Origin of the sequence: Schaalia sp. lx-100 (assembly GCF_021083625.1) — a bacterium.
Classification (GTDB): domain Bacteria; phylum Actinomycetota; class Actinomycetes; order Actinomycetales; family Actinomycetaceae; genus Pauljensenia.
The window spans coordinates 173,015-227,574 of the sequence record NZ_JAJNRP010000004.1; the positions used below are offsets into that span (position 1 = coordinate 173,015).

The window sequence follows — 54,560 nt, forward strand, 5'->3', positions numbered from 1 at the left end:
ATTGGCGCATCGTGCGGTGGTATGGCAAATTCCGTAAGAACCTCATGAGGATCCGCATGATGATGTAGCCAAAGAAAAAGCCAATACACGGTGAGGTGAACATGGGGATGATGACATGAGCGGTGATGCCGCCCCACTGAACCGTTGTCATTGACACTAAGCCCGCACCGACAAGTCCCCCAATTAACGCGTGTGAGGACGAGGAAGGAAGGCCAAACCACCATGTGATGAGATTCCACGCCACCGCACCCAGAAGGGCAGCGAGGACAATGACAAGGCCTTCACGTTGCATACCCACATCTGCTGAAGAAGTGTAATGCGAAATATCAATAATGCCTTGCCCGATGGTTTTGGCTACTTCTGTTCCAAGCAAAGCGCCAATCACATTCATTACTGCAGCCATAATGAGTGCGGCACGTGGTGTGAGTGCGCGGGTTGAAACTGAAGTAGCAATAGCATTTGCTGCGTCGTGGAATCCGTTGGTGTAGTCAAAAGCTAAGGCAATGACAATCACCATGACCACGAGGACGAGGTTAATGTCCACGAGGTCAGGACTCCTTTACCGCGATGGTTTCAATGGTGTTAGCGAGGTCCTCAAATGCGTCGCAACATTTTTCGAGGACTTCGATGATGTCTTTGAGTTTAATGATCGTGACGGGATCAAGACCAGAATCAAAGAGTGCAGTCAAAGTGTGACGGTAAGCCCGGTCACCATCGTTTTCTAGGCGGTTGATTTCCACCCAGTAGTCGCGTAGCGATAGTGGATTTTTCAGGTCAGGAATCGCTTGGGCTGTCTGTTCAGCGCAACGAGCCAAGACGCTGACTTGTTCGGTCAGGAGTGTCATGATCTGTTCAGGAATGTCATGGATTCCATACAGGACGAATAAATCCCCTGATTCGTCCATGAGGTCCATGCAGTCATCCAAACATGAGGCGAGCTCTTGCAGGTCTTCGCGGTCAAATGGAGTGATAAATGATTGGTTGAGGCGCTGGATAATATCGTGATTAATCTCATCAGCGGCATGTTCGACTTCGTGAAGCCTGTCGCGGATTGCGACCTGCTCTTGAAGTGAAGATCCAAGGATGGATGAAAGTAAGCCAACGCCAGTGACAAGGTGCTCAGCCTGACTGGTGAGCATGTCGAAGAACGTGGGTCCTTCGGGCTTTCGGATACCCATGAGTGTCCTCCAAGTGAGAAGTGAACAGATACATCGGGCATATACAGGTTAGGGCACTTGGGGCGTATTGGGCACTTTTTATCTGTCGATGAGAGGGAAAAGTGTGGATAAAAGTGAGCAAATAGGGTGAGTTGTGTGATCTGACACATTTTTTGTCGGGACCAACTGCCCGCGCATTTTGCGTCAGAATCAGTCAATATTGACATGTAGACGATGGACACTTTCGCGTGCCCAAAAAATACCGAGTGCCTCAGGAGGCAATATGTCCGTGACTGAACAGGATGTGCGCGCAGCCGCTCCGGCAAACGCTCCCGAAGATGTTCTTAACTGGGTTGCTGAAATTGCTGCCCTTACTACACCGGACGCCATCGAATTCGCCGACGGCTCCCAAGAAGAATGGGATCGTTTAACATCCCTCATGGTTGAATCAGGTGTTTTCACACGCCTGAATGAGGAAAAGCGCCCCAACTGCTTCCTCGCTCGCTCACTTCCTTCAGACGTGGCCCGTGTTGAATCTCGTACCTTCATCTGCTCTGAAAAAGAAGAAGATGCTGGTCCGACGAACCACTGGGCAGATCCCGTGGAAATGAAAGCAACCCTGAAAGAGAAATTCACAGGTGCAATGAAGGGCCGCACCATGTACGTGGTTCCTTTCTCCATGGGTCCATTGGGTGGCCCTATTTCTCAGCTGGGTATCGAAATCTCTGACTCTCCTTACGTGGTCTGCAACATGCGCATCATGACTCGTATGGGTCAAGCTGCAATGGATTTGATCGCTGAAGGTAAGCCATGGGTTCCTGCAGTTCACTCTGTAGGTGTGCCTTTGGAAGAAGGCCAGGAAGATACCGCATGGCCTTGCAACGAAGAAAAGTACATCACTCACTTCCCTGAAACCAACGAAATTTGGTCTTTCGGTTCCGGTTACGGCGGTAACGCTCTGCTCGGTAAGAAGTGCTTCGCTCTGCGTATCGCTTCCACAATGGCTCGTCGTGATGGCTGGATGGCTGAACACATGCTCATCCTGCGCCTGACCCGTGAAACCACTGGCCAGCAGTTCCACGTCACCGCAGCCTTCCCCTCAGCTTGCGGTAAGACCAACCTCGCTATGCTTCAACCCACCATTCCTGGTTACACAGTTGAAACAGTGGGCGACGATATTGCATGGATGCGTCCAGGACCAGATGGCCGTCTCTACGCGATCAACCCTGAAGCAGGCTTCTTCGGTGTGGCTCCGGGTACTTCTTACGACACAAACCCGATGGCTATGGAAACCATGAAAGCCAACTCCATCTTCACAAACGTTGCTTTGACTGATGACGGCGACGTGTGGTGGGAAGGCATTGACGGTGACGTTCCGGCTCACCTCATTGACTGGCACGGTAACGACTGGACTCCTGAGTCAGGCGAAAAGGCTGCACATCCAAACAGCCGCTTCACGGTACCTGCCGCACAGTGCCCGATTATCTGCTCCGACTGGGAAGCTCCTCAGGGTGTAGCAGTTGACGCGATCTTGTTCGGTGGCCGTCGCGCGACCAACGTTCCGCTTGTTGCTGAACAGTACGAGCCAGCTCACGGCGTGTTCATCGGTGCTTCTGTGGCTTCCGAAGTGACAGCTGCTGCAACAGACGTTAAAGCAGGTTCGCTGCGTCATGACCCATTCGCAATGCTGCCTTTCTGTGGCTACAACATGGCTGACTACTGGGGACATTGGCTGGAAATGCAAGACAAGTTGGGCGAAAACTTCCCGAAGGTTTACCAGGTGAACTGGTTCCGTAAGGATGAAGACGGCAACTGGTTGTGGCCAGGCTATGGCGAAAACTCCCGTGTTCTGGACTGGATCGTTCGCCGCGCCACCGGTGAAGTTGAAGCAATTGACGGTGTGACTGGTCGTTACCCGAAGTTTGAAGACTTCAACCTTGACGGACTGGACATTGATGAGGCTCACTGGGCGAAGCTCTTTGCCATTGATCCTGATGCATGGTCAGCAGAAATGGATGATACTGAGGAATACTTCGCACAGTTTGGTGACAAGGTTCCTGCAGCTATCCGCGAACAGCTGGCGAAGTTCCGCGAGCGTATCGCTGCCGCAAAGGCCTGAGTTTTCAATGTGGCCTAGTTACAGTCGCTGTTGAAAGGCAGTGACTAGGCCACTGCGAAGAAAACTGCATATAGTGTGTTGCCCCGATCATGTGAGTGATCGGGGCAACACGCATATGCTCTGCTTTACCCTAAATAATGCGTTAGCGCATGAGGGGGGAGCGGTTAGGGGTAGCGAGCAAAAGGCTGGCGTATAGCCCAAAAGGTAGAGTCACTTGAGACGGCAAAATATTGTGTGCTTATGCCTTCATATAGAAGAAAAGAGCGGGAAAACTACAAGCCGGCAACAGAGTCTAAACGTCCAGAATCATGTGTACGCCACGAAGCAATAGCATGACGTGAAGGCGCGTCCATACTGATACAACCGCATGATTGGCCGGTAACTATATCGAAATCAAAAACATGTGCCTGTGTGTCGTGAGCAAGGTCAGGGTCATGTAAAAGTGCAAATGCCTGATTCGCCATTGCATCCAGCGGCTGACGGATTGAGGTTAAAGACGGAACAGTAAAACCTGAATGTGAAGAACCGTTAACTGCAACAATCGCCATATCTTCAGGGACTCGCATACCTAAATCTGCGCACGCAGCGAGGACACCCACTGCTTGACGCTCATTCCCTGTAATAAGTGCGGTGGGAAGGGCTCCACGTTCATGGGCATCCATGAGCCACTGATACCCGGCAAAACGCGAATAAGCCTGCCACGTGACTAACGCAGAATCAGCGTCATAACCGGTTGCCTGACACCAGCCACGTAAACGCAGATGTGAATTCCATATGCCGTCTGGCCCTGTCATCATTGCAATATGCTCATGGCCGTGTTCTTGTAAATGCTCGGTAAGCTGTTGGACGGCAAGTGCCTCATCAATTTGAACGGAAGGAAATCTACCGTCAAGACGTGAATCTTCAAAGACAACCACGCGAACAGGAGAATGACTCAGAAGGTCAAAAGCGAGTTTTTCGGTGGTCCCCATGTAAAAAATACCATCGACCTGGTGTGCGAAAAACTGTTCAAGAAAGCGGCGTTCACGTGCAGGGTCGTCAGCAGAGTCTCCAAGCAACAGGGTGTAGCCCTCGTGGTGTACGCGCGCTTGGACTGCGTGAGCAATTTCTGAAATAAAAGGGTTTGTAATATTGGGTAATATCAGGCCGTAGGTTCCGGTTTTCCCCATCGCAAGGGCGCGTGCTGCTCGGTTAGGTTGATACCCCAGTTTCTTAATTGCGGCGAGAACTCGTGCTCGTGTGTGAGGTGCGACAGGCCGTGGCCCGTTATTCACGGTGTAAGTGACAACAGCTACAGATGTTCCGGCTTCGCGTGCAACATCTTCGCGGGTAGGGCGTTTATTGGGCATTCGTACTCCACAAACTCTTAGGCGCCGATTCTTATTATGACCTATTGAGTGTGGTCAGATGCGAGTGGGAGATCAGTCATCATCTGTTTCAGCAAGACTGACTGCATGTATTCCTTCAATATCGGCAACAGCGGCGATGAGAGTGGAAATATTGAGGCCGCGGTCAGAACGAACTGTCAGGCGAGCAGTGACATCATTTTCCTGACGGTCACGTGTAGAAGAAGCGGTGACAATTGACCAGCCAAGTAGAGTGATATGACTGATGGTGTTGCCGAGAACTCCGTGTCCTTGCGTGTATTCGACGAGGAGAGTGTGGGTGTCAGGCATTATCCGTGCGGTCAGGTAGATCAGTCCTGGTGCTATGGCGAAGACAACGAGGAAATGCAGGGCTGTGCCAGCTAGTGCGAGCCACCACAGCCCTGCTCCGCAGGCCATTCCAATAGCGGCGGTTTCCCAGATAGTTGCAGCAGTTGTTAAACCTTTGATGGTGCCGTGGCGCGTCAGGATGATACCTGCGCCAAGGAAACCGATACCGGAGACGATTTGTGCGGCTACACGCGAAGGATCAAGTTTTGTGATCCCATCGCCAACAACGTCAAGGAAACCGTATTTGGAAATGAGCATCATGATTGCCGCCGTGAAGCCAACGATTGCTTGGGTTCGGATTCCTGCGGATTTCCCGTGTTGTTGGCGTTCCAAACCGATGCAAGCGGAAAGGACCAGTGCCAGCAGGACGAGTCCCAGCTGCACGGCGTAGATCATGATTTCTCCTGTCTTTTATGTGAGGGCTACTCGATTCAACGTGTCGAATAGGTAAGTGCCTTCGCTGATTTTTTGGTGAACTGTGACAATATCAAGATGATCGAGGGGTTGGCTATAGAAAGTATTCTGTGTGCTAAGTCCCTCGTGTGCAGTGATATTGCGGAGTGTTTTTTCCAGTTCTGTTGAATCACCACTACCAATACCGTAGGCCAATGTGATGTGAGGTCGAGGAACGGGACCAAAATGTGTGCCCTCGGGTCCGAAAACCTCTGTTAAACATTGACGTATCCGACTGGTATAGCGCCCCCATATGTCTAGGTTGTCTGAGGGGCAAAGCACCGAGTCCTCGGTGACAATGGGCGCTGTGAACGTGATTGCGGGTGCGTCCCATTCACAGAAGGCAGCGTGGAGCGCAGCAATATATTCATCAATCCGCTCGGCTTGAGGTGAATCTGCGAAAAACGGAAGGCGTTGAGCAGTGGCGTGGAGTGCTTGCGAAGGTTGCAATGCGACAAGCTCACTGGCTTCAAGGGCTTCCTCGTAGGGATGCACCAGGGCAGCAAAATCCTCGCGCGGTGTGAGGTAGAAGTGGAGCTGCCCTGCGGGGTGTGTCCAGTCTTCTTCGGTTGTTTCAAAAAAACTACGCATGCGTGGGTACTTCTTTCCACCCATTATTTGCGAGTTCTTCGAGTTCTTCCAGTGATTTACCTTGAGTTTCTGGGGCCATGAAGAAGGAAATGATAAGGCCGAATATGGCGACTCCAGCAAAAAGCCACGTTGAATTCGCCATACCCCACTTTGAAACCATGATGGGGAATACGGTGACTCCGAGGATCGCTCCGATTCGGCTGATTGAGCCGGCAAATCCTACGCCGGAAGCGCGTAAACGTGTGGGGAATAGTTCGTTGGGGTAGACCATGTTGAGAACGCCTGGGCCAAGGTTTGCTAAGAGGATAGCGCTCGACAGCAGCACAATAAGTACGATCATTGAAGGGTTTTGGATGAGTGCGAGTGTTGCGAGCACGATGACCATACCGACGAAGCACCAGAGGATTTGTTTGCGTCGACCGATTTTTTCAACGGTTACCATGCCGATAGCTGCGCCGAGGACACCGAGCAGGGCAATGACTGAGGAACCTACGTAGGCGAGGACAGGGTTGCCGCCGGTGAATGGTTTGAGTATGGAGGGCGTGTACATCTGGATACCGTAGAACGAAACTGCGAAAGCGAACCAGAATGTGCAGCAAAAGATTGTTGAACGAATCATGTGAGGCGAGAACAGTTCCCACCAAGTGCCGTGTAGGGCGGATGTGCCTTTATGAGCGCGAGCGGCTTTTTCACTGCTGTTATCAAAGTAGTTGCCTTGGAGGTGCTCAATATTAGCCATGATTGCGTTAGCTTCTTCGATACGTCCGTGTTGGCGTAGCCAGCGGGGAGATTCTGGAACATCGTGCCGTAAGACGAGGACGATGGCGGCAAGGAGTGCGCCTAGCCCGAGCATCCAACGCCATGCGGAAGCGCCGATGGGGAACATTGCGATACCTGTGAGGTAAGCGAAGAATGCGCCTGCTTGCCATAGGAGTGACATGAAGATGATGAAACGGCCACGGCGTTCAGGGGCGGTGAATTCGGCGGTAATGGATGAGGAAATGGGGTAGTCGGCTCCGATGAAAAGTCCAAGGAGGAAGCGTGTCGCAATGAGTTGCCATACGTTTTGTGTGAAAGCGGCAAGGAGGGCAAAAATGATGAAACCTGAAAGGTCAATCATGTACATTTTGCGTCGGCCGAATGTGTCGGTGAGTTTGCCGCCGAAAAGCATGCCGAGGAACATGCCGATAATGGCTGAACCTGCGACTATGCCTTCCATAGTGCCTGTGATTTCCCACTGTGCTTTCAGTCCGGGTAGGGCTACGGCGATAACGGATACGTCAAAGCCGTCAAGGAACATTCCTGCGCCAGAAAGAACGGCCACACGATTTTGGAACCGTGAGCCGGTGGATTTTGTGCGATATGTGCTCATGGGTTGATCTCCTCGTCGAGTATCTGTATTCATTGTTGGATGAATACATGGATTCTACGCGTGTAGTCTACGCGCGTCAACCCTTTATATTCTGCGAAAAATCATTCTTTCTTTCGGAAATAAAAGAACTGTGCCACGCCCTCAAAAATATCGAAAAAGCTTGGGGATACTTTCACGACATAAATCCGGAAACACCTAAGCTGATGCTGCTAAACACAGTGCGCATGAGACAAGAATGCCCACGTGATGAATAAGAACCTTCTCACATGCTCACACAAGCTACTCTGGTGGCGTGAAGGTCCTTCTCGTAGGAAATGGTGGGCGCGAACATGCGCTAGCCCGAGCAATGGTTCGTACCTCCCGTAACCTTGACTTGTATGTGCAAGCAGGAAACCCGGGCATAGATGCCCTGGGGCAACCCATAACATTCGACCCATGCGACCCGAAACACGTAAGTGCTCTGGCTCAAGAACATTCCATTGACCTTGTTGTTGTCGGCCCAGAAGCTCCCCTAGTTGCCGGAGTCGCTGACGCTGTACGAGCAGCAGGAATTGCCTGTTTTGGCCCCAGCAAAGCAGCCGCCGCACTTGAAGCCTCAAAATCATTCGCTAAAACAGTAATGAATGAAGCAGCAGTTGCCACCGCCCGCGCATACACATGCGTAAGCGAAACAGAAGTGGAAGCTGCTCTTGATGACTTTGGCGCCCCCTACGTGGTCAAAGATGACGCCTTAGCAGCAGGCAAAGGCGTTGTCGTAACCGATGACCGACACACCGCTTACGCACACGCATCCTCATGCCTAGCCCGCCCAGATGGGCGAGTAGTCATCGAGGAATACCTAGACGGCCCAGAAGTTTCACTCTTTTGTCTCAGCGACGGCACAACCGTTGTGCCACTGGTGCCTGCGCAAGACTACAAACGTTTACTTGATGGGGGACAAGGCCCAAATACAGGCGGTATGGGCGCCTACAGTCCATTACCGTGGCTGCCAAGCGGACTCGTTGACGAAGTGGTACGCGAAGTAGCCCTCCCAACCATCACACGTATGGCCGAACGCGGAACACCTTTTATCGGCCTACTGTACTGTGGCCTCGCCCTGACGAGCGCAGGAACACGTGTCGTTGAATTTAACGTGCGTTTTGGTGACCCAGAAACCCAAGTAGTCCTCGAAAGACTTGAATCCCCTCTGGCTCCACTTCTTTACGCGGCAGCAACAGGAACACTCATTGACCATCCGAAACCCGAATGGTCAAAAGAAGCCGCAGTGACCGTTGTCATGGCTTCTGCAGGATATCCTGGGACGCTTCGCACAGGAGAAACCATCACAGGAATCGAAACAGCTGAAACAATTGACGGTGTTCACGTCATTCACGCTGGAACACGTTTGCGTACCGATGAGCCAGATCCACAAGGTTCAGGGAACTGTTGCGGCACAGAAAGCGAAACAGTCCTCGTAAATACAGGCGGTCGAGTACTTGACGTGACCGCGCGCGCCACAACTGTAGAAGAAGCCAGAAAACGCGCCTATCGTGCTGTCAATGCCATACGCTTTGACGGCACACACTACCGCACCGACATCGGCACATGGCCAGACAGCTTGAATAGCTGAAGCTCTGACACTACCGGAGGATACGCATATGAGCACACACCCACTCACCATCACCGGATGGGAACATGTATCCTCCGGAAAAATACGAGACATCTACGCGCCTGCAGGAACACTAAGCTCAGGAAAAACACCTGATCGCTACCTCATGGTTACCTCTGACCGCATTAGCGCCTACGACTACATCATGCCCAGCCTCATACCAGATAAAGGTAAAATACTGAACCAATTAGCTATCTGGTGGATGGAACAGCTCAGCGACATCATCGACACTCACCTGCTACGCGATCAAGATGGCAAACTGTTACCCGTGCCCGAAAATGTGCGAGGACGAGCAGTGATCTGCCGCGCGCTCAACATGATCCCTGTCGAATGTGTTGTTCGAGGCTACCTGACAGGCTCAGGCCTTGCAGAGTATGAGGCCACAGGTTCAGTCTGCGGTATTCCCCTTCCAGAAGGCCTCAGTGAAGCAAGCGCCCTCACACCCCCGATTTTTACCCCTGCAGTCAAAGCAGATATCGGTGAACACGATGAAAACGTGTCATTTCAACACGTAGCCGACATGATCGGAAACGAACTCGCAGAAAAACTCCGCGACACCTCACTGGCCCTATACGCGAGAGCACGGACACTCGCTGCTGAACGCGGCATCATCCTAGCTGACACCAAATACGAATTCGGATGCGACCCACAGACAGGTACCCTAGTCCTCGCTGACGAAATACTCACCCCAGACTCGTCACGTTTTTGGCCTGCCGACCAATGGCACCCAGGGCGTAAAACCCCAAGTTTTGACAAACAATACCTACGCGATTGGCTCACTTCACCGCAATCCCACTGGGACAAAAACACAGGAGAAAAACCACCGCACCTACCAGAACACATCATTACTGCCACACAAGAACGCTACTGTGAAGCATTCCGTAAAATAACAGGAAAAGAACCACAGCTCTCATAAGTGAAATACCACCGCATAAGCGCATATCTGACCCAGCATATCCAACACACTACAGGAGGACCCCGTGGGGCGAATCATCGTTGAAGTCATGCCGAAACCTGAAATCTTAGACCCCCAAGGAAAAGCCGTCGGCTCAGCCCTACCCAGGCTCGGAATCACCACATTCACCTCCATCCGACAAGGAAAATGCTTCCACCTGACATGTGAAGGACCCGTCACACAAGAAGCGTTGGAACAGGCACGCCGCGCCGCAGAAAATGTCCTATCCAACCCGATTATTGAAGATGTTGTACGCGTTGAAGCCCTCCCTGAAACAGAATGTGGCACCGCATGCGGATGCGGAGGTGCCCAGTGACCCGTATCGGAGTTGTCACATTCCCCGGCACACTAGATGACCGTGACGCAGCGCGCGCCGTGCGCCTCGCAGGAGCCGAAGCAGTTAGCCTCTGGCATAAAGACACGGACCTGCGTTCAGTAGATGCGGTAGTGCTTCCCGGCGGTTTTTCCTACGGCGACTACCTGCGCTGTGGGGCAATCGCCGCTGTCGCACCTGTGATGACTGAGGTAGTGCGTGCAGCACACGCTGGAATGCCGCTCCTTGGTATTTGTAACGGTTTCCAAGTACTCTGCGAAGCACACCTGCTCCCGGGGGCACTCATCCGTAACGACCATCAAAAATTCCTTTGCCGCGACCAGATCCTGCGCGTTGAAAATACGAGCACTGCATGGAGTAACGCTTTCACGCAGGACGCTCAGATCACAGTCCCACTGAAAAATGGGGAAGGAAATTTCCAAGCGGACCCTGAAACCTTAAAAGAACTCGAAGGCGAAGGACGAGTCGTTTTCCGCTACGTGGATTTTAACCCTAACGGATCTGCCCATGACATCGCCGGTATCACAAATGAGCGCGGAAACGTCGTTGGCCTCATGCCACACCCCGAACACGCAGTCGAAAAAGGTTTCGGCCCTGCCCACACCTACCCAGATGGCAGTTTAGCCGGACACGACGGAACAGACGGGCTGACTATTTTCACCTCTGTCCTCAACGCGCTCGCGGGATAAAGCACCGTCAAAAAGCGGATACGTTCTTCTTCTGACGGCGAAGCGCAACCCTGCGAAACCGCATATTCTCGCGCTACACAGACCACAACTGTATGAGCACCCCGATAAACCCACCATTCCTTTCACCGATGGAAAAACACATGAGCACCACAGCCACTGTTCCACATGAAATCCCCGATACCGTCGCAGACGCTACCGCCACACCCACCAAAGAAATGCCGTGGGCTGAACTTGGCCTCAAAGCTGATGAATACCAGAAAATATGCGACATCCTTGGGCGCAGACCAACAAATGCAGAACTCGCCATGTACTCCGTTATGTGGTCTGAACACTGCTCGTACAAGTCCTCCAAAAAGCACTTGGCCGAACAATTCGGTGCACGTACCACTGACGATATGCGCCGCCACCTACTGGTCGGCATGGGACAAAACGCTGGTGTTGTGGACATCGGTCAAGGATGGGCGGTCACTTTCAAAGTTGAATCCCACAATCACCCCTCATTCGTTGAACCCTACCAGGGCGCAGCAACAGGTGTCGGCGGCATTGTGCGTGACATTATCTCTATGGGCGCACGCCCTGTTGCCGTCATGGACCAACTGCGTTTTGGAGCCCCGCAGCACCCAGACACTGCGCGTGTCGTCCACGGAGTCGTCAGCGGGGTTGGAGGATACGGGAATTGCTTAGGCCTGCCCAATATTGGAGGGGAAACAGAATTTGATCCGTCCTATCAAGGAAATCCACTGGTAAATGCCCTATGCGTTGGGGTTTTACGTCACGAGGACATTCACCTTGCGAATGCTACCGGTGAAGGAAACCTTGTGGTTCTTTTTGGTGCGCGCACCGGTGGGGACGGTATCGGAGGAGCCTCGATTTTAGCTTCGGAAACCTTTGAAGACGGTATGCCAACAAAACGCCCCTCCGTGCAAGTCGGTGACCCTTTCATGGAGAAAGTCCTCATCGAATGTTGTCTTGAACTTTTCCAAGCAGGGGTCGTCCAAGGCATTCAAGACCTTGGTGCTGCCGGTATTTCCTGCGCAACCTCAGAACTGGCCTCGAATGGGTCATCAGGTATGCACGTTGATTTAGAAAAAGTACTTCTGCGTGACCCTACCCTGACAGCAGGCGAAATCCTCATGTCAGAATCACAAGAACGCATGATGGCAATTGTGACCCCTGAAGATGAAGAACGATTCTTTGACATCATCAACAAATGGGATGTCGAAGCCTCCGTTATCGGTGTTCTCACAGGGGACGGGAAACTCACAATCGACCATTACGGCCACCGTATCGTAGAGGTAGATCCAAAGACTGTAGCTCATGACGGCCCTGTGTATGACCGTCCCTACGCGCGTCCGCAGTGGCAAGACGCTCTTGTTGCCGATACGACATGGGGGTTAGCGCGTCCAAGTGACGCGGCACAGCTGATTGATGCCATTAACCGTGTGATTTCGGACGTGAATCAGGCATCGAAATCATGGATTACCGACCAGTACGACCGTTACGTTCAAGGTAATACGGCTTTAGCTCAACCTGATGATGCGGGTGTTATCCGCGTAGATGAGGAAAGCCATCTGGGAGTTGCCTTATCGACAGATGCGAATGGGTGGTACACCAAACTTGACCCCTATCAGGGGGCGCAGCAGGCGCTCGCAGAATCCTATCGGAATGTTGCAATTGTGGGGGCGCAGCCTTTAGCGATCACTGACTGTCTGAACTTTGGTAATCCGGAGGATACTGACGCGATGTGGCAGTTAGTGACAGCAATGACAGGGCTAGCTGATGGGTGTATTGAGCTGGGAGTGCCGGTGACCGGCGGTAATGTGTCCCTGTATAACTCCTCTGGCACAGTGAAAGGTCAGCCGAATTCTTCTATTAATCCGACACCTGTGGTGGGTATGTTAGGTGTGCTCCCTGATGTGCGTCGTGCGAATCCGTCTGGTTTTACCGAAGATGGTTTAGCAGTCGTTTTGCTGGGTGAGACTCGTGAGGAACTGGATGGTTCCGCTTGGGCGCGTATTTGTCACAATCATTTAGGAGGCGTCCCGCCGCGCGTTGACTTGGGTGCTGAAGTGGCGCTGGGCAATGTGGTGCAGGCGCTTTCGGCCGCTGATGGTCCTGATGGCGCTCCGCTTGTTCGTGCTGCTCATGATGTATCCACTGGTGGTGTGGCGCAAGCGTTGGTGGATATGGTTGTGCGCTTCGGTGTGGGTGGGTCTTTTGACGTGTCGGCTGTGGTGGGGCGCGATCAGATCGATGATTTCACGCTGTTGTTTTCTGAATCTCAGGCGCGAGCCATTATTGCTGTGCCCGAAGGGGCGATACCTGCGGTCTTTGCTGCTGCTGAGGCTGAGGGTGTGCCGTGTGCGCGTATTGGTACGACCGGTGGCGGCATGATGATTGTGCATGGGAATGATGTGCTGGCTGACGCGGGTAATGGAGCGGGCTGGTGTGTTGATGTAGAGGACCTGCGTACCCGCGTGGAATCACCTTTACGTGAACTGTTCTGAAGTGTTTTGTGCGGTAAAGATTAGGTGACTTTGTAGGAGCCTCCTAGTTATTTCCGTTGACATATATTGATGCCGAGGGGTGTCAGGAAGTGACCTGACACCCCTCGGTGTGTTGTGCTTGTGTTTTTGCTTATGATGCTGGCGTGTTGCTCGGGTTTTCTTTGGTGTCTTTCGTATGCGTGCATGAGCGTTGCAGAAAAAAAGATCCAAGGTATCCGCAAACTATGCATCCCGCCAGGAATTTGTTTGCAACAGTGGTGTGTATGTCGCCGAAAATAAGTGCTAAAGCTAAAGAAAACGCAATAGCCATCAGCAGTATCCCAAGAACACTGTTGCGCGAAATCTTTTTCCGATATGACGTCATTGTTCGCTCCTAACCGAGAGGATTACATACGGGCGGACCTACCCATGCTTGGTAGATGTACGACCAGCCATCTGAATGCATACACGCATTAGCGTAGGCTGCGACTGCGCCACCTACAATTTCAGGGATTCCTGGGAAGAGAACGGTAAGCGCTGTTCCAGCGCTTATTTTGTTAATAAGCCACTGGTCAAGTCTGAACTCTTGTCCCCACCAGTGAAATATTCGGTGAAAGTGTTCCGAATGGAAATCACCGAATGTTCTGGGATGCAATGCTCGACTGCGTAGAACACTAATGTACGATTCCACGAAAACACCATCACAATAGATGAGCTTTCCAGACGCAATACCTTGAGAAACTTCTTCCCAGTATTTTTTAAGAGTTTCAAGGTGTTGTGACGGAATTTTAGCGATTACCTGATCGGGAGCTTCTAAGGAAAATCCTTTTTCGCTGATACGAATGTACGGTTTTAGGGCCTCAATGTTTTCAAAATATTCGTCTGAAACGTTGGGAATTAAACCCTGAGTGACTTCTATCTTTTTTTCTTGTAGTGGAGGAGTTGTTTCGTCGGCAAATGCCCCATTTGTTATCCCTACTGTAAAAAGTCCAGTTAAAAAGAGATGCAGGGCTTTCACGCGTGTTTTCATGGCACTGAGCCTCTCAGATGTGTTCAATGTGGAAAATATGCGTGTTCTTTTCTGTGAAAAGAACAGTAGTACGGTGTCGCGCAGCGGAGCTTTGCTCAACGCTGAATTTAATTCTACGTTATTTTGATGCACGAAATTGTTATTTTGACGCGTGAATCAAAGGGATTTTTGCGTATGAATGTACTTTTATGCGGGGGGGGGATCTCTGAGAACGCCAACAAATACAGGCACACGACATGCTGAATGTGACATGTAAAAGCCTTACGAATGAGCGTCCTCTGACACGCCTGACGAGGGCCTATCTACCTAAAAGGCCCCTCAGATACCTAAAGCTGCGCGCGCGCGAACACGCGCATCACCTGCATCACGTGCCCCCGCCACAGCCTCGGCTGCTGCGCGACACTGCGCGAGACTCACCTGACCTAAAGCCGCACCTACACCAGCAATAGCGCCAGCGGCCATTGACAGGGAAGTGACACCCATACCTACCAGAACACACGCCAAAATTGGATCAGAAGCAGCCTCCCCGCACACTCCCACGGGCTTATGATGCTCCTGCCCACTACGAGCTACACGAGCAATTAAAGCCAAAGGCGCAGGCTGCCACGGGTCTGAATACTCCGCTAAATCAGCAGATAAACGATCTGCTGCCATCGTGTACTGAGTCAGATCATTTGTTCCAATCGACACAAAATCAACCAAAGGCATGAACTGGTCCACAAGTACGGCAACAGAGGGGACTTCCACCATAATGCCGGCACGCAAAGAAACTCCCGCAGCTTGTGCCCGTTCACGTACCAATGATGTAAACCACTGGGCCTCAGGAATCGTTGACACCATGGGCGCCATCACCCACACATCTGTCTGAGGATTGTGCTGAGCAGCAAGAGCCAGCGCATCAATTTGATGGTCGAGCACTTCAGGATGAGGCCCAGTTGTACGTACCCCACGCACACCAAGAGCAGGATTTGGCTCATTATCCAAAGTTGCATAGTGTACGGGCTTATCGGAACCGGCATCTAAAGTCCGCACGACGACCTTATGGCCAGCAAAAACCTCAAAAACTTCCGAATAAATATGAACCTGCTCATGGATACTCGGTTCAAAAGGAGCATCCAAGAAAGCTAATTCTGTGCGCAGTAAACCCACACCCTCGGCAACACTTGACTGCGCTGCTGTGCGAGCGGCCGCTCCGTCACCAACATTTGCTAGTAATTGCACAGCATGGCCATCGCGTGTTCGACCGGGGCCTTGCCACTGATGTATCAGCTGGTTACGCTTGGCGTCGGCTTGTACCAAGGCTTCAGCTTCAGCAGGATCTACTCCTAGGGTGAGTGTGCCTGCATGTGCGTCAACAAGGACGGGACTTTCAGAGGTAATGAGGCTGAGCTGGCGTGCTGCGACGATGCAGGGGATTCCTAATTGGCGAGCAATAATAGATGTATGTGAAGTGGGGCCACCAAGTTCTGTTACCATCGCAACACATGCGCGAGGGTCCAGCCCAGCGGTGTCAGCGGGAGTCAGGTCATCTGCTAAAAGAATATAAGGGATGTCACGCTGAGGAATTCCCGGTTCAGGTTCCCCTTGGAGATGCGCCAAAATACGGTCACGCACATCTTTTAAGTCAGTGGTTCGTTCAGCCATCAGCCCGCCTGCTGCTTCAAAAGCAGCGACGAATTTATTGGTTGAAGCAATAACGGCATGAACAGCGGATGCACCTGATTGGATACGGGCCGTAATGTCTTTCACCCATGCGCGGTCTGTGGCAAGTGAAGCGGTCACAATGAGGACATCTGCGGCCTCGCCTTGTGCGCGTGCGGCGCGGGCAAAAAGATTATCAGCGACGGTGCGCGCACATTGCGTAAAATGTTCGATTTCGTTGGAGCGTTCACTTTCAGGCAGGATCGTATCTGAAAGTTCAGGTAGTTCAGGGCGACGGACCCACACTGCAGGAGCGTATGCAATACCTTGGACAACTGGTGTTCCATTAATTGTTGTACTCATAGCAGGCTGCTTTCCGTGAGTTCCCGCGCAGACGGGAAAGGATACGGCGCACTTAGGTGCATTGATTTGAGTCTAAGCGACTTTGCGTAGCTGTGAGTGGGAAATGACTTTGATAATGCGTAACAATGTCAAGAGAAAACAAATGTATTTGCTGTACGTGTGGCCGTATTTTCTGTATGTGCCGCCACGCCCTCGCAAATGAAGTACGACTTTTTAAAGATGAGGATGAATACGCTGAAGTGCCCGTATCGCGGTCATGAGTTTGCGTATGTGTGTGAAACTTTAGGATAAATAGACGATCCAGATACATGATGGCTAAGTCAGAGGAAAACTTGTGGCACTGATTGTCCAGAAATACGGTGGCTCATCTGTTGCAGATGTTGACGCTATGAAACGAGTTGCTCAGCGTGTAGTTGATACGCACAATGCGGGACATAAAGTTGTTGTTGTCGTTTCAGCCATGGGCGATACTACAGATGAATTACTTGATACGGCAGCGGCGCTCACCACTCGCGCACCTGAACGTGAAATGGATATCCTGCTGTCAGCGGGTGAACGTATTTCCATGTCGTTACTTTCTATGGCTGTGAATGAGCTTGGAGTACCAGCTACTGCTTACACAGGCGCGCAAGCAGGAATCCGCACAGATTCCCATTATGGTCGTGCTCAAATTATCGGCATGGTTCCTGAACGTGTAGCCCGCGCTATTCACGACGGGCAGGTTGCTATCGTCGCCGGTTTCCAAGGGATTTCCCAAGATGATGATGTGACCACATTAGGTCGAGGCGGCTCTGATACGACCGCTGTTGCGCTTGCGGCTGCTTTGAATGCGGATGTGTGTGAGATTTACACGGACGTGGATGGCCTGTTCAGTGCAGACCCACGAATCGTGCCAAAGGCGCATCGTTTACGCACCATCAGTCAAGAAGAAACCTTGGAACTGGCAGCGCATGGGGCAAAAATTTTGCACTTACGCGCCGTTGAATTTGCACGCCGTTACGGTGTGCCCCTCCATGTGCGTTCGTCTTTTTCTGAAAAAGAAGGCACTTGGATTTCTGACTCGCCCGCACACCCTGATTTGAAAGGGCTTGTGCCTGAAAACGCATTGCATGACACTCAGGAGGACACTGTGGAAAAACCCGTGATTTCAGGTATTGCTCACGATCGCTCACAAGACAAAATTACTGTGACAAATATTCCGAATTCTCCTGGTGTGGCGGCTCGTCTTTTTGCGATTGTCGCTGAAGTGGGTGCGAATATTGACATGATCGTTCAAAATGTTCCAGTCTCTGACCCGACGCTTGCAAATATCAGCTTCACTTTGCCTGAAGGTGACGCGCAAAAAGCCTTGGATGCTTTAGAGGCCCATAAATCAGAGCTTGGTTTCCATGAACTGCGCTATAACCCAAATATTGGCAAACTTTCACTTGTTGGTGCGGGAATGCGTACGAATCCTGGTGTGTCAGCTCGCCTTTTCGGTGCGCTTGCCGCAGCAAATATTAATATTGATCTGATTTCCACTTCAGAGATCCGTATTTCTGTGGTGACTCGTTTAGAAGATCTTGATCGAGCAGTTCAGGCTGTTCACACGGCATTTGATCTTGATGCCACAGAATCTGAGGCTGTGGTGTACGGCGGCACAGGGCGCTGATTATTACTCTGAGCTGATTATTACTCTGAATAGAAATTTTTTCACCGATTCTTTAACGGAAAGAAGAATTCTTATGCGTGAACTTACTGTTGCAGTTGTAGGTGCCACCGGTCAGGTGGGCCGTGTTATGCGGGCTTTGTTGGAAGAACGCCAGTTTCCTGTGTCTAAGATTCGTTTCTTTTCATCAGCGCGTAGCGCGGGCACAACATTGCCGTGGAAAGGTCAGGATATCCTTGTTGAGGATGTGGCTACAGCAGATTTTTCTGGTATCGATATTGCTATTTTTTCCGCAGGGGCCACAGCTTCACGTGAGTATGCGCCGCGTTTTGCTCAGGCAGGTGCTGTAGTTGTTGATAATTCTTCTGCGTGGCGTAAAGATCCGCAGGTGCCTTTAGTTGTTTCTGAAGTGAATCCTGAGGATGTGAAAGATCGGCCTCAAGGAATCATCGCAAATCCGAACTGTACAACGATGGCTGTGATGCCAGTAGTTAAGCCACTGATTGCTCAGGCCGGTGGTGCGAAGCGATTGTTTGTTTCCTCTTATCAGGCTGTGTCTGGCTCGGGTCTGAAAGGTGTGCAGGAACTGGTGGCTCAGGTCCGTAGTGGCGTAGAGCAAGATCTTGCTGCTTTAAGTATTGATGGGCGAGCGGTGACTTTACCGGATCCTGAAGTCTATGTGGCTCCGATTGCTTTTGACGTAGTGCCCTTAGCTGGTTCGATTGTTGATGATGGCTCCTATGAAACTGATGAGGAACAAAAACTGCGTCATGAGTCGCGTCGTATCCTGCATCTTCCTGAGTTACGTGTGTCAGGAACCTGTGTGCGTGTTCCTGTTTTCACTGGTCACACGATGACGGTTCATATTGAATTAGCGGGAGCTTTAACTCCTGAGCATGCTAAGGAAATTCTTGCTGAGGCTGAGGGCGTGCGCCTTGTGGATGTGCCGACACCGTTGGAAGCTGCTGGTCGTGATGAGGTTCTGGTGGGCCGAGTGCGTCAAGATCAAGCTGTTGAGGGTAACCGTGGTTTGGTATTTGTTGTTTCCGGTGACAATTTGCGTAAGGGTGCAGCTTTGAATGCTGTGCAGTTGGCTGAATTGGTTGCTCGGGACCTGTGCGAGTGATTGAGAACTGATCTTATATATGTTTACGCCCGCTGGGAGAAAGTGTTTCTTCTTCCCAGCGGGCGTAACGTATGTGTAGCGGAATCGTCTTAGTTATTTTGAGCGATTTCTTCGCGGACCTTATCCATATCGAGATCACGAATTTGCTGGATGAGGTCCTCTAATGCGGGACCTGGCAGCGCACCTGATTCACGGAAAACTGCTACTCCATCACGGAAAGCCATCAGGGTAGGGATAGAAGAAATCTGAGCGGCAAGAGCGAGTTCCTGTTCGGCATCTGTGTCGATTTTGCCGAAAACAATGTCAGGGTGTTTTTCGGAAGCTGCCTCAAAAATAGGGCTAAACTGACGGCAAGGGCCGCACCATGTTGCCCAGAAATCAACTAGCACGATCGGGTTGCTGGTCACTGTTTCTTCAAAAGTGTCCTTGGTGAGGTTAATAGTGCTCATGTGTTTCCTTGAAATCTGACGGTGGCATATTCGGTTAATATGCCTTGTCTTAACCATGCACTATTTATGGGCAGTACGCATGGGCTAACACAGTGGTAGTGGACACCAAAAGAGGAAACATTTATGAAAAATGCGGCTTTAATGTACGGGGCAACGCAGGAAAGCTGCTTGTGAACGTGTGTTGTCTGGGGATGTGCGCATATGCTGTGGGCCTTGGTGTGGAGCAGGTATTTCAGGAAGGTCTGAAGGGGCTGCGCCGACGCCGCGCAGAATAAAAAGTTGTATTTGCTGGATGCTGGATTCGCGCCGTGCAGGTGAGGAAGGTAAATGGTGCCCAGCTAAAGCTGAATGTATGAGTGCTACTAAAAAATCAGGATTTTGATGGGGGATACGGTCAGTTTTCATTGCCTCTAAGAGGATGTGACGCAAGATTGAGGCGATTAAGTCGGCGTGATGATGCAGGCGATGGCTGGTTTCGCGGGATACGTGTTGACGTAAGTTCAATCCTGCGGCTAGGTGATATTTGTCAGTCATTTCAATATGCGCACGCACGTAAGCGATGAGTTGGGTAATCGGATCGTCGTGATCTTTGATTGCTTGAGTGAGCAGCTCAGAAAAGTCAGCCGTGGTCTGTTCCATGAAAGCGAGGAGGAGGACTTCTTTATCAGCAAAATGGTTGTACACGGCAGTGCGTCCAACTTCTGCGCGATTCGCGATCATTGACATTGTGATCATATTGAATGGTTGCTCTGCCATGAGTTCACGTAAAGCGGTAAATAGGCGTGCTCGTGTCATTTCGCGATGGTCAGTGAGTGTGTGACCCAGAATTTTCGGCATAGGTATATTCTGACAGATTTTCGTTCAGTGTCTGAAAATTCTGTTGTATCAGAGGTGTTTTCTAAACAAAATCTCACAATGAGGATGCCTCATGACTTAGTGCAGCCCTTTATTTTGTGAAAAGTATGTCGTCACACGTGTTGAGTCGACGAAATATGCCAACAGGTGACTACATGCGTTATCTCTGGGCGCGTATTTGTTCGCATACCCGCGTAATTTCACGCACAATCGTTAAATTAGCGGGAATCCACGGGAGTGTTTCCACAGTATGCAGTGGTTGCCATCGGATATCTACATGTGCTTGTGTGAGTGTGGGAAGCTGAGGTAAAGAAATGGATTCTTTTGCAGGGCGCTCGGAAAGATTTGGTGAGGCGTATTCGCTAAGCCATACACCCATATGTCGTTGAGGTCCGATTGGCCACCATGCGCCTGACGAGTCGCATATTTCTTTCCCGTAGGTGAGTTTCCATCCTAGTTCTTCGTGTATTTCACGAGCGAGTGCTTGTAGGGGACTTTCATTTTCTTCTATTTTTCCTCCGGGAAGTTCATATAAACCGCGTAAGTGTTGTGGATATGATCGGGCGGCGCATAAAAGATGTGTGGGGCAGTGTAAAGAATTAACGATTGCTGCGGCTACTACGGGGCGCGGGGGTTGAGTGCTTTCGTTAAGGAATACGGTCATTATTTTCCTTGGGCTTTTCTTTGAGTCCTTAAGGGGCTTGTTAAAAGAAGGGTGCGTTCGCCTGTGAAAACTTTGCTTACATACTCAGGATAAAACACCAACGCGGAAAGAACGCATACCGCCCCTGAAAGAAATGTGAAATATTGTGCTCTAGGGCATATTCAGTGAATCTGAGCGGGGAGGCGAGGGGCTACGAGAAGAAAAAGAAGTGAGCGAGTATCACAGGGGTACTCGCTCACTTCAAGGGTGAAAAGAGGTTAGCGCTTCATGTGACGGCGCAGGAAAATACCTGTGCTACCAAGTGCAATGACAGTCATCATGAAGGCTGCCGCAAGGAAGGAAAACCCTATACCTGTATGAGCCAGTTGCTGTGTGGTTTGAGGAACAGGATTGCCTGCCCCCTGCGGTGCTCCAGGTCCGTATGTCGTATCGGATGTGGACATCCCATCATCTGCCTGAGAATCCGTGTCCTGCATACCAGGGGAGTCAAGGGCATCAGAGGCGTTATCTGCCGGATCTGTTGAGTTTTCTGTGCCCATTCCTGCGCTGTTTTCTGGTATAGCGTGGGTAGAATCATCACCCGTAGTACCGGGTGTGGAAGTGCCAGCCGGGCCAGTGTTTTCCGTAGAGGCTGTGCCGCCTGGAGTGCCTGTATCTGATGAGGAATCATTCTCAGCGGAGCCGGTGCTTCCATTTTCATTTTCTGAAGAACCGGGTGTATCAGCAGAGCCGGGACCTTCAGGAGCGCCTTCTGAAGATCCAGAGCCTTCAGGAGTGCCTTCTGAAGCCCCAGGTGTGTGAGTGGAATCTTCGTCAGCTAAGCTGCCCCCACTGGGCTGAGTACCAGCGCCATTTTCTGGGGCAGGAGGAGTGCCTTCATGGTTTTCTGAGGAATCATTGTTTGAAGGCGGCTGCGGCTGAGGAGCCCACTGCGCGTAGAAAGTGACATTATCAGTCACCGTGTACTCAGCTTCAGGCTGGTAGGTATCGCCCATCCCATTAGCCTCAGTATTCCAACCGGTGAATGTGTAGCCCTCCCGATTAAAACCATTGGCAGGTAGTTTATGTACGGAATCAACTGGAGCTTCAATGTCTTCCATCGTGCCGGTGCCTTCATTTGCATCAAAAGAGAGGCGTGCAATGATAGGGACATCTGGCAGGGTTGAAATGGCTGAGCGTAAAACGATGGAATTTCCTTCCTGAGCAAGGGTGTATTCATCAGAGTCACGCCACAAAGTGACGGCAGTAGAATCCTGCAATCCTCCGTCAACTGTTACAAAGGTTTTATCCTCGTAGTCATCCAGATCCTCAGAGCTATTATCAACTTCAACGGCCAGATTCCCGGTGACGTTTCCTCTTATATGCAGTGCAGAGTTAAGGGGCAGAGTTATTTTCCCGTTATTTGAATCAATGGCACCAAAAGTGATGGTGCGTGGTGTGTCAGATTCCGATAGCGTAACGGAACTTGTTTCCCCATCAGAAGCAGCCAATGTCAGTGTGTCAGCTCCCGTGAAACCGTCGGCCATCCTTACATTCACACCCTCTAAATGAAGCTGATCCAGTGTGCCGCTCACTGTGAGTGTGGATGGCGTGCGACCGCTAAAAGCAAGTGAACTATGTGACGCGTTTTGTGCTCGATAAACGGAAATTTTGTTGTTCGAGTGTGAGCTAACCCGTGTGGCAGCGGTATTTTGGTGATTGTCGCCAGAAAGATCAACACCATTGGTGGCTGACACGAAAGCGTCAAGCTCAATGGTTGTAGGGAGAGTTTTATCTTTGTAGATATCACCGGCAACAATGCGTTGGAAAGCTGTTCCCGCGTTTCCTTGGATCGGCCGCGAATTCTTGAAAGTAATATGAGCGCCAGAACCGCCTTCGACACCACTATTAGGGCCAGCAACCAGAGTGGGAGGTGTTAAAACAGAAGCCGGTTTTGTTGTGACAGCATCAAAAGTAATGGTGTGATCGGAAGCAAAAATATACGCTTCACTGCTGCCATCAGGTGTAATCCCAAGGGTCAGGTTCTTCAGGGTAATATCGCCCAAAAGTTCCAGAGGAGAACCGCGGAAAGCCAGTTCATTTCCTTGGCCATTGATTGTGACAGATTGAGTGAGGGCAATACTGCCACGTGGCGTATTAGTGTCAGAACCTAAAGAAACATTATCTAATAGGAGAATCTCATCCCCATCATGAGCAGCCTCTAAAGCACGGAAAAAACTCGTGTAGGGACTTTCTTGTGAGCCATCACCATCTGCTTGACCACGATTTTCGCGGACGTATATTTGCCGTCCCGCAACAGCAGGAGGCTCTGAAGTATCCGCGCTTACAGAGCTTGCTGCTGTGTGAGTCAGAGAATCTACATTGGCGTAGGCTCCGGTCGGAGCTAACAAGACTATCAATGACGTTAATCCTGCAAGTGCAGATAAACGTCGTTTTTTGTGGGGGGACTTAAGCATCGGTTGCTCTTTCGTGAAACGTAAAAAACAGACAAACAAAGTGTACAGGTTTTCTTGCTATAAACATATTTCGGTGTGTACGTATGCGGGGGCTTCACAGGAAAATATTTCGCAGAAAAGCGCAAATAAAATACGCAGGAAAATATGTGTCTACACGATCAAAAGTCATGTTTTATCGCGGGGACGTTACTTAAACTTACCTACCGGACAGATCTGGCGCAGCAACATATGAACTGTTAGTCTCGCACTTTGTGAGGCCCTTTCTTGTAGCGGTAGCCCGCCCCTCGGGAAAAATCGCAAATGATGAGCAACGAGCTTTACGAAAGCTTGGACACCTGGATGCTTCTGGTCTTGTCCCCCTAACCCTAGACCAGCCATCCGTATCCCTACCGGACTTTTCCTTATACTCTGGTGTCATCATTACAGGCTCACCCTACAATTTCCTTTCCACCGAAAAAACAGATGCGCAGCGTTGGACAGAAGAACACCTCTTACGCCTATGTGAACGCCTCCTTGCCGCAGATTTTCCAACACTTGCACTGTGTTTCGGCCTGCAAATGCTTGCCGTAGCCGCAGGTGGAACGCTGACAAGCGCCCACCCTGAAAATATGGGTGCTTACCCGATTACCTTGACAGAAGAAGGAAAAAAAGACCCTCTGACAGGACAGCTCCCGCCTTCTTTTTATAACTATGTCGCTCATGCGGAATCACTTGCTGACATTCCGGACGGATTGACTGTTCTCGCATCCTCGCCCACAACTCCTGTGCACCTTGGACGTTTCGGCCAGAACATATACGGCACCCAGCACCACCCCGAAATTGACACATACGGTATTCGACTGCGTATTGAACACTATGTAGGTGTCTACTTTGATCCCGCCGAATACGAGGACATTCTGAGCGCATGCACCTCAGTCCATACGGAACATGGACTCATCCCCGCTTTTACTCAAAGATACCAACGCTAAAGAGAGGGGAAACAATGGAATTCGCACATTCTCCACAATCATCAATTGGTATCGAATGGGAACTGCAACTCATCGATCAAGACTCCAATGACCTACGTCAAAGCGCCGCCTACATTGTTGATCGAGTAGCAGGAAAACCTTTCATACAAAGCGAAATGTTACTGAATACGGTGGAAGTCACTTCCGGTGTTCACAGGCATGTAGCAGGTTGTGTTGGCGACTTGCGTACAGGTTTAGAAATACTGTCCGATATTACCGATGAATTACGTATCGAACTGGCTTCCGCAGGTTCCCACCCTTTTGCTAACCCGGCGTATCAGCGTGTTACTGACAAAGAACGCTACACAGAACTAGTGGAACGCACACAATACTGGGGCCGACAGATGCTGATATTTGGCACCCATGTGCATGTAGGTATCGACCAGAGGGAAAAAGTCCTCCCCCTGCTTAAAGCTGTCCTTACGCGGGCCTACCACATACAAGCCCTTTCAGCTTCCTCGCCTTTTTGGAGTCGAACAGATACAGGCTATGCCTCGAATCGTTCCATGTTTTTCCAACAGCTCCCCACAGCTGGTGTGCCACTGCAATTTGACCGCTGGGAAGAACTCGAACATTTTGCGCAGGGGATGCAACAAGCCTCCACGATACGTCATTTCAATGAAGTGCGATGGGATGTGCGACCAGCTCCAGGATGGGGGACGCTCGAAATCCGTGTGGCAGACGCAAATACGAATATGGCTGAACTGAGCTACATTGCCGCCTTGATTCACTGCCTTGTTGATTTTTACTCGAATGAATACGAAGCAGGGCGGGACCTGCCTTCTGTGCCAAGCTGGTTCGTATCTGAAAATAAATGGCGTTCTGCGCGTTACGGTATGGATGCTGTGCTAATTATTGACGAACACGGTAACGAAGAACCTGTGAAAGACACTCTGAGGCAACTGATTGTGCAACTCGAACCCACTGCGGAAAAACTCGGCTGCTTGAATGAACTCGCTGGAACCTTGGAGATTATCCGTGAGGGCGCAGCTTATGAACGTTTGCGTCAGGTTGCGCAGCTCAATTCCGGGTCATTAGATGCTGTGGTGAGTCATATGTGCGCAGAAATGCAAGCAGAACGCCCACTTAAAGCACGTGAATTATCTGCAGGGTCTACTGGGCGCTCGCTGCGGGGCAAGAGTGAAACAACAATGAGGTAGGACTCGATCACAAGTTCAGTGACGAGCTGCCCGTCCAGATCAGGGTCAGGGTGTAAGGAAATCCAGTGCTTCTTGTTCATGTGGTAGCCGGTGGTTATACCGGTGAATTCTTGGATAAGTGCGCGAGCTTCTGCGGGGTCAGCTTTGACGGTGACTAGGTGTTCGTTGTTAAGGATGGTGAACAGTGCGAACCATTTTCCGCCTACTCGTGCTGCTTTCCATTGGGGCGCGAAGTCGTATATTTCACTGCCCGGTAATTCCAGCGCTGTTTTTGTTGCAATCTGATAGAGGGCCTGCCCGTCCATTTATAACCTTCCCTTAAAGCTGCGGTGTTTGCGCATGTGTAGCTCAATCATGTGTCTATGATCTGTTGGCTTGACCTCAAGTGAGCTTTATGTTGTACGGTACCTGCATATAGGAATCATCATGTGACACATAATAGAATATAATGGAGGTTATAATGACTGACTGTGTATGTTCAAAAGAATCCGTTACCATTCCAGAGGAAATGAAAGCCGTAATAATGCGTGCGCCAGGTGACGTTGTTGTTGAAAAAGTCCCTGTGCCGCGCGTAGTAAAAGCAGGTGACGCAGTTATACGCCTTGCTGCTGCCTGCATCTGTGGTTCTGACCTGTGGCCCTATCGTGACCTTGATGAAACTCCGGTGCATAACCGACCTATGGGACATGAATACGTTGGTACGGTCGTTGAAATAGGTGAAGGCGTGAAAAGCCTAGCAGTAGGTGATTTTGTTGTCGGTTCCTTTATGGTTTCTGACGGCACATGTGAAATCTGTGTAGCTGGATACCCCTCGCGTTGCGCTCACGCTGGATCCTACACAGGAAGTCAAGCCGAGTACATGCGCATCGAAGAAGCAGATGGCACTCTTGTTGTTATCCCCGGTGGAAAACCGGAGGATCCAGAACTTTTAGCTGACTATCTTGCGGCTTCTGACGTGCTGGGCACAGGATGGTTTTCAGCCGTAGCTGCACAAGCCGGTCCGGGAAAAACAATCGCAGTAGTCGGTGACGGAGCGGTGGGATTATGCGCTGTTTTAGCAGCAAAAACCCTAGGGAGCGAAAAAGTTATCGTATTTTCTCGTCATGAGGACCGGGCTGCCCTTGCTCGTGAATTTGGTGCGGATGTTGTCATTGCTGAACGTGGCGCTGAGGGTGCGCAGAAAGTAAAAGAACTGACACATGGTTTAGGTGCTCACGGGGTATGTGAAGCAGTTGGGACGCAAGAATCAATGGAACAGGCACTTGCCTCTTGTCGTCCGGGCGGATATGTCGGATTTGTTGGAGTGTCTCACGATCAAATGATTAATGGATGGGACTTGTTCCTTTCTCAAGTGCATCTTTTAGGTGGGCCGGCACCTGTTCGTCGTTTTTTACCGGATCTTATTGCACGTATTCAGCGCAGGGAAATTCGACCAGGACGTGTTTTTACAAAGCGTATTCCTATTGATGAGGCCCCTGCAGGCTATAAAGCAATGGATGAACGCCGAGAAATCAAAGTGTTACTTGAAGTGTAAGCAGGGGCGGGGCCTCTGAAAATTTTGAGCGCGTCCTCAACGTGTGACCTGCTATAGCAGGTCACACGTTATTTTTCTGCACTATGAAATTATCTGCGCATTGAGATTCTCACATGCGGGTGTCCGAGCGTAATGCTACAGCGTTTTATTGTTTAATTACTGTAGATCTTTCTAATTAAAAACTTTATATAATGAATTGAGGTTGGCATAATCGCTACTAATGATCTCTTTACATGTATTCACTGAGTGAGACGATTTCATACTTTCCCCACTACTAAGTCATGGTAGTAACCATGTTCTTTGCCGCAGATAACTCCGCACCCACCGCAGGGCGCGTATATCTGCGAATGCGAATGTGTAGCTCAAAGTAACTCGAACAGACCCAACAAATTCTTTCGGCTCTGTCCCGTACCCACTGAGCTTCTACTAGGTACTCCGGAGAAAACCATGCCATCGCTGAACGTCACAGACGAGCATAACGCTATCCGTGATCTGAAAAATGAGCATTTACAAAGTGAAACACGTGAAAGCCCTTGCTTTGCCGCTGCTCCGACAATCTCATTTGAACTGATGCCACCGCGATCTGAAAATACGATTCCACAATTTTGGAACACAGTGGCAGCATTAGAAGAAACCCTCCCGGATTTTATTTCAGTGACTTACGGCGCTGGCGGACACAACCGTGGCAGTGCACAAGAAGTAATCACTCGGCTTGTGCGCACTGCTCCTCAACGTTCACTTGCTCACCTAACATGTGTAGGTGCTTCGCGTGCAGAAACAACAGCCGTAATCGACAACTACCTTGCCAACGGAGTTCGTGCTTTCTTGGCGTTACGCGGTGACCCTCCCCGTAACGGTGTGCGCATGGCAGATGAACTCACGTCTTCCCTTGAACTCATCACGCTACTGAAACAACGCGAATACTATCGCTGCCAATATTCTGCAAGTAACGTCCTGCGAGGCGTAATCCATCCCCTCATCATTGCAGTTGCCACATTCCCCGCAGGAAATCCTGCAGCAGGAACTACACCCACACAGGAAGTGGAACGACTTCTCTTAAAACAAGCGGCAGGCGCTTCCTTTGCGATTACGCAGCTTTTCTATCACTCTGATATTTACATTGACTTTGTAAACGAAGCGCGCGCTGCCGGAGTTACCATTCCGATCCTTGCCGGCATTTTGCCTCCCACACACCCGCAACGCTTACGACGTGTAGAAGAACTCACAGGAGTAAAAGCAGATGCGAAACTGCTGCGTCGTTTAGAGGAGGCAAATAAAGCTGATTGTTTCCACATCGGTGTGGAAGCCGCCGCAACCCTGATACGTGACATACTTGCTTCTGGTGCTCCCGGCGTACACCTGTACACCTATAACCAAGCCGAACCGACACTCGCAATTTTGCAACATTCGCACCTCATCGGTGAAACTGTGTCACCGAACCTACAACCGCGCCGCTGCGACTGGACTCCGCATAGCACAAACGACACTCCCGCTGCGGCGACTTATTAGCCGAGGAGTCCTCCCTGTAATATCTACCCTGAACCGACCGTCCTTTACTCATACGTAAAAACTGTCCCTTACTCACAAGAAAGAAATAAGAAAAATGAGCACGACATTCCCCGCCTCAACAATTGTTGGTTACCCGCGAATCGGTGCCAACCGCGAATTAAAACGAGCAGTTGAGTCTTTCTGGGCCGGTCGTATAAACAGTGATGAATTAGAAACAATCGCTACGAATTTACGTATCGACACGTATCAACGTCTCAAAGAACTAGGACTTACAGAAGACAGCGCAATACCTGCTTCTTTCTCTTACTATGACCAAGTCCTCGACGCAACTTTCCTTTTGGGAGCTTTCCCTCAACGATTCCGTGCACAGCAAAAAAACACGGAGCTTGAACAATATTTCCTCCTAGCACGTGGTGAAGGCGCGGTTGCCCCACTCGAAATGACAAAGTGGTTCAACACGAACTACCACTATCTTGTCCCTGAAATCGCTCCAGATACGCCCATCTCCTATGCGTCAAACTGGCCAGTACAACGCTTCCTTGAAGCAAAGGAAGCAGGTTTCATTGTGCGACCCACAATCGTTGGGCCTTTGACATACCTGCTGCTGTCAAAACCTGCTGCTGACGCTCCCCAAGATTTCCAACCGGTGTCACGCCTCGATGATGTCGTGAATGCTTATGAGGCTTTACTTGCTGATTTAGCTGAAGCAGGTGTCCCGTGGGTTCAATTTGATGAACCAGCGTTGACCAGCGATAACTTAGGTGTGAGCGTTGAGCAAGCCTGCGACTTCGTACGTCATACTTACGATCGTTTAGGGGCCGTTGCAACTCGCCCACATATTGTGGTGACCACGCCTTACGGTGAAGCTCGTCTAGCTGTCGAAGCCCTAGCGCATACCCCAGTGGAAGCCATTCATGTGGATGCAGTTGCAGGACAATATCCGTCTTTCGCTGATTTTGCAGGAAAAACACTGGTTGCTGGCGTAATTAATGGTCGCAATATTTGGCGATCTGATCTGCGCGCCACCTTAGAGTCCGTTCGCACGCTGCGCGATGAACTTCCCGCAGGTGTGGCTTTGTCAGTGTCAACATCAACTTCCTTGCAACACGTGCCTTACACGACATCTGTTGAAAAATGGGAAGACGCGACTTTGGATCACCATTTACATTTGTGGTTGGCATTTGCGGAAGAAAAAGTACGTGAAGTTGTGGCCCTTGCTCAAGGACTACACGAAGGGCCACAGGCAATTGCTGAGGATCTTGACATTGCCGATCAAGCCCAGCACACACGAGCCAGCGCCCCAGGAGTGCATAAAGTCGATGTGCGTGCTCGCGTAGAATCTTTGAACGAAAAAGATCGTGACCGCGGTGCCTACGACGTGCGTCGTGAAGCGCAAGAAAAACGCTTAAATTTGAGGCTCCTGCCCTCGACAACCATTGGTTCTTTCCCGCAAACCGTGGAAATTCGTCAGGCGCGTGCCGCTCACGCGCGTCACGAACTTGATGATGCCGCCTACCAGAAGGCCATGCGTGACGAAGTGACTCGCGTGATCCGTTTGCAAGAAGAACTGGATATTGATGTGCTGGTTCACGGCGAACCTGAACGCAATGACATGGTTCAGTATTTCGCGGAACTACTTGACGGTTTCGACGTCACACGTAATGGTTGGGTCCAGTCTTACGGGTCACGCTGCACGAGGCCGTCAATTTTGTGGGGCGATGTGACACGAAGCGCCCCCATGACAGTCCAGTGGAGCACTTTTGCGCAGTCACTGACTGACCGTCCAGTAAAAGGTATGCTCACGGGACCGGTAACAATTCTTGCCTGGTCGTTTGTACGTGAAGATCTTCCGATTGCTCACGTAGCGGATCAAGTTGCCTTTGCTTTGCGTGATGAAGTGCGTGATCTTGAGGAAGCAGGGATTGCTATTATCCAAGTGGATGAGCCAGCTTTGCGTGAACTTTTACCTTTACGTCACGCAGAACAAGAAGAATACTTGCGTTGGTCCGTGAACTCGTTCCGCTTGGCAACCAGCGGAGTACGACCAGACACGCAGATTCATACGCACCTGTGCTATTCCGAGTTTGGTGAAGTAATTGATGCAATTGACGCTTTGGATGCGGATGTCACCTCTTTGGAAGCTGCACGTTCACATATGGAAGTTCTGCCCGCAGTGGAAGCAACCGGTTTTGAACGGCAAATAGGCCCAGGTATTTACGATATCCACTCTCCGCGTGTGCCCACCGTTGAAGAACTCACAGAACTACTGCGAGAAGCGGTACAAGCAGTTCCAGCTGAGCGCGTATGGGTTAATCCTGACTGTGGCTTAAAGACTCGTAATTACGAACAGGTCATTGCTTCGCTGACTCATATGGTGGAAGCTGGGAAAGCAGTACGTGAATCTTTAGCGAACTCGTAAGGTTCTGGCGTGGGTCGTAGGTGATACTGCCTACCGCTGCCCAAATGACGAATAGAGCAAGGTGTGGATCCATCTCATGTGGGTTCGCACCTTACTTTTATGCTGAATATTTCAAGGAAATGAAGCGACGGAGGCTCCTAAGGTATAGTCCAAAGCACGTGAGGATGAGAATATGGTGTGTGTGACTTCGATTCATGAAACTTTCCTTGCGGCACTTAGCGCTTACGCGCATGATGAACGCGCACGTTTCAATGCGAAACTTGTTCCCACAATTGCTCCTGAACGCTTTATGGGAGTATCTATGAGTAACTTGCGAAAAACCGTGCGAAATCTGCAAAAAGATTACAGCGATCAGGTGTTTCTTGCAGCTTTACCGCATCCTGTTGTTGAAGCAGATCTGGTCCATATGATGCTGCTTAACGAAATAACAGATGCTGATATATGGGAACAGAAAATGGAAGAATTCTTGCCATATGTTGATAACTGGATGGTAGCTGACGCGGTAAATCCGCGTGTTGTATATGAGCGTCCAGAGAGCGTGCGCGCATATGCGTACCGTTGGCTTGCAAGCGGCGACTATTATTCTGTACGGGTCGGTGTTGTTATTTTATTGCTTGCCGCGCAAAAAGGTTTCTTCGTAGATGAAGACATGAGCCGGATTATTCATTTATCGAGCGATTTTTTCCGCGTCGGCACCCAACGCGATGGCAACTACTATGTGACAATGGCCTGCGCATGGTACTTAGCCACAGTCTTTGAAAAGGAACCGCTGCATATTCGTTCTTTCCTTGAAGGACCAAATGAGCGAATCGTATTGAAAAAATACACCCTCCGTAAAATTCTTGAAAGCCGTAAAACATCCAATGAAGATCGCATATGGCTTAAAGAACTACGTTTGAGGATGAAAACGCGCAATCACTGATCGCGTAGGCTGATGAGTACTTTCTCAGCTTGTGTCAGGCTTGAAAGAGGCCGACACCCGCGAGCAACCCAGTGGCGAATCTTTGACGGCTCCTCAAAAGCCAAACGGATCCCTCTGAAAAATAAAATATGCGGAGCTTTCCTGCCTTCACGCAGGTCACGTAGGAAACGAAACCACATGTTCCGTATGGGGGAACGCGAAATACATACAGCATCTGCTAATACGTTTGCATTGCGTAGGGCTTGCACCAAGTGGGAAGCAAAAATGCCTTCCGCGATGAAAACTTTTTCTTCAGGCAATAATGACCACTCATATGTGCCAATTCGTTGATTCAACGCAATATCATATGTAGGGATCTGCGCGTATCCGTTGTGACATATGTGTATGAGGGCTGCTAAAGCCTGTTCTTTATGCCACGAAGCAATGTTATCCCAGTCGATGAGTCCTGAACGTATTCGCGGCATATTCGGGTCTGTATCATTTTTGTAAAAATGGTCCAAAGAAAGACAGCGGATGCCGGTACGCGCGGCTATAGATGTTTTCCCAGATCCTGAAGGACCAGTAAGGATGATAACTTTCGCCCGAAGTGAGTGCTGACGCTCAGAATCATTACTGTGAGCAGGTGGAGTATCAACCATATGCGTATCGTATGAGCTATGTATGGGTGCCTGTGGATCGGCAGCAGAGTTCGTCACTGTTTGTGTGTGCCGCTGTGGAGTATGTTCAGGGGCTTTTGAAGGGGAGGCTGTGAAACGAAAGCCTATACGAGGGTGAAGGTAACGAAAATGAGCGGAACACATGCATATAAAGATAAATGTGTGGGCGCATACATCATGTACACGCCCACACACAGGAACAAAAGTTAGCAATCTGTCACAAGGACGACTCGCAGTGTACGAGGACCGTGGACCCCATTGACACGAACCAATTCAATATCAGAGGTCGCTGAACCGCCTGCAATCCATGTGGTAGGACGTTCAGGATGCTTACTTAAAATACTGACAGCCTGAGCTACAGTGGGTTGCACGTCGCTGCAGCGTACAACGCATACATGTACGTCAGGAAGCAAAGTGATAATGCGTCGCCCCTGATCGGGTTGTGAATCTAAAACAATGGAACCTGACAATGAAACAGCGGTCCGTGAAGCGGTAACAACTGCATCAATATGTGCCAGATCCATTTTGTTGACGGGGTTTTCAGCACTATCAGTGCAGAGCGCGCGTCCATTACGCGCAGCAGCTTTCGCCCACTCAGGATCCAAACCCTCGGGAACAACTACGCTGTGTGAGTGCGTATCAGTCAAGAACTGAGCAATTGCTTCGGGTACCTGTTTGGATTCTACTTGTAGTACTTGAACGTCGTAATCTTCTAAAGCTTCGACAAATTCAGCAATCACCGCAGGTGAACCAGGTTTTTCATCGGTTTCTACACGGTAATCGCGGATAATTGTATCTGCTGGAGCAGCATCTGTGGATGCAGCCAAAGCCTGACGAATTGTTGCTAAAAATGTTGCTTTATCAGTCATTTTTGGCCTCCCTTATCAGAAGCTGCACTATGTTCACTGAACCACGAACGGAAGGTTTGTTTTGGCGGCGCAGGAATGTCACGTGTATCAGACCAAGCCGTTGCAGGCCACGGTAAATGAACGAAACGTTGGCCTTTCCCTGCGGCTGCGCGTGCTATAGGAAGTATCGCTCCTGCGCTACCTAAAATCCGGCCATTCGACATGGGGACTGATGCTGCTTTCATTGCGATATCCCACGCAGTTGGTATGCCACCACGGTTAGCTTCAATAGCGCGATGACGTAGTTCCACGAGGACTTCGGGGATATTAATACGCATCGGACATGCATCAAAGCAAGCGTTACATAATGATGAGGCGAAAGGTAACGTGGAAGCAGGATCATGATGTGTGAAAGCGCCACGTAACTGCGGGGTTAAAATTGCGCCGATTGGCCCAGGATAGACGCTCTGGTAGGCGTGCCCACCTACATGCTCATACACGGGGCATACATTCATGCAGGAACCGCAGCGAATACAATGCAAGGCTTGGCGTCCAACAGGGTCAGCGAGTACTTTTGAACGACCGTTATCCAGCAAAATCAGGTGGAATTCTTGAGGCCCATCACCCGGTGTGACACCGGTCCACAATGTTGTGTAGGGGTTCATACGTTCACCGGTGGCAGAGCGCGGCAGGAGTTGCCCAATCACTTCAAAGTCACGGTATGTGGGAACGATTTTTTCAATACCAACAATGGAAATGAGTGTATCTGGCAGTGTCAGACACATACGTCCATTTCCTTCAGATTCATAAACAACGAGTGTCCCAGAATCTGCGATCATCATATTGGCGCCTGATATTGCAACTTTTGCTTGCAAAAATTTGCGGCGTAGGTGTGCGCGTGCTGCTGCGGTCAGTTCTGCAGGATCATCAGAGAGGTTTTCTGGCGCATTTTCCATACGGTCAGCAAAAATTGCTCGTACTTCAGAGCGGTTGCGATGGATTGCGGGAACAACGATGTGACTGGGCATATCGTCTGAGAGTTGGACAATCATTTCAGCGAGGTCTGTTTCCCACGCGTGGATACCGCGTTTTTCAAAGTATTCGTTCAGCCCAATTTCTTGGGTAACCATTGACTTGACTTTAACAACCTCGTCAGCCCCGTGTGAGGCAGCAATTTCGTAGGCAATGCAGCGGGCTTCTTCGGCATCTTTTGCCCAGTGGACAATGCCTCCACGCGCGGTGACGTTCCTTTCCATTTCTTCGAGAAGTTCAGGCAGGTGCGTCATTGCATAGTTTTTAATGGTTGAACCTGCTACGCGAAGCTGTTCCCAATCGGGCATTTCGGAAACTCTGATGGCTCGCTTATTACGGATTGTGCGTGTCGCATGTCCGAGGTTGCGTCGCATCTGCGTGTTCCGGAGGGTACGTTGCGCTGCTTGAGGGAAGGGTTCTCCCCATTTCAGCGGGTCATCCGGTGCGGGTACTGAGGGTGCCCAATTTCCTGAGGGACGTTCCTGCAAGGTGTGGTTGTCATTTGATGTGCGTGTCATGTCAGATTCCCAACTTCGTTGTTGTCGCAGGGGCTTCCCAAGGTTCTTCACGGGTGCCTGCAAGGATTTCTGCTAGGTGCATAGCGCGTATGCCGGCACGGGCGCGTGAAAGGCCGCCCGCAATATGCATGAGGCAGGAGTAGTCGCCTGCGGTAAGGATTTCTGCGCGGGTTGAAATGACGTTGCTCATTTTATCGGTGAGCATGGCGGTTGATGTTTGGGAATTTTTCATCGAGAAAGTTCCGCCAAAACCGCAGCAGCTTTCGGCTTCAGGAAGTTCAACGAGGTCAATTGCTTCAACTGCGCGTAGGAGTTGTAGAGGGCGGTCGCCTACACGTGTGATGCGTAGGGAATGGCATGTGGAATGGTATGTCACGCGGTGAGGGAAGTAAGCGTTGACATCAGTTATTCCAAGGACGTCAACAAGAAATTCGGAGAGGTCGTACGTATGTTCAGCGATACGTGCTGCCATTCGTGCCATGCCGGGCATTCCTTGGTTTTTTGCGACCATTTCTTGCTGGTGACGTAGGGATCCTGTACATGATCCTGAGGGAACCACGATTGCATCCCATTCGCCGTCAAGTACGGGGGCGAAAGTTTTGATGTGATTTTTGATGAGGGGGACAGATTCAGGGAAATATCCTGTGTTGATGTGCATTTGCCCGCAGCATGCTTGCGATATTGGGAAAACTACTTCGTGGCCAAGTCGTTCAAGTAGGTGAGTAGTGGCCTGTGGTGCTTGTGGGAACATGGTGTCCCCAATGCACGTAGCAAATAATGCGATTCGCATATTTTTTCCTTTGAGCCAGTCAACTCCCGTCTTGTGGCGGGGATAGCTTCAAAATAGCGCGTTATTTTTTACATTTGTGTGCGCATATTTTTTGGTTGGAAAATCAATGTTTTTATCGCGCATGCCTGCGCAGTGACTCGTGAAATAAGTATCACGGATGTTTTTAATAAAAGGTGAGTTTTGTAATCTGTTTTGACGTGCGCTCGTCCTCGTTGTGTGAAAATTCGAGAATCTGCGGGTAGGGCGTTTGATACGGAGGGGCAGGTAACGCTCCTACTGCCTCTGTAAAAGAAAATACGGAGGTGTTACAGCACTGATCGGCGGTTGTGCTTTTGTGTTTTATATCGGACAAGGTCAAGGAGTTCGCGTGCTGCACCGTCGTCGAGAACAAGGTCGGTGACTACTCCTGAACGTAAAGCGGCAAGTAGCGGTAATGCTTTTGATGCTCCAGCAACTGCGCAGAGGCGTTTAGGGATTTTTTTCAAAGTATCAGGTGTCGGTCCTGAGGCGCGTTGATTTAGTTCGTGGTCTGTGGAGCCGTCTTCGCGTAAGAGTACGGTGCAGACATCTCCGACAAGTCCATCGGCTTGTGCAGCCGCTATTTCTTCGGGTTCAAGGAAGCCACCTGCGTACACGTGCGAGGGGAGTCTGGCAGACATTGAACCAACGCCGAAAAGAGCGACGGTACATTGGTCAATGGTTTTGAGGACCGAGGTGATGGCGCGTTCTCGCCACATGGCTTCTTTTGTTGAGGCGTAGTCAAAGAAAGCGGGGACGGGGAAGTGCACCATCCGTGCCCCGAGTGAGGTGGCTGCGCGCGAAATGATGGCATCAGCGTAGGGGACTCCGCTTTCTGTGGCGGTTGCCGCACCGTTGAGCTGTACAACTGTGGAGCCTGGGAAATGGACGTGCGGTAGGCATCGAGTGATTTCGGAAGTTGTATTTCCCCATGCTATTCCAAGTGTGGCTCCCGGTTCCATGAGGTCGATGAGTCGTTCGGCTGCGACAAGGGCCACATTGTGTAGGCGGTTGATTTCTGTGTGAACGTCATGGACGGGGACAACCGAGGTGTTGACTGCGAATAGGTTGCTGATTTGTCCTGCGAGAGTTCCACGAATACTGGGGGATGGGGGAACAGAGATGCGGACGAGTCCGGTGTCGCGCGCATGTGAGAGGAGGCGTGAAACGGAGGAGCGTGAAATTCCTAAGTGGCGCGCGATGGTTTCCATCGTTTGCCCTTGGAGGTAGTACATGGAGGCGGCTTCGTGTGCCTGTTCGTCTCTGGTGCTCACAGTCACATTGTGTCATGCACGTGTGTGCTTATGCGTTGGGAAAACGTTCGTTTCTTCACTATGAGCACTGGGTCACATATGAGCGTTATACTTTCTCTGTCGTGAACAGTTGTGCAAATGGCATCGAATTCTTTCACAAATTGCGATACTGTAAGCGTTCACATTATTCACTTCCCATGATCGTGGACGGTTATTGGAAATGAATGATTGTTAGCACTTAAGGCTGACACAAGAAGCTCCTCGCTTCTTGGTGACCAGTGCAATGAAGCATTGGAGAAAGGTAGAACACAATGCTGTCAATTTTCTTGTCGGAGTTCCTTGGAACTGCGGTGCTGTTGCTCCTTGGTGGTGGCGTCGTCGCAAACCATCTCCTTCCTAAGAGCAAAGGAAACGGTGGAGGATGGCTCCTCATCAACTTTGGGTGGGGTTTCGCTGTCTTTGCCGGTGTGTATGTCGCATACTCCACTGGCGGCCACCTCAATCCTGCGGTAACAATCGCTAAAGTTGTCGCCTACATGTTTGATCACACGGTGACACTTGGTGGTGACGTCCCAGTGACCGCTGCCAATGTTGCTGTGTACATCCTCGCACAATTCCTTGGTGCTTTTGCTGGTGCAGTCCTCGTATGGTTGACCTACAAGAAGCACTTTGATGAGAACTGCGACTCGGCACTTAAACTCGCTGTATTTTCCACAGGTCCAGAGATTCGTTCCTACGGTTGGAACGTCTTTACTGAAGCCATCGGTACAGCAGTCCTTATTATCTGGGTCTTTGTCTCAGGAGTCACACAGAACGCAAACGGTTTAGGTGCGCTTGGTGTTGCCGTCATCATTGTCGGCATCGGTATTTCCCTTGGTGGCCCCACTGGTTACGCAATCAACCCTGCGCGTGACCTTGGCCCACGTATCGCTCACGCAATCCTGCCGATTAAAGGCAAAGGTGGCTCAGACTGGGGATACTCATGGGTTCCTGTGGTTGGTCCGATTATCGGTGCAGTCATCGCAACGGTTTTCGTATACGGCCTCGGAATTCTTGGCTTGGCCTCATAATATTTCGCAGGGTGAGGCTCACTTGCGCATACCCTATACGGATATGTAAGTGAGCCTCATCAATCCCTCAGTATCACGATGACGTGGAAACGAGAAAGGTAACTCAATGTCTGAAAAAAAGTACGTACTCGCAATTGACCAGGGCACAACATCGTCCCGCGCGATCTTATTCGATCACTCTGGACGTATCGTTGCAGTAGGCCAGAAAGAACACGAACAAATTTTCCCTCGTGCTGGCTGGGTTGAACACGACCCAGCGGAAGTATGGACAAATGTTCGTGAAGTAGTCGCTCAAGCACTCGCAAAAGGCGAAACAAATAAAGAAGAAATTGCCGCAGTCGGTATCACTAACCAACGTGAAACAGCGGTTGTATGGGACAAAAATACTGGTGAACCTGTCTACAACGCAATCGTGTGGCAGGACACTCGTACACAGGAAATCGTCGATGAGCTTGGTGGCGCAGACGGCCCTGACAAATACAAAGATATCGTTGGCCTGCCCTTGGCTACGTACTTTTCTGGCCCTAAGGTCAAATGGATCCTTGACAATGTTGAAGGTGCACGCGAACGGGCAGAACGTGGCGACCTGCTGATGGGCACAATGGATACGTGGGTTGTCTGGAACCTGACAGGCGGTGTAAGCGGCGGTATTCACGTAACAGATGTCACCAACGCGTCACGTACCCTCATGATGGATCTGAAGACCCTCGACTGGGATCAAAAGATCGTGGCAGATATGACCATTCCGCCCTCAATGCTGCCAGAAATTAAATCATCCGCAGAAACATACGGTGTGGGACGACCACAAGGACTCCTCGCAGGTGTGCCAATCTCAGGTATCCTCGGTGACCAGCAAGCTGCAACTTTCGGCCAAGCATGTTTCGACGTAGGTATGGCAAAGAATACGTACGGCACGGGCTGCTTCATGATTATGAACACCGGTAAAGAAATCGTTCCTTCCAAGAACGGCCTGCTGACCACGGTTTGCTACAAGATCGGTGAAGCTGACACTGTTTATGCTCTTGAAGGTTCGATTGCTGTAACTGGCTCATTGGTCCAGTGGCTACGTGACAACTTGAAGATGTTCGAAAGCGCACCGGAAATCGAAGAACTCGCAACCTCTGTGGAAGACAACGGTGGAGCATATGTTGTTCCCGCGTTCTCGGGCTTATTCGCCCCCTACTGGCGTTCTGATGCGCGCGGTGCCATCGTTGGCCTGACACGCTACGTGAACCGTGGACATATTGCACGCGCAGTCTTGGAAGCAACTGCTTACCAGACACGTGAAGTCCTTGACGCAATGGAAGCTGATTCAGGTGTGAAACTCGCTGCCCTGAAAGTTGATGGCGGTATGACTGCAAATGAAACATTGATGCAGTTCCAAGCCGATCAGCTTGGTGTCGATGTTGTTCGTCCAGTTGTTGCTGAAACAACAGCTTTGGGCGCAGCATATGCGGCAGGTATTGCTGTGGGCTTCTGGTCAGGTGAACAAGATGTGATCGACAACTGGGCTGAAGACAAACGTTGGAAACCTGCAATGGCACAGGACGAACGCGCACGCTTGTACCGCCTGTGGAAGAAAGCAGTGACACGCACATTCGACTGGGTTGACGAAGACGTGAAATAACACGGAAAAAACCATTGGATGCGGCGCTAAAATAATCCACCGCCGCATCCAATGACAGGTGTACCCTGCCGTAAACAAACGGCAGGGCACACCTATACCTACTCACTACAGGAAGTCAAAAGGATCAAAATCATCCACATCAATGATCTTCAAGCGCGGTAAATGCACTTGGAAGGCCTCTACGTCGTATTCCAAGTCAAGGATCTCTAAACCCTCCTCCTGTAAATCTTGCAGGTGACTTGAAATAAATTCTTTGAAGCCCATGACCGCGACCCTGCGGCCCGAATGTAAAAGTTCCTCCAATTGAGGAACGAAATCCCCATCATGACTGGCTAAAATCACAGAACCTGATTCAAGTTGCCCAATTGCTTCAAGGGTACGTTGAATACCTACATCAACTACTTTGATTTCTTCAGGCCCAGATAGGGGAATAGCTCGATAATTCATTGCGGTAAGAGCTTGAACAAACCCCATCGGTAAGAAACCAGAAGATCCATTCAGAAAAAATAGTCCCGAAGCTGGCTGTCCCCATAGGTTGCTGGCCGCTTGAATGACCCGATCCCAGCGGGGACGTTCTTCAGAATTTGGTCGTCTTTCAAGGACGGATAGACCTAAAGTTGTGTCAATATTTTCGCCATCAATGACCAGATATGTTTTTTCAGTCTTGTCCTCGGGGGAAGGCTGCCCACATGCGTCCATTATTTTTTTAACCTATCTCGCGTATATCGACACGTTTTATGTGCCGTATCTTTATTTATTTTTCATAACACGATGGCCTGAGTGCACACCGCAGTACGATGCAGCATAGTTTACTGTAATGCCCTCTGAGGTAGGTAATATTCCCTGTGACCTGCTGTGATAAAACGCTGAGATAGATCCACACACTATTTTTTACGTGAATGCTGTGGCGAAATGATATATGTGATTGCGCACTTGCTGTGCTCAATGCGTGCCCTGCACCTATCATTAATACGGAGTTTCAAGGCGGCCTTTCTGATGGCGGCTGTGAACAACCAGAAAAGACACCCTGGGTTCTTACCTAGGACCCGGCGGGAAGCCCTCCTGCGGGGAGACGATGAGAGGAGGGCCATATGCCCACCGGCCGGATTAAATTTTTTGATACAGAACGCGGTTTTGGTTTCATTGATGGTGATGATGGTGTTGAGGTATTCCTCCATGCTTCTGCGCTCCCTGTAGATTTGTCGGCACCTCGTAAAGGCGCGCGCGTGGAATACGGCGTTGCTGACGGTCGTAAAGGCCCACAGGCCTTGTCAGTGAGACTCCTTGCAGAACAGCCTTCTGTTGCTCGTAATCAGCGGCGACGCCCAGAAGTGATGGTGCCTGTTGTTGAGGATCTCATTAAACTTTTAGACGCATCTTCAGGAGCACTGCGTCGTGGAAAATATCCTGACAATGCCCCAAAGATTGCGAAAGTTTTACGGGCAGTAGCTGAGGATTTTGATGCCTAAGACTAAGAGCGTGCGAAAAATTCGCATCGATGAAGTTTTAGCTTCAGCAACTTCAGTGGCACGTGAGGCTGTAGCTGAGTTCATTTCAGAGGAACACCTTGGCGACCATTGTGGTTTCGTCATGGAAGCTGAACGCCTGGGAACGCATTTCTTTCACTCCCTGAAACCCGGTTATCGTGGCTGGTGCTGGGCGGTAAGCGTTGCACGTGCTCCACGTTCGCGCACTGTCACAATATGCGAGATCGACATGCTGCCAGCCGAAGGCGCTCTTTTAGCTCCCGAATGGATACCGTGGGAACAGCGTTTACGTCCGGGCGACTATGGGCGTGAGGACACAATTCCCTACAACGCCCATGATGAGCGTCTTGAACCAAACTACGAAAGCGCGGACGAAAATTTAGAGGTCTATGGCGCAAACGAACCGGGATACGGTCGTGTCCGTGTGCTTTCAGCTGAAGGAATCAGTCAAGCAGCTTCACGCTGGTACCGTTCAGATCAGGGTCCTCGGCGCGGTAGGCTACCGAAAGATACGTGCTCTACATGCGGTTTTTTGATGAAAATGAGCGGTTCTATGCGTAGTGTTTTCGGGGTCTGCGCAAATGAATGGTCGCAAGATGATGGTCGCGTAGTGAGTTTAGACCATACATGCGGCGCACATTCTGAGACGGATGCTCCGAAAACTCCTTCAGATTGGACAGTTCGCCCCTCACGTATCAACGATTTTTCCGTGGAAACTGAAAAGCTGAGCTAAGTGATATTGAGCACGACTTACGGTATTGTCTCAGAAAAAGCTATGTGTGCCTTGCATTAGAAAACTAAAACGTGCACGATTTTCTTCGTGAGCACTAAGCAAAAGAACGCTCAATCCCAGAGCAAAGCGCCTGTCAATTCAATTGACAAGTTTTTCCACGTCTCCGAACGTGGCTCCACCATTGCACAAGAAATCCGCGGCGGTTTCGTCACTTTCTTTGCAATGGCGTACATATTGGTCGTTAATCCTCTGATCTTGTCGAATGCTTTACCAGAAGGTTCAGCCTTTGGAACGCAAGATATCGCTGCCGGCACCGCTCTCGTTGCCGGCATTGTTACTATCCTCATGGGTGTTGTCGCAAACTTCCCGATGGCTTTAGCGGCAGGCATGGGCCTGAACGCAATGGTCGCTTTCACCCTTGTTCTTGGTTCAGGTCTGACCTACCAGGAAGCTATGGGTCTGATTGTGTGGGAAGGTATCCTCATCACCCTCCTTGTGTTAACTGGTTTCCGTGAAGCAGTTTTCCGCGCAGTTCCATTGCAGCTTAAAACTGCTATTTCTGTAGGTATCGGCCTCTTTATTGCATTCGTCGGCCTCATCAATGCAGGCATTATTCGTCCGGGCGGAACACCCGTTCAGCTTGGTGTGAATGGGTCGCTAGCTGGCTGGCCAGCAGTCGTCTTTGTTATCGGCCTGCTGCTGACAATTGTTCTGTACATCCGCAAAGTCAAGGGCGCAATCCTGATCGGTATGCTGTCCTCAACAGTATTAGCGATTGTCTTACAACTACTTTTGCACTTAGGGCAAAAGAGTGAGGAAAACCCGACTGGTTGGGGTCAAACAATCCCTGAAATCACGGGTTCCCCTGTTGCTGTTCCTCAATTTGGAACGCTTGTGCAGGTTGACATGTTTGGGGCTTTCACAAAGATCGGCCCGCTCGCGGTTGTTCTGCTGATTTTCTCTCTCATGCTTGCTGACTTCTTTGACACGATGGGCACAATGGTTGCTATCGGCTCTGAAGCACACTTGATTGATAAGGAAGGTAATCCTCCGCGTTCCAAGCACATCCTGTTCATTGACTCTATTGCTGCAATCCTTGGCGGTGTCGGCGGCGTGTCCTCTAACACCTCTTACATTGAGTCATCAGCAGGTGTCGGTGAAGGCGCGCGTACAGGTCTGGCTTCGGTTGTCACAGGTGTTTTATTCCTCCTGTCTACTTTCCTGTCGCCACTGGTTGAACTGGTTCCTACAGAGGCCGCCTCAACTGCACTGGTTTTCGTCGGATTCCTCATGATGACTCAGGTCCTTGATATTGAGTGGACAAAGCCTGAAATCGCAATCCCTGCGTTCCTCACGATTGCTTTCATGCCTTTCGCTTACTCGATCACGGTTGGCATCGGTATTGGTTTCATTACCTACTGCGTCATCCAGGTTGCTCAAGGGCATTTAAAGAAAGTCCACCCGCTTATGTGGGTTGCTTCGCTGTTGTTCATCTTCTACTTCGTGCTTGGACCTATCCAACACGCTCTGCTTGGCTGATGAACTAAACGTTATATGTATGCCCCTTGTGACCAAATGGCGCAAGGGGCATACTTCTTATATTGGCGACTAAAATCATGCTATTTCTTGGACATGGTGAACTGCCTGATTGCGAGATAAAACATTCAGGAAAGACACTGTGAGTCATACTTGTGCTTCCTTTATCGTCGCCTTTTATCGGGTGGATAGGTGAAACTTTCGGTGCTCGCTGATCGTTACTCGTAGGGGCGTGGGCCTCTTTTACGGTGCCTGTCGTGGCAGCCTTGTGGGGAATGAAAAAACGAGGACCTGGCCCGCACTGACAACACAAGTAACACTGTATTTCCCACAGTGTTATTGCCTGCGATCAGGTGCTAAATGAATATTGCTGGGGCAGTAGTGGAGCTACATGCCTTCGATGATGTACGTTATACAGGCAACTAAGGCTTCCACATCAGCAACAGAAGTTGAAGGGAAAGTCGCAATACGTAGTTGATTTCGACCCAGACTGCGGTAAGGCTCAACATCAACAACACCATTGTCCCGCAGGATACGCGCGATATGGCCTGCGGACAGGGAATCGTTAAAATCTAAGGTTACGACGACAGGGGAACGCCATTCTTCCTTTTGTACAAAGGGGGTAATAAGGCCTTCTGAATTTTCTGCCCAGTTATATAACACCTGCGAAGCAGCACGACTGCGTTTTTCCATTGCTTCGAGGCCGCCTTCTGCAAGCATCCATTGAATTTGTTGATCCAACATAATCAACGTAGCTAAAGCAGGGGTATTGAGTGTCTGATCTTTGACAGAATTATTGATAGCCAACGATAAATCTAAAAACTGAGGCATCCAACGGTCGCTAGCAGCATGTAATTCATGCGCTCGCTTTTGCGCTGCGGGGCTCAGCAATGCAATCCACAAGCCCCCGTCCGAAGCAAAACATTTTTGAGGGGCAAAATAGTAGGCATCACAGAGAGTGACATCAACATTGATGCCTCCGGCAATCGAGGTGGCATCAACGAGGAGGAGCTGCTCGTTATTACCTATCCGACGTATTGGTGAAAGAGCGCCTGTTGATGTTTCATGATGTGGGTGCGCGAAAACATCAGGTGCTACAAAATCAGCGTGGAGGCCCGCGGGGGAATCAGATTTCTCATGTCCGCTGAGTAAGGCAACGTGGCCTGCTGGTGCCTCGACAATAATGGAGGGGGTCAGATGAGGGGCAGCCTGAGTTTCAGCAGCAAATTTTGACCCAAATTCACCGAAAACACCGTGGCAGGCTTGCTGTTGAACCAAGGAAGTAGTGGCGATAGCCCAAAAAGCGGTTGCCCCACCGTTGCCAAGGACAACTTCCCACCCATCAGGCAGCGCATAGAGTTCACGGATACCTGCCCGCACAGAAGCAACGAGGTTTTTCACCGGGGCTTGACGGTGGGAAGTCCCCATTAGACCTGAATCATTAATGGCCTGAATATGCTGTGGAAAAATACGTGAAGGGCCGCACCCAAAGCGCCCATCGGATGGAAGAATATCGGCAGGAAGCGTCACAGTCATGTATCTGACTGTATCGCGCAGAGACTGAGAAAGAATTGCGTGACACGGAGTGATCGGATTTCCGTGTGCGGCTTTACTGTGCTTTTCGTAAATGAAATAACGAAAAGTCTTGATATTTCAATGAAAATACGTATTTTAAGAAAATGGAGATGTGATAACTGACGAAGGGCTTTATTCTGTGCATAAACCTGATACAGCTGAAATGAGCGAAAAGGAGCCTTCTCGTGCCCGATCTCATTGACACTACAGAAATGTATCTGAAAACCATTTTAGAAATGGAAGAAGATGGTGTTACGCCTTTACGTGCGCGGATCGTTGATCGCTTAGGCCATTCAGGGCCAACCGTGTCGCAAACTGTTGCCCGAATGGAACGTGATGGTTTGTTGCATGTGTTAGGGGATAGGCGTTTAGAACTGACGGAGCAGGGACGTGCTCGTGCTGTCAGCGTTTTACGTAAACATCGTTTGGCGGAGCGTCTTTTATCTGACTTTATTGGTTTAGATTGGACCGAAGTTCATGATGAGGCATGTCGTTGGGAGCATGTCATGTCAGAGCACGTGGAACAGCGTTTACATACTTTGTTGAACTCGCCGACATCTGACCCATACGGTAATCCGATTGATGGGGAGTCGCACCCGGCAGAAGGTTTATCTGTTGAACTGGCTGTGAGGGCATCGGTACCTACACGTGGGCGAGTTGTACGCATTGGTGAGCCTATACAGGCGGAGCGTTCTATTCTTCAGGCTTTTGACGCGGCGGGAATTCGTCCAGGAAGCCGGGTAGAAGTTGAATCGGCTTCTGCTGATGAGGTGCTGGTCCGTAACTGTGAAGATGCGGATACTTTGGGTGAAAAAGCGGTGGTGTGTATTCCATTGGTCCTGAGTCCACATATGTTTATTGCCGTTGAGTGAGTGTTACGTAACATTACCGTTATAAAGATGTGACATTTACTGCTGCTGTCGCTACTATGTGTAGTAGTTCATTTGAACAGGCTTGTTTCCGGGTTACCGAAGTTGGACTACTGGAAAACAAGAAAATAAAAGTCCAACACGGGGGAACCACTGCGACCATTAGGTCTTGGGGTGAAGTTTGGGAAACCGAACCGGGCTCTCCTGCCCGAATCCGACAGCTTACCTCGTAGGGTGAAAAAGGAGAAAACATTTGACACAGCCTAAGTATCAGGCGCGACACCGCAAGGTTCGTCGTCCAGTGATGCCTATTGAAGTGCTCACTGACACTGTTACTTCATTGAATCTGTCCTCGTCGCGATCAACTGCTGTTGCTTCTGTGACAGGTCTTGCTTTGACTGCCGTTGTAGGTGGGGCCGCCAATGCTGCGCCTGCTCAACAGGTAGGAGAGGCCGCTGTTAATCCTGCAACGGTGACGGCAACGCATGCGCCGGCAACGGTTGCTGTTCCTGATATCGCATGGACTGCTGCTGATGAGGTTTCTGCTTCTGCTGAAGCACCTACTGTGCAAGCCCCTGAAACTACGGCAGAACAATCTGTCGAAGCTGCTTCACGTGATTCTGTGCGCGCTGATGTGGCGCAGCAAGCTGCCACGGCACGAGCCGTAGCCGCAAATGCCGCAGGAGGCGATATCGTATCAATCGCCATGTCCTTGGTGGGAAGCCCGTATGTTTACGGCGGGAACAGCCCAGCTGGTTTTGACTGCTCAGGTTTCACACAGTATGTGTACGGTCTGGCGGGCATCGGTATTCCGCGTACTTCAGGTGCGCAGGGTGCTGCAGGAACCAAGGTGTCCTATGCGGAAGCTAAGCCAGGTGATTTGGTATGGCACGCATATGGTCATGTTGGTATTTATGCTGGTAATGGCATGGTGATCGAGGCAACTGTTCCGGGTACAACCGTGACGCTTCAACCGATATGGGGATATGACAGTTTCGTTCGTTACTGATGTGTCTTTCACTATTCTTTGCAAGGGGCTGGCCGTTGAGGTCAGTCCCTTGATTTTTGTCTGGATTTTTCTCTGGCTTATGCCGGTAATGTGGGCAAGCGCAGGAGGGTATTCACTTTTAACTGAAGCACTGCCAGTGCTGTTCTTGAGAGATTTTCAGAAAGATCAGGCACAATAGAATGACTCAGATCACAAGGAGGGGTTTATGGCTACTACGGAAGTCATCCTTGTCGGTGTTGATGGCTCGAAGGAGAGCCTTGATGCTGCATCGTGGGCAACGGCTCGTGCTTTACGTACAGGAGCTCGGATTCACTTGATGTGCACATACGCTGTTGCTTCGTATTCTGCTGCGGCACTTGATGCCGGTTATACGGTTATTGATGATGATGCTCTGAGGCGTGGTGCGCAACAGGTTGTTGATGAGGCAATGGAATATGTTCGTGAACGTGGTGCTCAGCATGTGTCCTCCTCGGTAGAAGCGGGTGATCCTGCAGGTATTTTGGTGGAAATGTCCCGTGAAGTGGACTTGATTGTTGTGGGTTCACGTGGCCGGGGTGGTTTTGCTGACCGCTTATTAGGTACAGTGTCCGCTTCTTTACCTGCTCATGCCCACTGTCCAGTAGTTGTTGTTCCACGGCATACTTCCGGAAAGAAATTCACACCGATTGAACGAATAGTTGTTGGTGTTGATGGTTCGGAGGCTGTTTCTATTGCTTTGAAACATTCGGTTGCTGAGGCTGCTGTATGGGATGCGCGTTTGACAGCGGTTTCTGCGGTGCCTCTGGCTTCAGGGGGCACGATGATGTCATGGCTGCCGACGGCAGTTGATCGGCGTGCTCTTTTGGATGATATTCGTCAAAGCCTATCGCAGGCGGTGGATGCAGCGTGTGACGGTAAAGATATGAAGGTTGCGCGCCATGTGTTAGATGGTTCCCCAGCCTCGCTACTCATCGAATTTTCAACAGCAGTTGATTTGATTGTGGTGGGTACGCGTGGTCGTGGTGGCTTTGCTGGAGTCCTCCTTGGCTCAACTTCGCAAACAGTGCTTCATCATTCGACTTGCCCAGTCATGATTGTTCCTTCTCGTATGAAGAATCATGAACCTGCTCATCCAGGGACAGTGTGGGAACGCCGATAGATACTTTGTTCTGTTGATGGGGGCTGCACATTCCCTTGCATGTGGATATGGAAACGTTGCGGGGGAGTGTGTAGTTTTCTGTTTGCGGTTTTGGCGTGTGTTTCAGGTGCTTTGACGATGAGCTGCTGTGTGGATGTGAGTATTGCATGGTGGCAAAGTGACTGGAGTATTTTGCTTGCGGCGCATGGAAGGGCAGGGAAAGAAAACTTTCTGAGGATGCTAAAATAGCTGAGTGATTTCTTCTGTGTGAGGAAATTGCAAGGCCCTCGTAGCTCAGGGGATAGAGCACCGCTCTCCTAAAGCGGGTGTCGGACGTTCGAATCGTCTCGGGGGCACAAAAACTCCCAGTATTTCAATGTTTTACGATGTTGAAGTGCTGGGATTATGTTTGCTAACAATCAAAAGTGTGCTCAGGAACTGAAGGCTCGTCCCTAGTAAGCCCTTGCGTTGCCTTTTGTGTGGTTAGAACTGTGGTGCGCGGGATGTAACTTATCTTTATTTGTGCAAGTGAACCGTCAGACTGTCCTTGTGAATAAGTTGAGTTTGCTGAGCGCAGTGAGTGCAATGAAGTTTTCGATCTGGGCAGGCGCTCGCAGCGCTGAATGACTTCTGTTTCATGCGCATGTTGTTTACCTAAGATATGAGGAAACATGATGTTGAATATTTGGTATGCGAACCCTCAAGGCCTTTACCCTTTACGAGGGGCAGCTCCCCCAAAATAAAAGTATAAATAATCTGTATTATGTATAAATAAGCATGCTATTTGATAGTTATTCCTTGTAAAGAAACAGGAATCATGTATCACGTGTAAAAATTTTGTGTATATATGCGTATCTTATTGTAAGACATTCAATGCGTTATTCTTCAAGAATTATTAAAGTTGTCTTGTTCGATCAACCATGCTCTAAGTTTCTACTTAAAGAAGGTGTATATGAAAAGGCAACTCCTTCGATTCACTGCAAGTGGCGCAGTATGCGCACTCGCTGCTTGCGGTGTGATGACAACACACACTGCTTATGCTGCTGACAGCGAATCCGCTCCGCTTGTGACAAATAGTATGAGTGAATTCGTATCAGCACTCAACGAAAACTCTGATACAGACGGAAGCACTGAATCCGAAACAGGCTCAGAAGATCCAGAATCGGATGCATCAAATGCTGACGACGAATCCGAACTGTCAGATACTGAAATGACAGATGAAGACAGCACTGAATCTGACGACGCTGAAACTCTCAATGAAGCAGAAGCTCAACCGAGTGCTGAGATCCCAAACCCACTGGATTTTTCCTCTTTCGCTGAAGATCCGGATGACTACAAGATGCCTGAGTCTGCTCGTCGTTTCGGAACGATTGGTAACCTCGTGATTCCAGCCCCGCAGCCGGGCAGCTCAGCAACAGGAAAGGTTCCCGCTGGTCTGGAAGCCTACTACAGCCAGCGAATTGAATGGGGCGCATGTGAACCATTCGAGCAAACCAGCAATAGGGGTATGTTCCAATGCGCATACATTATTGTGCCGGTGGATTACAGTAAACCGGACGGTCAACGCGCAGCAATCGGTCTTCGCCGCTACCCAGCGTCGGGTGAATATAAAGGAACCATCTTCATGGATCCGGGCGGTCCTGGCTTTGGTGGCATGTGGATGGCAAGCCTTGGCATTCGGTCACACATGCGTGAACTCCACAGGAATTTTGACATTGTTGGTTTCGACCCCCGTGGAACTGGGGTGTCCTTGCCTCAAATTCGTTGCCAATCCAATGCTGCTACAGATGCGCAGCGACAAGGAAGCGACGGACTGAGCGGCGATAAACTCGATAAAATCCTCGAATACAATACCAACGAATGTTACAAACGTACCGGTGCAGGCTTTGCGAATTTTGATTCCACTGAATACCTTGCCAATATTGGCACACGTAACGTCATCCAAGACCTTGATGTGATGCGCTCAATCGTTGGCGACGAAAAGCTGAACTACATGGGATTCTCCTATGGCACCTCAATTGGCTACCAATACGTTCAAGCTTTCCGCGATAACGCTCGCGCAATCCTCTTGGATGGTGTGGTGAACCCTTATCAGAACAATAAAGCCGTCGCAGCCAAATACGATGAATACTTCCCAACAAAGACAGGCTCTGAAGAAGTCGCCCAGATGATTGGCTTCCAAGGAACCTTTGAACAGTTTGCTTTACGTTGCGCCAAAGAAGAAGGCTTCACATACGGTGGGCAAAAAGTGCCTTGTGCTTTGGGTGCAAAGAATGCTTCTCTTACTGAACTGACACAACGTTTCTATGAGATCACCCGACCCGCTTACGCTGCAGCAACTTTTGAAAATACGAGTGATGGCCGTCATGTGAGCTGGGCGGATGTGAGTATTGGTGTTATTCAAGCCATGTACAGTGATGAACTGTGGCCAACCCTGAACGCGGCTCTCGCACAACTGGCTGATGGCAGCGGTAACGGAACTCTGATTCAAAGACTTGCTGATGAATATTGGGGACGCGATGCTGGTGAATACGAGTTCGGTCTTTCAGCTTTCCAAGTTATCAGCTGTGTTGACGATGGCACTGACTACAGTGACCGTAATACTTTAGCGGCTGAAGCCCTGGAGAAATATCAGAAAGCACCTTTCACAGACCCAGGTAAAGACCCACAAACTGGTAAACAACGTGAAGCAGAACAAAAGTACGGCTGGTGCCAGTACTTCAAGAAACGCGGCGACCTGCCCACAGGCGTTGAAGTAAAGAATGCGCCGAATGTACTAGTCATGTCCACAACTCATGACTCTGCTACGCCGTACCCGAATGGTGTTATCGCAGCAATGGGCCTGAAAGGTACTTTGGTGACGGTTTCAGGTGCACGTCACACCTCATACGGTTCCTCAGCCTGCGGCAATGAGATCGTCAACAAGTACTTTATGGACCTCACTGTTCCTACAGATGGAACCGAATCAGGACCAGAAATGGAAACGAAAGACCTACATTCCCGCACCGTGAACGGTCACGAATGTCGAGTCAATCGTTTTGACACGCTTGAACGTCAACCATCCACTGTGAATGTTGATACCACCGAAACAACACAGGGTGCCACCCTTACTTTCACCGTCACAGGTGGCGAACAAGGTGAAACCGTCACATTCACTGTGAACCCAGGTAACATCTCTGCCGGTACAGCCATTGTAGATGCAGAAGGCCGCGCAACAGCTACGTGGAATGTTCCTGCTGATCTTGCAAGTGGTGAGTACAGCGTAGCTGCCGCATTTGGAACCACCGGTGAAAACGCGACAAGCCAAACCTTCAGCGTGACAGAAAAGCCGCAACGTGTTTTCAGCGTGAATCCTGACAAGGATACAGTGAAACAAGGCGAACAGATCACTTTTACAGCCGCAGGTGGTGATGAAGGTGAAACAGTAACTTTCACTGTCCATTCTGATCCAGTTGTTGCGGGAACCGCAGTTGTTGAAGGTGGCGTCGCACGTTTGACATGGACTGTTCCTTCCGATTTTGAGGTAGGTTCGCATACGGTCACTGCTGAATTTGCAATGAGCCGTGGGGTAGCGACAAGTTCAGCTTTCAGCGTGATTGCTGCTGATGGAACACCTCAGGTAGAGCAAGTGATTGTGCCCAAAGATAAAGGAAAGGCTAAAGACAAAGACGAGCAGAAACTGGCTCGTACAGGCTCCCAAGTCGTTCTTTACTCTTTCGCAGTATGTGCTCTGCTTGCTTGTGCCGGTGCTATTTCCGCCGTATCACGTCGTCGTCAGAGTCATATCTGACAAGGCAACACATAGCAAAAGCGTATTCCTGCTAGGAATATAGCTGAGCGCTCAATCAATCACGTATGAGGGCGTGGTGCCGAATAATTTCGGTGCCACGCCCTCATTCTTTTTACTTTTTATCCGACAATCCCTACTTTCATCACCAGCTTTTCATGGGCGTACTCATAAAGAAAAATATCTGTGTGTAGCCCACTCCATGCTTCCTGCCGATAGGGAAGGGTATGATGAGCCTACTTTTAGGCATACACGCTGGATACTTTATTGAAAGGAAAACCTGTCCATGCGACTTGTCAAAGCCAGTGTCGAGGACGTGGAAACTATCCGCACAATCAGTATTGAAACATTTACTGAAACTTTCGCTGCTGATAACACAGCCGAGGATATGGAACGATACATTGCTCATGCATTTCATACGGAAGTTTTAAAAAAAGAAGTCCAAAATCCAGATTCCCAGTTCTTCTTGGCTTTTCTTGACGAGGAACTTGCCGGCTATCTGAAAATTAATGTAGGGACTGCGCAAACGGAAGATCGCGGCCCGCATTGCCTTGAAATTGAACGAATCTATGTGCGAAAAGCTGCAAAAAACCGAGGCCTAGGAAAGCTGATGGTCCATCACGCATGTGAACAGGCCCGTATCCTCAACCTCGAAGTAGTTTGGTTAGGAGTGTGGGAGCACAATAAAGCGGCTCAAACTTTTTATGAGAAGTTGGGTTTTCAGACCGTCGGAGCACACACATTTGTTTTAGGCGATGACGTTCAAAAGGACTTAATTATGGAGCGTAACGTGGGGCGTCTGTAGCCTGAAAGTAAGTCCTGAAGCATATATTAACGGGGGTGTGTTGTTCAGAATCATGATTCTGAACAACACACCCCCGTTAAATACCTCTAGGTATCAGTACCTTGCGTGTCGAGCAGCAATATTCGTATGACGGCGACGCTTTGTCATCATCATCCCGAGTAATGCCAGTGCAGAAGCGGTCGCACCTAGTGCTAGTGAATTCGTACCGGTATGTGCCAGCATTCCTGACTTCTTTGAAGGCTGGGGTGTTATTACTACTGGAACTTCTTCAACTTCTGGCGTTGAAGGTACCTCTAGCATTGGTTTTTCAACCGTCGGGTAATCACGTGGAACCTCACGGTGCCATTCCATGCTTGGCTTGTCAACTGTCGGGTAGTTATTTGGCAGTTCGTGATTCTTCAAACGGTACACGTATCGCACGTGAATGGTGCCCTCACGATATTCACCGGATTCAGGTTCGCTATTGGCGTGAATACGGACGAACTCGTAGTTCTTCTGGTTGAAGGTAATGTTCGTTGGCTTATCGTCTGAATTATCCGTGTTGTAAGTCTCGTGTGTGAAGACTGTGTCAGCCAAGGTGCCGTCGATAAAGGTTTTCGTGGCCACTAACCTTGCTGGTTTTTGATTATCAGCAGCAATTGGTTGGTCTTCTTCATCGACGTAATGCACGATCAGATCACCTGAGACTTCTTCACTCGTGAGAACAGCAGTCGGTTTATCTTCAGTCAAGATTGGCTTGTCAACCGTCGGGTAGTTATTTGGTAGTTCGTGATTCTTCAAACGGTACACGTATCGCACGTGAATGGTGCCTTCACGATATTCGCCGGATTCAGGTTCGCTATTGGCGTGAATACGGACGAACTCGTAGTTCTTCTGGTTGAAGGTAATGTTCGTTGGCTTATCGTCTGAATTATCCGTGTTGTAGGACTCATGAGTGAGGACCTCATTCGTCAAAACATCATCGACAAATGTTCGTGTCGCAACCAATTTTGCTGGTTTTTGATTATCAGCAGCAATTGGTTGGTCTTCTTCATCGACGTAATGCACGATCAGATCACCCGACACTTGTGTGACTTTTTGCCTTATTTCAGTGTTGGTTGCGGTGTAGTAGCGGGTGTTTGCTTGGGGGTTGGTGGTGGAGTTTGTTGTGTCTTCCACTGTTGCGGTGAACTTGGTTTCCCCTAAGGTGATTTTCCCGTCTGTTACGCCTTTTTCTGTAACCGTGTAGGTGATAGCTTCACCGTTTGCGTTGGTTGCGGGAAGATCATCAAAGCGTAGTGTTGTTTCGCCGGCGGCGAGTGTTTTTTCGACAGGCGTATCCCCGCCAGTGAGGACGAAAGTGACCTCGGCTTTGTGGGAATCATCTGTCACATTCCACACCTTTGACACCACAATATTTTTGAGTTCGGTGTTGGTTGCGGTGTAGTAGCGGGTGTTTGCTTGGGGGTTGGTGGTGGAGTTTGTTGTGTCTTCCACTGTTGCGGTGAACTTGGTTTCCCCTAAGGTGATTTTCCCGTCTGTTACGCCT

The 54,560-nt window shown here is 50.1% G+C and carries 45 protein-coding genes, 1 tRNA gene and 1 riboswitch (1 of these 47 cut by a window edge); of the genes, 25 read left to right on the forward strand and 21 right to left on the reverse strand.

Features of this window, described 5'->3' with window-relative positions; translation table 11 throughout:
• Both LRP54_RS04805 and LRP54_RS04810 read right to left on the reverse strand, forming a co-directional pair.
• Window positions 1-544, reverse strand: partial view of an inorganic phosphate transporter gene (locus LRP54_RS04805; RefSeq protein ID WP_331274728.1) — the 5' portion only. 518 nt of this gene lie to the left of the window's left edge; only the first 544 of its 1,062 coding nucleotides appear in the window; its start codon is at window positions 542-544; its stop codon lies beyond the left edge, outside the window.
• A 4-nt stretch (window positions 545-548) separates the two neighbouring features.
• Window positions 549-1,178 carry a DUF47 domain-containing protein gene (locus tag LRP54_RS04810; RefSeq protein ID WP_231204092.1) on the reverse strand — a complete coding sequence of 210 codons (630 nt, stop codon included), beginning with the start codon at window positions 1,176-1,178 and terminating at the stop codon, window positions 549-551.
• A gap of 262 nt (window positions 1,179-1,440) precedes the next feature.
• On the opposite strand from LRP54_RS04810, the gene LRP54_RS04815 reads away from it, so the two are divergent.
• A complete protein-coding gene (locus tag LRP54_RS04815) occupies window positions 1,441-3,276 on the forward strand; it encodes a phosphoenolpyruvate carboxykinase (GTP) (RefSeq protein WP_231204094.1) in 1,836 nt (611 codons plus the stop codon).
• 272 nt (window positions 3,277-3,548) lie between these two features.
• On the opposite strand, the gene LRP54_RS04820 is transcribed toward LRP54_RS04815, so the two are convergent.
• The 4 genes from LRP54_RS04820 to LRP54_RS04835 all read right to left on the reverse strand — a co-directional run bounded on the left by LRP54_RS04820 (window position 3,549) and on the right by LRP54_RS04835 (window position 7,407).
• Complete coding sequence (locus tag LRP54_RS04820; RefSeq protein ID WP_231235198.1) at window positions 3,549-4,625, reverse strand: LacI family DNA-binding transcriptional regulator; 1,077 nt, start codon at window positions 4,623-4,625, stop codon at window positions 3,549-3,551.
• A 72-nt stretch (window positions 4,626-4,697) separates the two neighbouring features.
• Window positions 4,698-5,387 carry an MgtC/SapB family protein gene (locus LRP54_RS04825; RefSeq protein WP_231204097.1) on the reverse strand — a complete coding sequence of 230 codons (690 nt, stop codon included), beginning with the start codon at window positions 5,385-5,387 and terminating at the stop codon, window positions 4,698-4,700.
• Window positions 5,388-5,402: 15 nt separating this feature from the next.
• Window positions 5,403-6,035, reverse strand: a complete 633-nt coding sequence (locus tag LRP54_RS04830) for a hypothetical protein (RefSeq protein WP_231235199.1) — start codon at window positions 6,033-6,035, stop codon at window positions 5,403-5,405.
• Complete coding sequence (locus LRP54_RS04835) at window positions 6,028-7,407, reverse strand: MFS transporter (RefSeq protein WP_231235200.1); 1,380 nt, start codon at window positions 7,405-7,407, stop codon at window positions 6,028-6,030. The genes LRP54_RS04830 and LRP54_RS04835 overlap by 8 nt, the downstream gene beginning before the upstream one ends.
• A 292-nt stretch (window positions 7,408-7,699) precedes the next feature.
• Between LRP54_RS04835 and purD the strand changes: the two genes are divergently transcribed.
• From purD to purL, 5 genes are all read left to right on the forward strand, one after another.
• Window positions 7,700-9,016 carry a phosphoribosylamine--glycine ligase gene (gene purD / locus LRP54_RS04840; RefSeq protein WP_231235201.1) on the forward strand — a complete coding sequence of 439 codons (1,317 nt, stop codon included), beginning with the start codon at window positions 7,700-7,702 and terminating at the stop codon, window positions 9,014-9,016.
• 28 nt (window positions 9,017-9,044) lie between these two features.
• Complete coding sequence (locus LRP54_RS04845; protein WP_231235202.1) at window positions 9,045-9,971, forward strand: phosphoribosylaminoimidazolesuccinocarboxamide synthase; 927 nt, start codon at window positions 9,045-9,047, stop codon at window positions 9,969-9,971.
• 64 nt (window positions 9,972-10,035) lie between these two features.
• Entirely contained in the window at window positions 10,036-10,326 is a 291-nt protein-coding gene (locus LRP54_RS04850; RefSeq protein WP_231204107.1) for a phosphoribosylformylglycinamidine synthase subunit PurS, read from the forward strand.
• On the forward strand, window positions 10,323-11,033 hold the full coding sequence (purQ, locus tag LRP54_RS04855) for a phosphoribosylformylglycinamidine synthase subunit PurQ (RefSeq protein ID WP_231235203.1): 711 nt from the start codon (window positions 10,323-10,325) through the stop codon (window positions 11,031-11,033). Before LRP54_RS04850 ends, purQ begins: the two co-directional genes overlap by 4 nt.
• 140 nt (window positions 11,034-11,173) lie before the next feature.
• Window positions 11,174-13,540: a phosphoribosylformylglycinamidine synthase subunit PurL gene (purL, locus tag LRP54_RS04860; protein WP_231204581.1), complete on the forward strand. Its 2,367-nt coding sequence runs from the start codon at window positions 11,174-11,176 to the stop codon at window positions 13,538-13,540.
• Window positions 13,541-13,913: 373 nt separating this feature from the next.
• Here purL and LRP54_RS04865 read toward each other — a convergent pair whose 3' ends face one another.
• A complete protein-coding gene (locus LRP54_RS04865) occupies window positions 13,914-14,549 on the reverse strand; it encodes a hypothetical protein (protein ID WP_231235204.1) in 636 nt (211 codons plus the stop codon).
• A gap of 318 nt (window positions 14,550-14,867) precedes the next feature.
• Window positions 14,868-16,553, reverse strand: coding sequence for a phosphoenolpyruvate--protein phosphotransferase (locus LRP54_RS04870; RefSeq protein WP_231235205.1), 1,686 nt, complete (start codon window positions 16,551-16,553; stop codon window positions 14,868-14,870).
• A 334-nt stretch (window positions 16,554-16,887) separates the two neighbouring features.
• Here LRP54_RS04870 and LRP54_RS04875 point away from each other — a divergent pair, with 334 nt between their 5' ends.
• On the forward strand, window positions 16,888-18,204 hold the full coding sequence (locus LRP54_RS04875) for an aspartate kinase (protein WP_231204113.1): 1,317 nt from the start codon (window positions 16,888-16,890) through the stop codon (window positions 18,202-18,204).
• 73 nt (window positions 18,205-18,277) lie between these two features.
• On the forward strand, window positions 18,278-19,327 hold the full coding sequence (locus tag LRP54_RS04880; RefSeq protein WP_231235206.1) for an aspartate-semialdehyde dehydrogenase: 1,050 nt from the start codon (window positions 18,278-18,280) through the stop codon (window positions 19,325-19,327).
• An 89-nt stretch (window positions 19,328-19,416) separates the two neighbouring features.
• Here the strand turns inward: LRP54_RS04880 and trxA are convergent, their stop codons facing one another.
• The 4 genes from trxA to LRP54_RS04900 form a co-directional block, all read right to left on the reverse strand.
• Window positions 19,417-19,776: a thioredoxin gene (gene trxA / locus LRP54_RS04885; protein ID WP_231204117.1), complete on the reverse strand. Its 360-nt coding sequence runs from the start codon at window positions 19,774-19,776 to the stop codon at window positions 19,417-19,419.
• Between the two features lie 138 nt (window positions 19,777-19,914).
• Window positions 19,915-20,613: a TetR/AcrR family transcriptional regulator gene (locus LRP54_RS04890; protein WP_231204119.1), complete on the reverse strand. Its 699-nt coding sequence runs from the start codon at window positions 20,611-20,613 to the stop codon at window positions 19,915-19,917.
• Window positions 20,614-20,791: 178 nt separating this feature from the next.
• Complete coding sequence (locus tag LRP54_RS04895; RefSeq protein WP_231235207.1) at window positions 20,792-21,295, reverse strand: NUDIX domain-containing protein; 504 nt, start codon at window positions 21,293-21,295, stop codon at window positions 20,792-20,794.
• A 257-nt stretch (window positions 21,296-21,552) separates the two neighbouring features.
• On the reverse strand, window positions 21,553-23,751 hold the full coding sequence (locus tag LRP54_RS04900) for an InlB B-repeat-containing protein (RefSeq protein WP_231235208.1): 2,199 nt from the start codon (window positions 23,749-23,751) through the stop codon (window positions 21,553-21,555).
• Window positions 23,752-24,002: 251 nt separating this feature from the next.
• On the opposite strand from LRP54_RS04900, the gene LRP54_RS04905 reads away from it, so the two are divergent.
• On the forward strand, window positions 24,003-24,719 hold the full coding sequence (locus tag LRP54_RS04905) for a glutamine amidotransferase-related protein (RefSeq protein WP_231204126.1): 717 nt from the start codon (window positions 24,003-24,005) through the stop codon (window positions 24,717-24,719).
• A gap of 14 nt (window positions 24,720-24,733) precedes the next feature.
• On the forward strand, window positions 24,734-25,918 hold the full coding sequence (locus LRP54_RS04910) for a glutamate--cysteine ligase (protein ID WP_231235209.1): 1,185 nt from the start codon (window positions 24,734-24,736) through the stop codon (window positions 25,916-25,918).
• On the opposite strand, the gene LRP54_RS04915 is transcribed toward LRP54_RS04910, so the two are convergent.
• Window positions 25,810-26,223 (reverse strand): MmcQ/YjbR family DNA-binding protein, encoded by a 414-nt coding sequence (locus LRP54_RS04915; protein WP_231235210.1) that lies wholly within the window; start codon window positions 26,221-26,223, stop codon window positions 25,810-25,812. The two genes, LRP54_RS04910 and LRP54_RS04915, sit on opposite strands and share 109 nt — an antisense overlap.
• Window positions 26,224-26,426: 203 nt before the next feature.
• Here LRP54_RS04915 and LRP54_RS04920 point away from each other — a divergent pair, with 203 nt between their 5' ends.
• From LRP54_RS04920 to LRP54_RS04935, 4 genes are all read left to right on the forward strand, one after another.
• Window positions 26,427-27,452, forward strand: a complete 1,026-nt coding sequence (locus LRP54_RS04920; protein WP_442984608.1) for a zinc-binding dehydrogenase — start codon at window positions 26,427-26,429, stop codon at window positions 27,450-27,452.
• Between the two features lie 447 nt (window positions 27,453-27,899).
• Window positions 27,900-28,961, forward strand: coding sequence for a methylenetetrahydrofolate reductase (locus LRP54_RS04925; RefSeq protein WP_231235212.1), 1,062 nt, complete (start codon window positions 27,900-27,902; stop codon window positions 28,959-28,961).
• 94 nt (window positions 28,962-29,055) lie between these two features.
• Complete coding sequence (gene metE / locus LRP54_RS04930; protein WP_231235213.1) at window positions 29,056-31,380, forward strand: 5-methyltetrahydropteroyltriglutamate--homocysteine S-methyltransferase; 2,325 nt, start codon at window positions 29,056-29,058, stop codon at window positions 31,378-31,380.
• A gap of 181 nt (window positions 31,381-31,561) precedes the next feature.
• The gene (locus LRP54_RS04935; RefSeq protein WP_231235214.1) at window positions 31,562-32,302 is read left to right on the forward strand and encodes a DNA alkylation repair protein; all 741 of its coding nucleotides are present in this window, start codon (window positions 31,562-31,564) and stop codon (window positions 32,300-32,302) included.
• On the opposite strand, the gene LRP54_RS04940 is transcribed toward LRP54_RS04935, so the two are convergent.
• The 5 genes from LRP54_RS04940 to LRP54_RS04960 form a co-directional block, all read right to left on the reverse strand.
• The gene (locus LRP54_RS04940) at window positions 32,296-32,997 is read right to left on the reverse strand and encodes an ATP-binding protein (RefSeq protein ID WP_231235215.1); all 702 of its coding nucleotides are present in this window, start codon (window positions 32,995-32,997) and stop codon (window positions 32,296-32,298) included. The genes LRP54_RS04935 and LRP54_RS04940 overlap by 7 nt on opposite strands.
• Before the next feature lie 167 nt (window positions 32,998-33,164).
• The gene (locus LRP54_RS04945) at window positions 33,165-33,827 is read right to left on the reverse strand and encodes a LutC/YkgG family protein (protein WP_231235216.1); all 663 of its coding nucleotides are present in this window, start codon (window positions 33,825-33,827) and stop codon (window positions 33,165-33,167) included.
• Window positions 33,824-35,356, reverse strand: coding sequence for a lactate utilization protein B (locus LRP54_RS04950; RefSeq protein ID WP_231235217.1), 1,533 nt, complete (start codon window positions 35,354-35,356; stop codon window positions 33,824-33,826). Before LRP54_RS04950 ends, LRP54_RS04945 begins: the two co-directional genes overlap by 4 nt.
• 1 nt (window position 35,357) lies before the next feature.
• Window positions 35,358-36,146 carry a (Fe-S)-binding protein gene (locus LRP54_RS04955; RefSeq protein ID WP_231235218.1) on the reverse strand — a complete coding sequence of 263 codons (789 nt, stop codon included), beginning with the start codon at window positions 36,144-36,146 and terminating at the stop codon, window positions 35,358-35,360.
• A gap of 305 nt (window positions 36,147-36,451) precedes the next feature.
• Window positions 36,452-37,399: a sugar-binding transcriptional regulator gene (locus LRP54_RS04960; protein ID WP_231204583.1), complete on the reverse strand. Its 948-nt coding sequence runs from the start codon at window positions 37,397-37,399 to the stop codon at window positions 36,452-36,454.
• A 329-nt stretch (window positions 37,400-37,728) separates the two neighbouring features.
• Between LRP54_RS04960 and LRP54_RS04965 the strand changes: the two genes are divergently transcribed.
• Window positions 37,729-38,487 (forward strand): MIP/aquaporin family protein, encoded by a 759-nt coding sequence (locus LRP54_RS04965; RefSeq protein WP_231204146.1) that lies wholly within the window; start codon window positions 37,729-37,731, stop codon window positions 38,485-38,487.
• A gap of 106 nt (window positions 38,488-38,593) precedes the next feature.
• Window positions 38,594-40,114 (forward strand): glycerol kinase GlpK, encoded by a 1,521-nt coding sequence (glpK, locus tag LRP54_RS04970; protein WP_231204148.1) that lies wholly within the window; start codon window positions 38,594-38,596, stop codon window positions 40,112-40,114.
• Window positions 40,115-40,219: 105 nt separating this feature from the next.
• Here the strand turns inward: glpK and LRP54_RS04975 are convergent, their stop codons facing one another.
• Window positions 40,220-40,813, reverse strand: a complete 594-nt coding sequence (locus tag LRP54_RS04975) for an NYN domain-containing protein (RefSeq protein ID WP_231235219.1) — start codon at window positions 40,811-40,813, stop codon at window positions 40,220-40,222.
• Between the two features lie 392 nt (window positions 40,814-41,205).
• On the opposite strand from LRP54_RS04975, the gene LRP54_RS04980 reads away from it, so the two are divergent.
• The 3 genes from LRP54_RS04980 to LRP54_RS04990 all read left to right on the forward strand — a co-directional run bounded on the left by LRP54_RS04980 (window position 41,206) and on the right by LRP54_RS04990 (window position 43,873).
• A complete protein-coding gene (locus LRP54_RS04980; RefSeq protein ID WP_231204152.1) occupies window positions 41,206-41,583 on the forward strand; it encodes a cold-shock protein in 378 nt (125 codons plus the stop codon).
• Window positions 41,576-42,334: a DUF3027 domain-containing protein gene (locus LRP54_RS04985; protein ID WP_231235220.1), complete on the forward strand. Its 759-nt coding sequence runs from the start codon at window positions 41,576-41,578 to the stop codon at window positions 42,332-42,334. Before LRP54_RS04980 ends, LRP54_RS04985 begins: the two co-directional genes overlap by 8 nt.
• An 87-nt stretch (window positions 42,335-42,421) precedes the next feature.
• Window positions 42,422-43,873, forward strand: coding sequence for an NCS2 family permease (locus LRP54_RS04990; RefSeq protein ID WP_231235221.1), 1,452 nt, complete (start codon window positions 42,422-42,424; stop codon window positions 43,871-43,873).
• Window positions 43,874-44,257: 384 nt separating this feature from the next.
• Here LRP54_RS04990 and serC read toward each other — a convergent pair whose 3' ends face one another.
• A complete protein-coding gene (serC, locus tag LRP54_RS04995) occupies window positions 44,258-45,406 on the reverse strand; it encodes a phosphoserine transaminase (RefSeq protein WP_231235222.1) in 1,149 nt (382 codons plus the stop codon).
• Between the two features lie 224 nt (window positions 45,407-45,630).
• Between serC and LRP54_RS05000 the strand changes: the two genes are divergently transcribed.
• The 6 genes from LRP54_RS05000 to LRP54_RS05025 all read left to right on the forward strand — a co-directional run bounded on the left by LRP54_RS05000 (window position 45,631) and on the right by LRP54_RS05025 (window position 53,032).
• Window positions 45,631-46,317 (forward strand): metal-dependent transcriptional regulator, encoded by a 687-nt coding sequence (locus LRP54_RS05000; protein ID WP_231235223.1) that lies wholly within the window; start codon window positions 45,631-45,633, stop codon window positions 46,315-46,317.
• Window positions 46,318-46,438: 121 nt separating this feature from the next.
• Window positions 46,439-46,565, forward strand: a riboswitch (cyclic di-AMP (ydaO/yuaA leader).
• A gap of 2 nt (window positions 46,566-46,567) precedes the next feature.
• Entirely contained in the window at window positions 46,568-47,323 is a 756-nt protein-coding gene (locus tag LRP54_RS05005; RefSeq protein ID WP_231204162.1) for a C40 family peptidase, read from the forward strand.
• A gap of 205 nt (window positions 47,324-47,528) precedes the next feature.
• Complete coding sequence (locus LRP54_RS05010; RefSeq protein ID WP_231235224.1) at window positions 47,529-48,461, forward strand: universal stress protein; 933 nt, start codon at window positions 47,529-47,531, stop codon at window positions 48,459-48,461.
• Window positions 48,462-48,723: 262 nt separating this feature from the next.
• Window positions 48,724-48,796, forward strand: a tRNA-Arg gene (locus tag LRP54_RS05015).
• 596 nt (window positions 48,797-49,392) lie between these two features.
• Window positions 49,393-52,230: an alpha/beta fold hydrolase gene (locus tag LRP54_RS05020; RefSeq protein ID WP_231235225.1), complete on the forward strand. Its 2,838-nt coding sequence runs from the start codon at window positions 49,393-49,395 to the stop codon at window positions 52,228-52,230.
• A 283-nt stretch (window positions 52,231-52,513) separates the two neighbouring features.
• A complete protein-coding gene (locus LRP54_RS05025; RefSeq protein ID WP_231235226.1) occupies window positions 52,514-53,032 on the forward strand; it encodes a GNAT family N-acetyltransferase in 519 nt (172 codons plus the stop codon).
• Between the two features lie 93 nt (window positions 53,033-53,125).
• Here the strand turns inward: LRP54_RS05025 and LRP54_RS05030 are convergent.
• Window positions 53,126-54,560: Cna B-type domain-containing protein (locus tag LRP54_RS05030; RefSeq protein ID WP_231235227.1), on the reverse strand; the 1,435-nt coding region annotated here is incomplete at its 5' end.

What these genes read in the sequence shown, in the direction of transcription:
- LRP54_RS04810 (WP_231204092.1), bottom strand. Translation starts at nt 1,178, where the DNA reads ATGGGTATCCGAAAGCCCGAAGGACCCACGTTCTTCGACATGCTCACC.
- LRP54_RS04815 (WP_231204094.1), top strand. Translation starts at nt 1,441, where the DNA reads ATGTCCGTGACTGAACAGGATGTGCGCGCAGCCGCTCCGGCAAACGCT.
- LRP54_RS04820 (WP_231235198.1), bottom strand. Translation starts at nt 4,625, where the DNA reads ATGCCCAATAAACGCCCTACCCGCGAAGATGTTGCACGCGAAGCCGGA.
- LRP54_RS04825 (WP_231204097.1), bottom strand. Translation starts at nt 5,387, where the DNA reads ATGATCTACGCCGTGCAGCTGGGACTCGTCCTGCTGGCACTGGTCCTT.
- LRP54_RS04830 (WP_231235199.1), bottom strand. Translation starts at nt 6,035, where the DNA reads ATGCGTAGTTTTTTTGAAACAACCGAAGAAGACTGGACACACCCCGCA.
- LRP54_RS04835 (WP_231235200.1), bottom strand. Translation starts at nt 7,407, where the DNA reads ATGAGCACATATCGCACAAAATCCACCGGCTCACGGTTCCAAAATCGT.
- LRP54_RS04845 (WP_231235202.1), top strand. Translation starts at nt 9,045, where the DNA reads ATGAGCACACACCCACTCACCATCACCGGATGGGAACATGTATCCTCC.
- purL (WP_231204581.1), top strand. Translation starts at nt 11,174, where the DNA reads ATGAGCACCACAGCCACTGTTCCACATGAAATCCCCGATACCGTCGCA.
- LRP54_RS04865 (WP_231235204.1), bottom strand. Translation starts at nt 14,549, where the DNA reads ATGAAAACACGCGTGAAAGCCCTGCATCTCTTTTTAACTGGACTTTTT.
- LRP54_RS04870 (WP_231235205.1), bottom strand. Translation starts at nt 16,553, where the DNA reads ATGAGTACAACAATTAATGGAACACCAGTTGTCCAAGGTATTGCATAC.
- LRP54_RS04880 (WP_231235206.1), top strand. Translation starts at nt 18,278, where the DNA reads ATGCGTGAACTTACTGTTGCAGTTGTAGGTGCCACCGGTCAGGTGGGC.
- trxA (WP_231204117.1), bottom strand. Translation starts at nt 19,776, where the DNA reads ATGAGCACTATTAACCTCACCAAGGACACTTTTGAAGAAACAGTGACC.
- LRP54_RS04890 (WP_231204119.1), bottom strand. Translation starts at nt 20,613, where the DNA reads ATGCCGAAAATTCTGGGTCACACACTCACTGACCATCGCGAAATGACA.
- LRP54_RS04895 (WP_231235207.1), bottom strand. Translation starts at nt 21,295, where the DNA reads ATGACCGTATTCCTTAACGAAAGCACTCAACCCCCGCGCCCCGTAGTA.
- LRP54_RS04900 (WP_231235208.1), bottom strand. Translation starts at nt 23,751, where the DNA reads ATGCTTAAGTCCCCCCACAAAAAACGACGTTTATCTGCACTTGCAGGA.
- LRP54_RS04910 (WP_231235209.1), top strand. Translation starts at nt 24,734, where the DNA reads ATGGAATTCGCACATTCTCCACAATCATCAATTGGTATCGAATGGGAA.
- LRP54_RS04915 (WP_231235210.1), bottom strand. Translation starts at nt 26,223, where the DNA reads ATGGACGGGCAGGCCCTCTATCAGATTGCAACAAAAACAGCGCTGGAA.
- LRP54_RS04920 (WP_442984608.1), top strand. Translation starts at nt 26,427, where the DNA reads ATGAAAGCCGTAATAATGCGTGCGCCAGGTGACGTTGTTGTTGAAAAA.
- LRP54_RS04925 (WP_231235212.1), top strand. Translation starts at nt 27,900, where the DNA reads ATGCCATCGCTGAACGTCACAGACGAGCATAACGCTATCCGTGATCTG.
- metE (WP_231235213.1), top strand. Translation starts at nt 29,056, where the DNA reads ATGAGCACGACATTCCCCGCCTCAACAATTGTTGGTTACCCGCGAATC.
- LRP54_RS04945 (WP_231235216.1), bottom strand. Translation starts at nt 33,827, where the DNA reads ATGACTGATAAAGCAACATTTTTAGCAACAATTCGTCAGGCTTTGGCT.
- LRP54_RS04950 (WP_231235217.1), bottom strand. Translation starts at nt 35,356, where the DNA reads ATGACACGCACATCAAATGACAACCACACCTTGCAGGAACGTCCCTCA.
- LRP54_RS04955 (WP_231235218.1), bottom strand. Translation starts at nt 36,146, where the DNA reads ATGCGAATCGCATTATTTGCTACGTGCATTGGGGACACCATGTTCCCA.
- LRP54_RS04960 (WP_231204583.1), bottom strand. Translation starts at nt 37,399, where the DNA reads ATGTACTACCTCCAAGGGCAAACGATGGAAACCATCGCGCGCCACTTA.
- LRP54_RS04965 (WP_231204146.1), top strand. Translation starts at nt 37,729, where the DNA reads ATGCTGTCAATTTTCTTGTCGGAGTTCCTTGGAACTGCGGTGCTGTTG.
- glpK (WP_231204148.1), top strand. Translation starts at nt 38,594, where the DNA reads ATGTCTGAAAAAAAGTACGTACTCGCAATTGACCAGGGCACAACATCG.
- LRP54_RS04975 (WP_231235219.1), bottom strand. Translation starts at nt 40,813, where the DNA reads ATGGACGCATGTGGGCAGCCTTCCCCCGAGGACAAGACTGAAAAAACA.
- LRP54_RS04980 (WP_231204152.1), top strand. Translation starts at nt 41,206, where the DNA reads ATGCCCACCGGCCGGATTAAATTTTTTGATACAGAACGCGGTTTTGGT.
- LRP54_RS04985 (WP_231235220.1), top strand. Translation starts at nt 41,576, where the DNA reads ATGCCTAAGACTAAGAGCGTGCGAAAAATTCGCATCGATGAAGTTTTA.
- serC (WP_231235222.1), bottom strand. Translation starts at nt 45,406, where the DNA reads ATGACTGTGACGCTTCCTGCCGATATTCTTCCATCCGATGGGCGCTTT.
- LRP54_RS05010 (WP_231235224.1), top strand. Translation starts at nt 47,529, where the DNA reads ATGGCTACTACGGAAGTCATCCTTGTCGGTGTTGATGGCTCGAAGGAG.
- LRP54_RS05020 (WP_231235225.1), top strand. Translation starts at nt 49,393, where the DNA reads ATGAAAAGGCAACTCCTTCGATTCACTGCAAGTGGCGCAGTATGCGCA.
- LRP54_RS05025 (WP_231235226.1), top strand. Translation starts at nt 52,514, where the DNA reads ATGCGACTTGTCAAAGCCAGTGTCGAGGACGTGGAAACTATCCGCACA.